This window comes from Sphingobacterium sp. JUb56 (assembly GCF_014191365.1).
Classification (GTDB): Bacteria; Bacteroidota; Bacteroidia; order Sphingobacteriales; family Sphingobacteriaceae; genus Sphingobacterium; species Sphingobacterium anhuiense.
Map to the genome: position 1 here is coordinate 288358 of NZ_JACHWL010000002.1, position 57671 is coordinate 346028.

Annotated in this window: 52 protein-coding genes (2 of these 52 only partly in view); 22 read left to right on the top strand and 30 right to left on the bottom strand. The window is 36.7% G+C overall.

Going from position 1 to position 57671, the window contains the following annotated elements; genetic code table 11:
• The 7 genes from FHR29_RS26480 to FHR29_RS20755 all read right to left on the bottom strand — a co-directional run.
• Nucleotides 1-173 carry the 5' portion of a polysaccharide biosynthesis C-terminal domain-containing protein gene (locus tag FHR29_RS26480; RefSeq protein WP_221197907.1) on the bottom strand. 217 nt of this gene lie to the left of the window's left edge, so 173 of the gene's 390 nt are visible here — the first part of the coding sequence; its start codon is at nucleotides 171-173; the stop codon falls past the left edge of the window.
• Between the two features lie 18 nt (nucleotides 174-191).
• Nucleotides 192-1307, bottom strand: a complete 1116-nt coding sequence (locus FHR29_RS20730) for a lipopolysaccharide biosynthesis protein (protein ID WP_221197908.1) — start codon at nucleotides 1305-1307, stop codon at nucleotides 192-194.
• 139 nt (nucleotides 1308-1446) lie between these two features.
• Complete coding sequence (locus FHR29_RS20735) at nucleotides 1447-1887, bottom strand: hypothetical protein (protein WP_183917018.1); 441 nt, start codon at nucleotides 1885-1887, stop codon at nucleotides 1447-1449.
• 86 nt (nucleotides 1888-1973) lie between these two features.
• A complete protein-coding gene (locus FHR29_RS20740) occupies nucleotides 1974-2882 on the bottom strand; it encodes an NAD(P)/FAD-dependent oxidoreductase (RefSeq protein ID WP_183917020.1) in 909 nt (302 codons plus the stop codon).
• Nucleotides 2883-3173: 291 nt separating this feature from the next.
• On the bottom strand, nucleotides 3174-3575 hold the full coding sequence (locus FHR29_RS20745; RefSeq protein WP_183917022.1) for a glyoxalase: 402 nt from the start codon (nucleotides 3573-3575) through the stop codon (nucleotides 3174-3176).
• An 11-nt stretch (nucleotides 3576-3586) separates the two neighbouring features.
• Nucleotides 3587-4036 (bottom strand): SRPBCC family protein, encoded by a 450-nt coding sequence (locus FHR29_RS20750; protein WP_021187851.1) that lies wholly within the window; start codon nucleotides 4034-4036, stop codon nucleotides 3587-3589.
• 18 nt (nucleotides 4037-4054) lie between these two features.
• Complete coding sequence (locus tag FHR29_RS20755) at nucleotides 4055-4480, bottom strand: SRPBCC family protein (RefSeq protein ID WP_183917024.1); 426 nt, start codon at nucleotides 4478-4480, stop codon at nucleotides 4055-4057.
• 137 nt (nucleotides 4481-4617) lie between these two features.
• On the opposite strand from FHR29_RS20755, the gene FHR29_RS20760 reads away from it, so the two are divergent.
• Entirely contained in the window at nucleotides 4618-5595 is a 978-nt protein-coding gene (locus FHR29_RS20760; protein WP_031286881.1) for a GlxA family transcriptional regulator, read from the top strand.
• Nucleotides 5596-5653: 58 nt separating this feature from the next.
• Here FHR29_RS20760 and FHR29_RS20765 read toward each other — a convergent pair whose 3' ends face one another.
• Complete coding sequence (locus FHR29_RS20765; RefSeq protein ID WP_183917026.1) at nucleotides 5654-6160, bottom strand: GNAT family N-acetyltransferase; 507 nt, start codon at nucleotides 6158-6160, stop codon at nucleotides 5654-5656.
• Nucleotides 6161-6514: 354 nt separating this feature from the next.
• On the opposite strand from FHR29_RS20765, the gene FHR29_RS20770 reads away from it, so the two are divergent.
• Together FHR29_RS20770 and FHR29_RS20775 are read left to right on the top strand one after the other, a co-directional pair.
• Nucleotides 6515-6922: an AraC family transcriptional regulator gene (locus FHR29_RS20770; protein WP_021187854.1), complete on the top strand. Its 408-nt coding sequence runs from the start codon at nucleotides 6515-6517 to the stop codon at nucleotides 6920-6922.
• A gap of 67 nt (nucleotides 6923-6989) precedes the next feature.
• Nucleotides 6990-7754 (top strand): SDR family NAD(P)-dependent oxidoreductase, encoded by a 765-nt coding sequence (locus tag FHR29_RS20775; protein WP_183917028.1) that lies wholly within the window; start codon nucleotides 6990-6992, stop codon nucleotides 7752-7754.
• A 117-nt stretch (nucleotides 7755-7871) separates the two neighbouring features.
• Here FHR29_RS20775 and FHR29_RS20780 read toward each other — a convergent pair whose 3' ends face one another.
• The 3 genes from FHR29_RS20780 to FHR29_RS20790 all read right to left on the bottom strand — a co-directional run bounded on the left by FHR29_RS20780 (nucleotide 7872) and on the right by FHR29_RS20790 (nucleotide 10167).
• Nucleotides 7872-8141: a hypothetical protein gene (locus tag FHR29_RS20780; protein ID WP_031286882.1), complete on the bottom strand. Its 270-nt coding sequence runs from the start codon at nucleotides 8139-8141 to the stop codon at nucleotides 7872-7874.
• 453 nt (nucleotides 8142-8594) lie between these two features.
• Nucleotides 8595-9428, bottom strand: a complete 834-nt coding sequence (locus tag FHR29_RS20785; RefSeq protein ID WP_132770882.1) for a ferritin-like domain-containing protein — start codon at nucleotides 9426-9428, stop codon at nucleotides 8595-8597.
• A gap of 19 nt (nucleotides 9429-9447) precedes the next feature.
• On the bottom strand, nucleotides 9448-10167 hold the full coding sequence (locus FHR29_RS20790; RefSeq protein WP_021187857.1) for a ferritin-like domain-containing protein: 720 nt from the start codon (nucleotides 10165-10167) through the stop codon (nucleotides 9448-9450).
• A gap of 437 nt (nucleotides 10168-10604) precedes the next feature.
• On the opposite strand from FHR29_RS20790, the gene FHR29_RS20795 reads away from it, so the two are divergent.
• Nucleotides 10605-10823, top strand: a complete 219-nt coding sequence (locus FHR29_RS20795; RefSeq protein ID WP_021187858.1) for a DUF4287 domain-containing protein — start codon at nucleotides 10605-10607, stop codon at nucleotides 10821-10823.
• 47 nt (nucleotides 10824-10870) lie between these two features.
• Entirely contained in the window at nucleotides 10871-11596 is a 726-nt protein-coding gene (locus FHR29_RS20800) for an AAA family ATPase (protein WP_183917030.1), read from the top strand.
• Between the two features lie 43 nt (nucleotides 11597-11639).
• On the opposite strand, the gene FHR29_RS20805 is transcribed toward FHR29_RS20800, so the two are convergent.
• From FHR29_RS20805 to FHR29_RS20815, 3 genes are all read right to left on the bottom strand, one after another.
• Entirely contained in the window at nucleotides 11640-12137 is a 498-nt protein-coding gene (locus FHR29_RS20805) for a YdcF family protein (protein ID WP_183917032.1), read from the bottom strand.
• Between the two features lie 116 nt (nucleotides 12138-12253).
• Nucleotides 12254-12859 carry a hypothetical protein gene (locus tag FHR29_RS20810; RefSeq protein ID WP_021187861.1) on the bottom strand — a complete coding sequence of 202 codons (606 nt, stop codon included), beginning with the start codon at nucleotides 12857-12859 and terminating at the stop codon, nucleotides 12254-12256.
• Nucleotides 12840-13661: a metallophosphoesterase gene (locus FHR29_RS20815; protein ID WP_183917034.1), complete on the bottom strand. Its 822-nt coding sequence runs from the start codon at nucleotides 13659-13661 to the stop codon at nucleotides 12840-12842. The genes FHR29_RS20810 and FHR29_RS20815 overlap by 20 nt, the downstream gene beginning before the upstream one ends.
• A gap of 812 nt (nucleotides 13662-14473) precedes the next feature.
• On the opposite strand from FHR29_RS20815, the gene FHR29_RS20820 reads away from it, so the two are divergent.
• Nucleotides 14474-15349 (top strand): SIR2 family protein, encoded by an 876-nt coding sequence (locus FHR29_RS20820; protein ID WP_021187864.1) that lies wholly within the window; start codon nucleotides 14474-14476, stop codon nucleotides 15347-15349.
• Nucleotides 15350-15421: 72 nt separating this feature from the next.
• Here the strand turns inward: FHR29_RS20820 and FHR29_RS20825 are convergent, their stop codons facing one another.
• Both FHR29_RS20825 and FHR29_RS20830 read right to left on the bottom strand, forming a co-directional pair.
• Nucleotides 15422-17479 (bottom strand): heavy metal translocating P-type ATPase, encoded by a 2058-nt coding sequence (locus FHR29_RS20825; RefSeq protein WP_183917036.1) that lies wholly within the window; start codon nucleotides 17477-17479, stop codon nucleotides 15422-15424.
• Between the two features lie 60 nt (nucleotides 17480-17539).
• On the bottom strand, nucleotides 17540-17962 hold the full coding sequence (locus FHR29_RS20830) for a Fur family transcriptional regulator (RefSeq protein WP_132770887.1): 423 nt from the start codon (nucleotides 17960-17962) through the stop codon (nucleotides 17540-17542).
• A gap of 540 nt (nucleotides 17963-18502) precedes the next feature.
• Here FHR29_RS20830 and FHR29_RS20835 point away from each other — a divergent pair.
• Nucleotides 18503-19849, top strand: a complete 1347-nt coding sequence (locus FHR29_RS20835) for a MutS-related protein (protein ID WP_183917039.1) — start codon at nucleotides 18503-18505, stop codon at nucleotides 19847-19849.
• Nucleotides 19850-19931: 82 nt separating this feature from the next.
• Here FHR29_RS20835 and FHR29_RS20840 read toward each other — a convergent pair whose 3' ends face one another.
• Nucleotides 19932-20324 (bottom strand): group III truncated hemoglobin, encoded by a 393-nt coding sequence (locus FHR29_RS20840; protein WP_183917041.1) that lies wholly within the window; start codon nucleotides 20322-20324, stop codon nucleotides 19932-19934.
• 129 nt (nucleotides 20325-20453) lie between these two features.
• Here FHR29_RS20840 and FHR29_RS20845 point away from each other — a divergent pair, with 129 nt between their 5' ends.
• Together FHR29_RS20845 and FHR29_RS20850 are read left to right on the top strand one after the other, a co-directional pair.
• Entirely contained in the window at nucleotides 20454-20810 is a 357-nt protein-coding gene (locus FHR29_RS20845; protein ID WP_037524391.1) for a hypothetical protein, read from the top strand.
• A gap of 52 nt (nucleotides 20811-20862) precedes the next feature.
• The gene (locus FHR29_RS20850; protein WP_021187868.1) at nucleotides 20863-21300 is read left to right on the top strand and encodes an Rrf2 family transcriptional regulator; all 438 of its coding nucleotides are present in this window, start codon (nucleotides 20863-20865) and stop codon (nucleotides 21298-21300) included.
• A gap of 139 nt (nucleotides 21301-21439) precedes the next feature.
• On the opposite strand, the gene FHR29_RS20855 is transcribed toward FHR29_RS20850, so the two are convergent.
• Together FHR29_RS20855 and FHR29_RS20860 are read right to left on the bottom strand one after the other, a co-directional pair.
• Entirely contained in the window at nucleotides 21440-21871 is a 432-nt protein-coding gene (locus tag FHR29_RS20855) for a nuclear transport factor 2 family protein (RefSeq protein ID WP_132842863.1), read from the bottom strand.
• 185 nt (nucleotides 21872-22056) lie between these two features.
• Nucleotides 22057-22479, bottom strand: a complete 423-nt coding sequence (locus FHR29_RS20860) for an NUDIX domain-containing protein (RefSeq protein ID WP_021187871.1) — start codon at nucleotides 22477-22479, stop codon at nucleotides 22057-22059.
• 195 nt (nucleotides 22480-22674) lie between these two features.
• Between FHR29_RS20860 and FHR29_RS20865 the strand changes: the two genes are divergently transcribed.
• Nucleotides 22675-23001: a helix-turn-helix domain-containing protein gene (locus FHR29_RS20865; RefSeq protein ID WP_021187872.1), complete on the top strand. Its 327-nt coding sequence runs from the start codon at nucleotides 22675-22677 to the stop codon at nucleotides 22999-23001.
• Here the strand turns inward: FHR29_RS20865 and FHR29_RS20870 are convergent.
• Nucleotides 22998-23453, bottom strand: coding sequence for a VOC family protein (locus tag FHR29_RS20870; protein WP_183917043.1), 456 nt, complete (start codon nucleotides 23451-23453; stop codon nucleotides 22998-23000). The two genes, FHR29_RS20865 and FHR29_RS20870, sit on opposite strands and share 4 nt — an antisense overlap.
• A 180-nt stretch (nucleotides 23454-23633) precedes the next feature.
• Between FHR29_RS20870 and FHR29_RS20875 the strand changes: the two genes are divergently transcribed.
• Nucleotides 23634-24974 (top strand): DUF389 domain-containing protein, encoded by a 1341-nt coding sequence (locus FHR29_RS20875; protein ID WP_183917045.1) that lies wholly within the window; start codon nucleotides 23634-23636, stop codon nucleotides 24972-24974.
• Nucleotides 24975-25073: 99 nt separating this feature from the next.
• Here the strand turns inward: FHR29_RS20875 and FHR29_RS20880 are convergent, their stop codons facing one another.
• Complete coding sequence (locus tag FHR29_RS20880) at nucleotides 25074-25418, bottom strand: helix-turn-helix domain-containing protein (protein WP_183917047.1); 345 nt, start codon at nucleotides 25416-25418, stop codon at nucleotides 25074-25076.
• A 92-nt stretch (nucleotides 25419-25510) separates the two neighbouring features.
• Between FHR29_RS20880 and FHR29_RS20885 the strand changes: the two genes are divergently transcribed.
• From FHR29_RS20885 to FHR29_RS20935, 11 genes are all read left to right on the top strand, one after another.
• Entirely contained in the window at nucleotides 25511-26149 is a 639-nt protein-coding gene (locus FHR29_RS20885; RefSeq protein WP_183917048.1) for a peroxiredoxin-like family protein, read from the top strand.
• Nucleotides 26146-26949: a DNA alkylation repair protein gene (locus tag FHR29_RS20890; protein ID WP_183917049.1), complete on the top strand. Its 804-nt coding sequence runs from the start codon at nucleotides 26146-26148 to the stop codon at nucleotides 26947-26949. The genes FHR29_RS20885 and FHR29_RS20890 overlap by 4 nt, the downstream gene beginning before the upstream one ends.
• A 99-nt stretch (nucleotides 26950-27048) precedes the next feature.
• Nucleotides 27049-27441, top strand: coding sequence for a DUF1801 domain-containing protein (locus FHR29_RS20895; RefSeq protein WP_021187878.1), 393 nt, complete (start codon nucleotides 27049-27051; stop codon nucleotides 27439-27441).
• A 528-nt stretch (nucleotides 27442-27969) separates the two neighbouring features.
• A complete protein-coding gene (locus FHR29_RS20900; protein WP_183917051.1) occupies nucleotides 27970-34953 on the top strand; it encodes a type I polyketide synthase in 6984 nt (2327 codons plus the stop codon).
• Between the two features lie 18 nt (nucleotides 34954-34971).
• Nucleotides 34972-39255 (top strand): type I polyketide synthase, encoded by a 4284-nt coding sequence (locus FHR29_RS20905; protein ID WP_183917053.1) that lies wholly within the window; start codon nucleotides 34972-34974, stop codon nucleotides 39253-39255.
• Entirely contained in the window at nucleotides 39243-39542 is a 300-nt protein-coding gene (locus FHR29_RS20910) for an acyl carrier protein (protein ID WP_183917055.1), read from the top strand. Before FHR29_RS20905 ends, FHR29_RS20910 begins: the two co-directional genes overlap by 13 nt.
• A complete protein-coding gene (locus FHR29_RS20915; RefSeq protein WP_183917058.1) occupies nucleotides 39533-40315 on the top strand; it encodes an alpha/beta fold hydrolase in 783 nt (260 codons plus the stop codon). Before FHR29_RS20910 ends, FHR29_RS20915 begins: the two co-directional genes overlap by 10 nt.
• The gene (locus FHR29_RS26690) at nucleotides 40308-42713 is read left to right on the top strand and encodes a glycosyltransferase (protein WP_183917060.1); all 2406 of its coding nucleotides are present in this window, start codon (nucleotides 40308-40310) and stop codon (nucleotides 42711-42713) included. The genes FHR29_RS20915 and FHR29_RS26690 overlap by 8 nt, the downstream gene beginning before the upstream one ends.
• Before the next feature lie 3 nt (nucleotides 42714-42716).
• Nucleotides 42717-43988, top strand: coding sequence for a condensation domain-containing protein (locus FHR29_RS20925; RefSeq protein WP_183917062.1), 1272 nt, complete (start codon nucleotides 42717-42719; stop codon nucleotides 43986-43988).
• Nucleotides 43985-45232: a condensation domain-containing protein gene (locus FHR29_RS20930; protein WP_183917064.1), complete on the top strand. Its 1248-nt coding sequence runs from the start codon at nucleotides 43985-43987 to the stop codon at nucleotides 45230-45232. The genes FHR29_RS20925 and FHR29_RS20930 overlap by 4 nt, the downstream gene beginning before the upstream one ends.
• Nucleotides 45229-45798 carry a hypothetical protein gene (locus FHR29_RS20935; RefSeq protein ID WP_183917066.1) on the top strand — a complete coding sequence of 190 codons (570 nt, stop codon included), beginning with the start codon at nucleotides 45229-45231 and terminating at the stop codon, nucleotides 45796-45798. Before FHR29_RS20930 ends, FHR29_RS20935 begins: the two co-directional genes overlap by 4 nt.
• A 110-nt stretch (nucleotides 45799-45908) precedes the next feature.
• Here the strand turns inward: FHR29_RS20935 and FHR29_RS20940 are convergent, their stop codons facing one another.
• The 9 genes from FHR29_RS20940 to FHR29_RS20980 form a co-directional block, all read right to left on the bottom strand.
• Complete coding sequence (locus FHR29_RS20940) at nucleotides 45909-46508, bottom strand: HdeD family acid-resistance protein (RefSeq protein WP_183917068.1); 600 nt, start codon at nucleotides 46506-46508, stop codon at nucleotides 45909-45911.
• Nucleotides 46509-46897: 389 nt separating this feature from the next.
• Nucleotides 46898-48184, bottom strand: coding sequence for a sensor histidine kinase KdpD (locus FHR29_RS20945; protein ID WP_183917070.1), 1287 nt, complete (start codon nucleotides 48182-48184; stop codon nucleotides 46898-46900).
• A gap of 549 nt (nucleotides 48185-48733) precedes the next feature.
• The gene (locus FHR29_RS20950) at nucleotides 48734-49525 is read right to left on the bottom strand and encodes a DUF1080 domain-containing protein (RefSeq protein ID WP_221197909.1); all 792 of its coding nucleotides are present in this window, start codon (nucleotides 49523-49525) and stop codon (nucleotides 48734-48736) included.
• 27 nt (nucleotides 49526-49552) lie between these two features.
• Nucleotides 49553-50710 (bottom strand): Gfo/Idh/MocA family protein, encoded by a 1158-nt coding sequence (locus FHR29_RS20955; RefSeq protein WP_206368406.1) that lies wholly within the window; start codon nucleotides 50708-50710, stop codon nucleotides 49553-49555.
• Nucleotides 50711-50730: 20 nt separating this feature from the next.
• The gene (locus FHR29_RS20960) at nucleotides 50731-51768 is read right to left on the bottom strand and encodes a TIM barrel protein (protein WP_183917072.1); all 1038 of its coding nucleotides are present in this window, start codon (nucleotides 51766-51768) and stop codon (nucleotides 50731-50733) included.
• A 25-nt stretch (nucleotides 51769-51793) separates the two neighbouring features.
• Complete coding sequence (locus FHR29_RS20965; RefSeq protein ID WP_183917074.1) at nucleotides 51794-53005, bottom strand: hypothetical protein; 1212 nt, start codon at nucleotides 53003-53005, stop codon at nucleotides 51794-51796.
• Between the two features lie 23 nt (nucleotides 53006-53028).
• A complete protein-coding gene (locus FHR29_RS20970) occupies nucleotides 53029-54093 on the bottom strand; it encodes an aldose 1-epimerase family protein (RefSeq protein WP_311732312.1) in 1065 nt (354 codons plus the stop codon).
• A gap of 2 nt (nucleotides 54094-54095) precedes the next feature.
• Nucleotides 54096-56777 carry a c-type cytochrome gene (locus FHR29_RS20975; RefSeq protein ID WP_183917076.1) on the bottom strand — a complete coding sequence of 894 codons (2682 nt, stop codon included), beginning with the start codon at nucleotides 56775-56777 and terminating at the stop codon, nucleotides 54096-54098.
• Between the two features lie 43 nt (nucleotides 56778-56820).
• Nucleotides 56821-57671 carry the 3' portion of a RagB/SusD family nutrient uptake outer membrane protein gene (locus FHR29_RS20980; RefSeq protein WP_183917078.1) on the bottom strand. The gene runs 631 nt beyond the window's last position, so only the last 851 of its 1482 coding nucleotides appear in the window; its start codon lies beyond the right edge, outside the window — the gene reads right to left on this strand; it ends in the stop codon at nucleotides 56821-56823.

A 57671-nucleotide genomic window follows, 5' to 3' on the forward strand; every position in this document is an offset into this window, starting at 1 on the left:
TAGGGTATATAATAATATTTTTGACCAAGGAAATAAGTCACGACCATCATACTAGCATAACAGATCAGTGTAGTCCATGCTGCTGCATATATACCCCAATAGGGAATAAAAAGATAATTGCCAACAAGTGTAACAATGGAACCAAACACCGTAACATATAATCCCATGCGCATCCGATCAGTAAGTTTATACTATACCGAAAGATTATAATATATTCCTAAGCATATGTTGGCACATAAAAGTATCGGTACGATGCCCAAACCAGAACGATAGGAAGCCCCAACCATATATTTCCAGACATCAAGATATAACGCCGAAAAAAGAAAGGCTATAGAAAGTGTGATTACAAACCATTTCATCACACTTGCATAGAGAGTTGGCGCATTTTTATCTTTAGATTGATTGAAAAAAAATGGTTCTGCAGCCATTTTAAATGCTTGTATAAATAACGTAATAAAAATCGCCAATTTATAATTAGCTGAATAAATCCCAACGACACTTTGTGCATCGACATGCTGTGGCAGCAATTTTGCCAACATTTGCCGATCCATCACTTCGTTTATCATACCCGCTAACCCAATAAAAATCATAGGGGCACTATATTTAAAAAGCTGTTTCCAAAGATTGAAATTTATCTTAAACCTGAAACTCTTCCATTCTGAAAATAATAATAAGAATACAAAGAGATTTTGAAACACATTTGCTAAGATTAAAAACCCTATCCGGTTATTAGTAGTGAACCAATGTACAATAGCATCGTCCGGATGATGCACCGCATATTTAGGCAACCATATCAAGAAAAATAAAGTAAACAGTATATTGATAATAATACCGGATAATTTTACAAAAGCGTATCTTTTGGGACGGTTTTCCTGTCGTAATTTAGCAAATGGAATAGCAGTTATTGCATCTAATCCAATCAGATAAAGACACCATAAAATGTATTCTGGATGTCCATCAAGATTCATAAAATTGTTGATTGGAACAGTAAAAAAAGAAATAACCGTAATGAGCAATGTGGTACTGAGCAATATTGACCCAAACGCTGTTTGAAAAAGTGAGTGTCGATCTACACCTTCTTTATTTGAAAAACGAAAATACCCCGTTTCAAAACCATATGTAAATATTATATTAGCTACAGCAATCCACGAATACAATAAACTATAACCACCATAGTCTCGTACACCTGAAGAATCTACCATCAGATAAGTAAGAATAGGTGTCAGTAAATAGTTTAGAAATTTAGCCCCAATATTACTTACACCATACCACAGAGTTTGTCCTGCCAATTGTTTTATAGCTGCCAATAAAGTATAGATTTTGACGCAATATTAGTGAAACTTTCTTAATTGCTATAATACAAAACGAAAGTATAGGGTAAGATAAATAGTTGGAACAAATACTAATAATGATCAACTATTGTCCATGCTATATAAAGTAAAAGTTTTATTTTGAAAGACCATTTATAATTCGCACCTGATAAGCTCCGTTATAATGATCACCAACCATAAGACTCTCACTAACCGTAATATAATATTGGCCTGTGTCTTTAAATCGATATTCCAGAACTTTTCCGAAGGGACCATCAGCACTCCCATTTGGAGAAAAAAGCTGACCAATACGGATATTTGCCGTATTGGTTGGACTTTCAAGTATAATATGAGCGGAATCCGGTTTATGGACAGATATAAAAATAGTGTCTGTAATACCTGATTTTTTCTCCATTTTATGAGTAAGACCTCCCTCTAAAAAAGTAATTCCGGACTGCCGATGCAATTCGGTATCCTGAGACTTGTCTTTCACAGCTGGCCTCTGATGAGAGGTATTTGGTTGGCATGCAACAAAAGTGAGAAATATAAAAGAAGTAATGACGAACAATCTAGACATAGTTTTATTATTATAAACAAATAAGAGAATAAAATATTTTACACCCAATTATTTGGTTAAAGTAAATCGTCCTTTAAGATTCATCATCAAAACTCTTCCTGTGTTAATTCCATATTGACCATCGCTCCAGCTGTATTTCCAGTACTTACAGCACTTGCTACGGAGCGCATCATTGTGGTGGAGTCACCACAGGCAAAAACACCTGGAATATTGGTTTTCTGAAAACTATCAACTTTGATATGCCCAGCCTCAGTAAGCTCACATCCCAAACTCACCGGCAGGTCTAAATGCTGCACGAAGGGAACTGGAGCATACACAGCATCAAAAGTTTCTGTTCGACCATCATCAAACACCAATTGCTTAACATATCCGTCTGTATGAACAATTTCTACAATTTCAGTTTCAATTATACCAATTTGATTTTTAGCTAATTTATCTTTTTGTTCTTCTTCAAAATTTGCGTCACCTCTTGTCAAAACCTGTAATTGATCAGTGAGATTATGAACTAATGAAGATAGATGGATTGCCTTATCCCCTTTTCCAATAATACCGGTTTTTTGATGTTTAAATTCATAACCGTGACAGTAAGGGCAATGAATAACTGAAATCCCCCAGCACGCAGAAAAACCCTTTATATCAGGAAAAATATCCTTAACTCCAGTTGCAAAAATAAGTTTCCTACCGATATAAATATTCCCTTCTTCAGTACAGATCTCAAAACCTTCTGACGCAAACCTACCATCTGTCACGACACCATTTTCAAAAATAATGCTTTCATATTGCTCAACCTGTTGCTTTGCTATGGTAGCAATCTCCAAGGGTGTCTTACCATCTTGTGTCAAGAAATTATGGGAATGTGGCGTCTGTCGATTGCACGGAATTCCACTATCAATTACCAACACATCTCGCAAAGAACGTCCTAGTGCCATGGCTGCAGAAAGACCTGCATAGCTACCTCCAATAATGATGACATCATAAATTCTATTTTCTTTCATAATAAACCTTTAATACACCATCAACAATTACTTTTGTGGGATGGTGTATTAAAGGTAACAACTATTGCAACTTAATTGCAATAACATTGGCGGATATTATTATTTCTTACTCTTTCATGACAGATGCATTTCTATCAAAATTTGGATGGATAAATTAACATGCCTACAAACCATATAATTTCAATTATTTTACAAAATAATTGAAAACACTACTTAATAAAAAAAGGCTATCTTAAATTTTAAGTTAACCTTTTTTCATTTTTGCAATACGAATAAATTAGAAGCTATCTTCTAAATAGCCAATATCCAACGCACATCAAATGCATCCGTTATTTCAATCAAGCTTTGTTTGATTTCATCTGGAGTATAAGTAATCTTTCTATTAACTTTCAATTTATGAATTAATAATTTGCGATCTCCCGCATCATTACAATGCAGAAATATAGATAAATAATTTCCGACCTGACGACCTTCATTATGTACCAAATCTGAACCATGAATTACAATCATATCAGAAATTAATGAGCCAATAATTATAGGTGACTCCGGATAGTTATTCATCTCATTTTTAAATGCTTCAAAATACAACTTACCACCAAAACAATTTTGGTAAAATTGAAGTGCTTTCTTACAATTTCCTGAAAATGTAATAAAAACACCATTCATCATTTTATCGGTTCTCTGAAATAACATATTGCTATAAATTATGCATCAGGTATTTCAGGTTCAACCAATCTCTTCATTTTATCTAATGATTCCTGCCAACCTAAATAGCACATTTCAACAGGTATTACATCTGGAATATTTTCTTGCACAATTTGAAGTTCAGTACCACAGGACACCTTATTCAGTGAAACTGTCGTTATCATTTCTCCCGGAAGATTAGGATCATCAAAACGATCACTATATTTAATTGATTCATTCGGTAAAATTTCTAAATATTCTCCACCAAAAGAGTGCCCATTGCCAGTGCTGAAATTTATAAAAGTCATTTTAAAGTTACCGCCTACTTTAAAATCCATTTGTTGCACTGTACATATAAAACCATAAGGAGGTAACCAGGTGGCATGTGCTATTGGATCAGCAAAAGCACGAAACACTTTTTCAGGACTGGCCTGAATAATGCGATGTAAGGAAACTGTATTCTTTTTCATGACATTAAATTTTAGGAATTAATATTTTTTTGATTCTACATATTTTACAAAACTATTCAAGATGGCCTGCCATCCTTGTTTTTGAAATTCAACCTCATTTTCGCTCTCCGCATCAAAAACTGTCGAAAGAGTTGTTTTACCATCCTTTTCCTTAAATACGGTACGTACCTTTCTTCCATCATTCATGCTGTAAGCCAACTCCTTAAACAATTCGACCTTATCATAAATACCTTCAAAATCAAAGCCAAAACTACCATCTTTAGCTTCCATTCTATTTTTAAATTTTCCATTTACCCGGACATCATTTTCACTTGCAGGACAGTGCCAATTTGGATCTGCACTATTCCATTGCATGATATCACTAGGTGTATTCCAAGCGTCCCATACGATCTCGATGGGAGCATTTACTATTGCTGTAACGTTAATTTTTGTTGATTGTATCATTCCTCTTTTCTTTATGTTTATAATGCTTATACAAAGATGGAGATCATTTCAAAATGTCACATGTTGTAAAAACGACAACTATAGGGGTGGATAACGACAAAAACTATTTGTACATTTATCTAACTAAATTAAGAGATATGCAAATTTCCATTTTCGTTCCACAACATGGTACAATAGAAGGCATTACACCCGCATTTCGTACTTTTCAAACCGCCAATGAATTTCTTACCTTCTTTGGCAAGAGACCCATTTTCAATGTCGAATATGTTGGCTTAAATGAATATATCACTGCAAATAACGGAGAGTATACCATAAAAACAAACCGCTTATTATCTGAAGTTACTAAAACAGACCTCCTCATTATCCCTCCAACATTTGGAGATATGGATAAAGGGATAAAAGCAAATGAAGAGGCCTTACCCTATTTCAGAAAACTTCATTTAAAAGGAACAAGCCTTGCAAGCTTATGTGTAGGAGCTTTTTTACTAGCAGAAACAGGATTATTAGATGGAAAAAAGTGTTCCACCCACTGGGCATACATAAACGAGTTTAAACAAAGATACCCCGCAGTCGAGATCGAAGATGGAGCTGTGATCACCGAACACGAGAATATCTATAGTAGTGGCGGTGCAAACAGTTTATGGAATTTAATACTGTATCTGGTCGAAAAATATTCAGATCGAGAAACAGCTGTCATGATATCAAAATATTTTGCATTGGATATCGGAAGAGATAACCAGTCTCAATTTGCAATTTTTAGAGGTCAAAGAAATCATAACCACACTGATATCCAAAAAGTACAGGATTATATAGAAAAAAATTACGAAGAAAAGATTACTGTAGAAGATTTAGCAAAACTCATCAATATTGGTCGTAGAACGTTTGAAAGAAGATTTAAAGATGCTACAAACAATACACCTATCGAATACATGCAACGCGTACGCATAGAAGCTGCAAAAAATCATTTTGAAGCCTCACGAAAGAATGTCTCCGAAGTCATGTTTAACGTAGGTTATACCGATACAAAAGCGTTTAGAGATATTTTCAAAAAAATAACAGGCTTAACCCCAATAGAGTACAGAAACAAATTTTCAAAACTTGGAGATGAAATATAAACTTAAAAATTATAAACCAATCCAAAGATCACAAATCACTATTATCGATTATTTACATTTATAGCCATAAGCAATACATCAATTCCTCAGCCAATAAACCATCCGGCCATCGTGATTCTTTTGAATACGTATACACAAAACCACATCGCTGATTCGCTGCTTTTGAAGCTTCATTACCCACCCGATGTGATACAATAACCTGAGCACACTCCTTTTGCCTAGCCCATTCAATTCGTGCTTGAAAGAATAATTGAGAAAGTCCCCTGCCACGATAAGCCTCTTTGATGAACGAAGAAATTAAAATGGCCTCAGATTGATTATCTCTGTTCAGCACTACACCACTTAAACCGATCAATAAATCTAAATGATATAAAGCAAAAATTGCCCGTGCATCGTTTTCCAATAAAGCAATCCAATCATCCTGACTATACAATACTTCTTTTGCATATGAACTACCAAATAATTCAGGATTTGTCTTTAAAGCCTCAAGTCTGATTAACTTATAATCTTGCCATTGAGATGGGGCTATCCGCTCTAGCTTATAATCACTTAAATTAATATTCATTTTTCATTAACTAGTTTAATTTTTCATTTTTCGAGAGAAACAAGTTACTGATGGAAATTTTAAGTTTGATATGTAAGCCTATAATCCACCTTAGTAAGCAGATCAATATAACAATTTTCTAATTATTTCTACTTTTCACAACTCATTTAAGACCATTAACAACAACGTGAAAAGTCAATAAATTTGACGCTATCTTAAAAAGATTTAAATAATTACAAACATACAGCAATAAAAAAAATAATTTTTTATTGCTACATTTAGATTAGCAAAATTTACAAACGAGCTCAATAGTACTTTTATTATTTTAAAACAGAAAATAAGGGATACTTTTATTAAAATTACATTTTCGAAGACATGAAAATTCCAAAAAAGTTTTTAAGCCGTCAACATGAAATAACTGCTGATTTTTTACGAGAAGTAGATAACCATCTGATAGATATATTATCGGGCAAAAAGGATCAAATGTTTGAGATTAGAGATTTTGCAGCTTTGCTTTACATTCACCCTATTCACCTCAGCAATACAATCAAATCCGCAACAGGGTATTCACCTTGCTATTTCATGGAAAATAGATTAACAGAAATATCAAAATCACTCTTACAAAATAGCGATATGTCAATTGCCGAAATTGCGCGCACATTAACCTATGACCCCTCCAACTTCACCAAATTCTTTAAGCGTTTTTCAGGAAAAACTCCAAAGCAATATCGGGTAGATTATTTCCAATCATTATCATCCGAAGTTAATAAGATAGCGATATAATACTTAAACTGTCACCATTTTAATCAACATTTGTCATTTAACTTTGTTTTCAATAAAAAAGAAACAAATGGAAACAAAAAATAAAATTGCACTTGTAACTGGTGGTAGCCGTGGACTAGGAAAAAATACCGCTCTCAAAATCGCATCAAAAGGAATTGATATCATCTTAACCTATCAGTCACAAAAAATTGAGGCAGAAAACACCGTTCTAGAACTTAAAAACTTAGGTGTAAATGCTGTGGCTTTACAACTTAACGTTGCGGACAGCAAAACCTTTGACAGCTTTTTCACTGATGTTCAATCGACACTTGTATCGGTATTTAATACCGATAAATTTGACTTTCTAATCAATAACGCAGGTATCGGTATCCATGCTTCTTTTGCAGAAACGACTGAAGAACAATTTGACAACTTGGTAAACATTCATTTTAAGGGAGCCTTCTTTCTAACGCAAAAAGCTTTGCCACTGCTACGTGACGGCGGTGCTATTATCAATGTATCGTCAGGCTTAGCTCGTTTCGCTACCCCCGGCTATGCGGCATATGCAGCAATGAAGGGAGCAATGGAAACTTTAACTAAATATCAGGCAAAAGAATTAGGAGTAAGGGGTATTAGATCCAATATAATTGCACCAGGAGCAATTGAAACTGATTTCGGAAATGGTTTAGTACGAGACAATGAACAAATTAACGAAGCAATTGCTTCACAAACAGCACTGGGAAGAGTAGGACTTCCAGACGACATCGGAGGTGTAGTTGCTTTCATGTGCACAGATGACGCAAGATGGATCAATGCACAGCGAATCGAAATTTCAGGTGGCATGTTCTTATAGAAGAATAAAAAAATTCAGCTACTAAAACCTGCGTATTCAAATAACTTTTTGAAACATGCAGTATTAGAAATCATTAATTTAATACCATTTTAAATTAATGATTTCTTTTTTCTTAGTCTAGTCAACTTCAAAATCAACAAAAACAGCTCCATCAAAATGTTGCTCTTTAATATTCCTAAGGGCATCTTCGATAACAATTAGTGCTGGTTCTCCAATTCCAGAAGTATAGTCCAAGCGAACGAGATAATCCCATACATCAGAAACTTGGATTGGATAGTAACTTGGATTTTCATGATCAATACCTTGCGCAGAGGCTAATATATTGTAACCTCTAATTTGCAATTGCAGTAATAGGTTCTGATTAACAGGTAAAAATTGCATAGTCATTTAATAAAACAAAATGTATTAAGCTTAATCAAATCAAAAACACATCTTTTAAAAGAATTCTTACAAATACTTATTGAGTGAACCTATGAAATAAACTATCTAAAGACATATCCTTCTTGCTTAACTAAGTTTTTATCAGATATTTTTTGTGAAATATCCTAACTGATTCGATCGCTACATAATAAGTGACATCCGGCACAAAATAGCATTTAATCTGATTTGTAATGTTTTTATAGTTAAACAAATAATTAGAATAAAATGTTTTAAGAATCAAATTGAAAAATACAATTATTATGAATTTATACAAGGCAAAAAAGCGGCACCAGAAAAAATTATAACCAATACATTAAACCTCATATCTATTAAGTTTCTCACTTCAGAGCACTGAAAATAGTATCAAAAAAAGCTCCCTGTTCATAACAAACAAGGAGCCTCACTTCAAAGCATTATACACTAATTTTTAATAAACAGACTTGCAATATTAAGAACAGCCTCAGCTCCTAAAGGCTCATCAAAAGATTGAGTAGCCGCAGCCAAAGATAAATTACCTGTAACACCTTTCAAAGTTGTAATATCAACATTTGCTTGAACTTTATTATCTTCCCCCATATAAACTGGATCTACAACAGCACCAATTCCACTATCATTTGCACCTGTTATCCAAGGTTTTTGATTTGCAGCAGCACCCCCTCTTGCTCTACGCATCTGACGTATATGCGAAGCATGACGAGCCTCTACCGAATGTATCTGTAAAGCGGCCGTTAGCACAACTTTATTTCCGAGCAAAATACCTGCCTGTCCCTTATATGCACGGACACCAGTATCTTCAAAAGCTTGAGCAAGAGCTAAGAATGTATCATAATCACTAAAAACATTTCCAAAGGTACCTCCAGCTGTAAAATCAAAAGTAGGTTTAGAAACTGCTTTATCCCCTAATACCTGCTTAAGAAATTTAACATGCGCATTTTCATGATCACGAATGGTTGTAATAGCTCCCAAAGGTCTACCTGAAGGAATTAGATTGGGGGCAGCAACCCCTTTAGTATAATATTCCGCTTCAAGATATTCCAACGTTAACGCATAATTCAACACACCATTAACATCTGTAGGAGCTGTCGCGCCATAAGCTTTCTTAAAAAGATCACTTATAAGGAAGGGTAATGCGGCCAAAGTAACCTTTTTTCCAAAAGAAGTCATATTTCGAATAACTTCTCTGCGTGGACTAATGCGATCAGTGAATTCTGGATCAACATTATTTATTTCGTCAAAAACATTTAATAGATTCATAACAATAAGATTTAGAAGGTTAATAAGTAGGTAAATCCTTTACATCAATTTTAGATTTGATAAATGGGGAAGCCGCCTGAAGCACCATTGTGGGACTTTTAGCAACATCTAAACCATTTGAATCAATAACTTCCATATTCGCAAAACTTCCGTTATCGATCAAATCTCTAATCAATGCAGCATGCCTAGCTTCAACAGATACAATTTTACCTGCTAAGGCAAGATAGTTGACATCTTTGATCAGCCATCCAGCACCATTATAGGCAGAGACACCCAGATCTTCAAATGTTTTGGCGGTGCTAAGCACACTTTCTCTACTTGAAAAGTTAATACCGGAAAGATTAAATTCTAAATTTGAAATAGCTTTCCCACCTAAAGCTTTTTTAAAGAATTCGCGATGCGCAACCTCATGATCTCTGATATCTGTTAAGTAAGTCTTTTCCAAATCTGATATACCAGAGTATGGACTATTTACAACCTGAATATAAAAAGCCGCTTCAAGTTGCTCAAGTGCGTAGGCATAATTTAAAATAGCGATGTCACCACTGCCAAAATAAAAACCATCTGCCCCCATATCTTCATCATGGCGGTCCTTTTTACAACCAGTTACCCCAAGTAGGGCAAGACTTGCTACGCCTGCACCGGTAAATTTTAAGAAATCCCTTCTCCGAAGGTCTTTTTTATCGAGATGTTCGTTTTCTTCTACTAAACACTCTTTTTGAGATGACATTTTTTCCATAACATATTCGTTTTTAGTGTATAATTTTTTAGTTTATGAATTTATATACGACAACTTTTTATGAGTGGATTGGAAGATTTTCTTTTTTTTCAATATTTTCTCAAAACAAGTATATACCACATATTACAAGCGTATTAATTCACCCTGCTTTATTTTATGTAAGCTTTAGAAAATATATTATACTATTTCGATTCATAAAAGAGGATACTACTCCTAGATTCTCATCCCCTATTAGTACACCTGTGCAAACGATACTTCCTGCATAAAAAAATAAAGTATCGTTAATTTCCGATAGAAAATCAATGCTTATTTTTTAAAAAAAGGCAAAATTGTGGTATAATTTTAGCTGTGATATCATGCAGATCCAACAGCAAAATATAAAAAAGCTAGTTGATAAATGTACCAGTAATTAGAAACCGAAAATTAAATTTAATAGCATGTCTTTTCACACATACCTAAAGAATATTGAAGAAAAAACCGGAGTAAGTCCCGAAGCATTTATAGACTTAGCAACCCAAAAAGGATTTATAGAAAACAATAAAATTAAAGCTGAAATAAAAGCTAATCAGATTATCAATTGGTTAAAAGAAGATTATCAGCTAGGACATGGTCATGCACAAGCAGTGTATGCTTATATCAAAGGGAAAAGAGATTAATTCGCATTAGCACTAATTTAATATTTGTTTTTATATGATTGATCAATATGTTATACCTAAAAAGTGTTGAAAATACTAAGCCACATGTGGATCGTATATCTTACCCATACAACATTCCATCCATCCACAGTTTAGATAAGCTTACTTTCCGTAGCCCAGTCACTTTTATCGTAGGAGACAACGGATCAGGAAAATCTACTTTTATCGAATCAATTGCGATTAAGTCAGGATTTAATGCCGAAGGTGGAAGCTTAAATTTTAACTTTTCAACGAAAGAATCACATTCGAACCTTTATGAGGATATTAAACTGATCAGAGGTCCATACCGCTTTAGAGACGGTTATTTCTTAAGAGCGGAGAGTTTTTTTAATGTTGCCAGTGAAATAGATAATCTTTACGAAGGCGATCAAGCGAAATTAGAAGAAGCATATGGTCAATCATTACATCAATGTTCACATGGAGAAAGCTTCTTAGCACTGATGCATAATAGATTATCAGGAAAAGGGTTTTATATTTTTGACGAACCAGAATCAGCACTTTCATTTGATAGTCAACTCAATATGATGATTCGGATAAAAGAATTGGTCGATCAAAACTCTCAATTTATTATTGCAACACATTCCCCTATTTTATTATCCTATCCCGATTCAGAAATATATAAAGTAACAGATAGCGGACTTGAATTAACGCATTATGAAGAAACAGAACAGTTTAAATTGACCAAGCTTTTTATTAATAATTATCGACAAATATTAAATGAACTGGGGCTATAAATTTCCCATAAAAATAGAGATGGCTTAATCCCTTAATTTTAAACTAATATATTTTAAAATCATTTTTCTCTAAGGCCTTAATAGCGTTCCTTTCATGTTCCTCAAGCATCACTAATTGCTGTGTATCCAAGCTTGAAACTGCAGGGATAAAAATAATCGGAAAACGCTTAGGTGCTATAATATCCCATAAAATTTTTATACGCTCCATGTGAAAATCTGAGGTGACTAACATCACCAGGTCTGGTCTTTCTTCCTCCAATATTGGTAGAGCTTTCCTAATATCATCAACTGAATGCGCAGAAAGGGCAAAAGGTAAAAAAAAATGATTTGGGATTCCTTTTGAAACGAGATATGCTTTGCTGTATGTTGCATGTGGAAGATCTGTAGGATTAAAACCTCCAAATCCGCCTGAACATAAAATCTGGCAGGAATCATTATACCTGCAGAGTTCAAATACACAATTAAGTCTGTCAGTTGCAATTTGACTCAGATTTCCCCTTTCATCATTTGGCGCACCCAAAACCAAAATTACTTTCTTCATGAATTAAACTTAAAAAAAGTATCTGAGATTTTATAATCTAATAGCGACACCAACATAAAAACGACTTAAAACACCTACTAAAATATTCATAAACAATCCTTTTTTAGTTTAAAATATTAAAACTTAAATCGTATACCTACCCCAAGCTGAAAAACATCAGCAAGAGAAAGTGCTTTTATATTCTGAAAATAATTAATAATATAATAGTCATTTGAATTGAATTCAGTATAAATTCCAATCTTTTCTATTCCGATTTCCTTCCATATTTTATTCATATTGAGTTCAATTTCATTAGATAATGAGATGTGAGGTCTCAAAGCAGGAGACCAATAATAATAACCGGATGGATATTCCGATGAATTAAATTTAAATGATAAATCATCATGAAAAGTATAACTGAGAAATACACCTGGATTAAGAGGATACAATTTCCCCCAATTATTTAACTTTATTTCAAAAGGCTTGTAAGCAAATTTTGCGGTTATCGAATGCAGCTCTCCTCCCTTAGAAACAGGTACATAACCATAATTAAAATCAATGTTACCTCTCTTATTTTTAAAAATATCATATCCTGCGCCAACACTTATATAACCAATGCTTCCAGCATATTGAATAATTGCCGCATCTGGGATTAAAAAGTTCTTTTTCTGTGCATTACTCGGATTGACTGTGCCAATTAAAAAAAGGACTAGTATGCTTAATTTAAAAAGATATTTGTTCAAAGCTCAGTTTATTATTTACAATTTCGACTAATAAAAATTCATTTTTTCCAATTGCACTCGTGACCACAAAAGGTGTTTCAAAGTTTCCAACAGTAAACTCCTCAAAAACATGATTATGAGCATGAAAGGATGTGAGAAAACCTCCGGCGTTGCTAAATGTTGAAGCATAATCGTATTCCAGATTTTGATCAAAATCTGGAGAGGTAGGTGGAACATGAGAAATAGCCACATAACTCTCTACATGAGGCTGTGGCTCTAGCTCCTTTTTAAGCCAGGGTATATTAGGTACCTGACCATTAAAATTATACTCCCTACTGTTCGTATCATGACAGATAAATTTAACTCCCCCATATACAAAAGAATAATTGAGCTTTCCATACATATGCTGAAATGCATCTCTGCCACGTGAAGTAAGATCATGGTTGCCAATAACCGCAAGAAATGGTCTATTCAGCTTAGTAAGGTTTTCGGCAACCCATTGCATTTCTTTAAGATTACCAAACTCAGTTATATCGCCAGCCACAATCACAAAATCAATCCCTGTCATCGTATTTACTTTCTTATAAAAATTTACTGTTTCATTATGTGACCGCTGCGTATCTCCTGTTATTATAAACCGGACAGTATCATCTTGCTGACCATCCCCCAACTTATTTAAATTGATTGCGTTGAGATGGCGATATGAATTTTTACTAAAAATCTGATTTGGACTATATTCAAAATCACTACAACCGGAAAAAACCGAAATGAATAATATAAAAGTGACCTGAATTGCCAACCTGATTGCTTTTTCTCTAATCATTGAAAAATAATTGAAAGATTAAATAAGAAATAAAAGCACATTAACACCATTTGTGAAAACGATGAATCACTATGCAGTTTCGAATATTATAAGATATTGAAGGCATTTGCATGCCGCCATAATATTTATTACGTTTCGAAGTAATACAAATATTAAAATATAAATTGACCTTTTGACTTAAAAAATCAGAAATAGTTTTATTGAGACTTTTAAATGACAAAAATGACCTTTAAAAGGAACAACGAGAGATCGTTCTTCATAATTTTATTAAGTAGCTTTTCGATATGAGTAAAACTGAATAAATGAAACATTAGAATACTAAACAACTAATAAATCAAACTTAATATTAATACATAAAACTATATCATTGATTTATAAATCATAAATTAAATAAATGACACCAACCACCTTACGAAATAGTTGTTAATCACAAATAGTATTTACAGATTAAAATTTCTTGTAATTCGATCATCAATAAGTTTTAAAAACGCAATAATGCTTATATAAAAATGAACGATTAAAAATTTAAAATTAAACTGACCATATTGGACATATATAGGAAATATAAAATTTTACATTAAATTATTGATGCATTAAATACAGTAAAAATACCACAATCAACCCATCGTACATTCCTCATATGGCTCAATTAAAAAATTTAGAACACGCTAAATGCATAGGCAAATACCATCTTGGATGAAAATCTTACAGTACAATAAAATATGCGTCGCTGAATATAGATTAGAAGAAAATAACGATATTAGATTTAATAAAATGCAGTAACCAAGCGATTATCAAGACCCTTAAAAACTATGACTCATATAGCACTGCTTATTGGCAATGACATCAACAATATCAACAAGGGAACAAGTTGGAATGATCTGTTAATGAGCATTAAAAAAAAATACCATGTTCAATCCTTAGAAAACGGTCAAAAGCCATTCCCTATGCTTTACGAAGAGATATTCCTGAATGCCATAAAACAAAAGCATGTGGATGAAAAAGAGCTTAAAACTTTCATTGCAGATGCCGTTTCTGCTATACAACAAAATGAAATCCATGAATTGATTAGAACATTACCTATTCAAAATATCATGACAACCAATTATGATTTCAGTCTAGAAGGCATACATCCGAAAATAAAAACAAGTTTAGTGAATGAAACGACCTATAGTGTATTTAGACAATATCAATCTTTAAACAAAAACTACTGGCATATTCACGGAGATTGCAATAATCCGTTTTCTATTAACCTTGGCTATGAACATTATTGCGGACAATTACAAAAAATGCGTGAGTATGTTGTCAATGGACCAAATTATGCCCCGAGCACCAAAGTATATAAAACATCCCTTATTAGAAGATTACAAACAGGCAGACAAATGGTTTTACAATCATGGGTTGATCTGTTCTTCACAAATGATCTACATATTTTCGGTCTCTCCTTGGATTTTGTCGAGATCGACCTATGGTGGCTTTTAACCTATCGAGCAAGAAACAAGTTTTACAAGAAGAATACCTTTATCAAAAATCAGATTTATTACTATATTCCTAAGAAATATGTAAAAGATTCGGCAGACAAAATACAGCTTTTAGCCGCCAATGACGTTAAAGTAAAGATCGTTGATGATGAAAACAAAATCAAGTATTACAAAGCCGTTGTAAAAAGTATTAAGGATAAATTGTAGGATAACAGTCTAAAAACTAAAGTACACAAAAAGTGCTCGCTTTACATCAAATTACGAGCACTTTCAATAAATTTAAAACTTCATTTTCTGAATTCTTACAGCATTCAGTATAGCTATCAAAGATACACCGACGTCAGCAAAAACTGCTTCCCACATTGTTGCTATCCCCCCTGCACCCAAAATCAATACAACTCCCTTGACCACAAAAGCTAAGGTAATATTTTGCCATACGACGCGCTTAGTTTGCTTTCCGATCCGAATTGCAACTGGTATCTTGGACGGTTTATCGTCCTGTATAACCACATCAGCAGTTTCGATGGTCGCATCGCTACCTAGACCTCCCATTGCAATACCTACATCACTTAGAGCTACAACAGGAGCATCATTTACACCATCACCAACAAAGGCAACGCGTTGATTTTGTGCTTTGATTTCTTTAAGTTTATTGACTTTATCTTCCGGCAATAAATCTCCATATGCCTGATCAATTCCCAATTGATCAGCCACATATCGAACCACTGTACTTTTATCACCACTTAGCATAGTTGCTTTTACATTCAGTTTGTGTAATTGCTGAATGGTTTCTAATGCATCAGTCTTAATGCTATCCGCAATAGTAATATATCCGACAAACTTACCGCCATATGCAACAGCGATCAAAGTATACACAATCGTAGCGGGATCAACATCATAACGGATATTAAACTTATCCATTAACTTAAAGTTGCCGACCAATAATTGCTTTCCGTCCACGGTAGCCTGCAATCCATGCCCGCCTATTTCTTCCACTTGATCTAAACGAATATTATGATCAACCTCACCGACATATTGATGAATAGCTGTAGCTACAGGATGAGTACTGTTACTCTCCAAAGCATTCACCATCTTTAATATTTCAGCTTGATCAAAATTAGTATCAAAATTAACCTCTTGCACCTGAAAGACACCTTCAGTCATCGTTCCAGTTTTATCCATGACCACATGCTGAATATTCGCTAGTGTATCCAAGAAATTACTTCCTTTAAACAAAATTCCATTGTGGCTTGCAGCGCCAATTCCTCCAAAATAACCCAAAGGAATAGAGATTACCAGAGCACAAGGACAAGATATAACTAAAAATACCAATGCCCGATACAGCCAATCGCTAAATACATAATCTTGCACAAACAGCGCAGGCAATAAACAAATACCGATCGCCAGAAAAACTACTATTGGCGTGTATACTTTAGCAAATTTACGGATGAATAATTCAGTTGGTGCTTTTTGAGCAGTTGCATTCTGTACCAGCTCTAGGATCTTACTTAATTTACTATCTGTATAAGCAGTTGTTACTTTAATCAAACTAACCGTATTCAAATTAATCATTCCAGCAAGAACGGTCTCTCCTTTAGATTTACTATCAGGTTTACTCTCCCCAGTTAGAGCGGCCGTATTGAAAGATGCGACATCAGATAACAATTCACCGTCCAAACCCAGTTTTTCACCTGGTTTTAGCTGAATGATTGAGCCGATTTCTACATTTTCAGCTTTTATGATCTGGGGTTGATTATTGATTAGAACAGTCACCTCATCTGGACGTTGATCCAAAAGTGCTTTGATATTCCCTTTAGCCCTTGATACGGCTAAAGTTTGAAAAACTTCCCCAACAGCATAAAATAGCATGACCGCCACACCCTCAGGATATTCTCCGATAGCGAACGCACCGATAGTAGCTATAGCCATTAAAAAGAATTCGGAAAAAACATCACCTTTCCGTATACTGACTATTGCATCCTTAATGACCGGAAAACCTACCGGAATGTATGCTATTACATACCATACAGACCTTACCCACCCTTGAAACCAACTCTGTATTACCCAGTTATCCAAAGCAATAGCAAGCATCAAAAGAACAAAAGATATAATCGCAGGAGTAAACAGCTTCAAAGGGCTACCTTCTACATGAGCGTGATCGTGTCCATCATCATCAGTATGTTGAACTTGACCATCTCCATTATGATTATGTCCTTCACATTTACCCTGATGACCGATGAGTTCCTGAGCACCAGCCTGATTATATATTTTTGTTGTCTGTGTGCAGCAAAGCTGCGTACCAGCTTCGTCGTACTTGTGTTTATGTTGTACAGTCATTGTATAAGATTCTTTAACTTAATTAATAATATCAAAGATAAGCGCTCATGCTATGCAATACTATTGCATAGTTTCATTCATACAATTTTCGCAAATACCTTTAGCAAAAAGTCGGACCTCATCAATTCGAACCGAATTATTATTGGGCGCAGAAAAATTAATATCTGTCCGGCAAGTGGTATGCTTACAGATCTTACAGTAAAAATGAAGATGCCAGTCTTTATGTGTTTCCTCATTACAATCATCATGACAGAGGATATATTTGCTCGTATTATTTTCCTGTATACTATGCACGATGCCTTTTTCTTCAAAAGTTTTGAGTGTACGGTATAAGGTTATCCGGTCTGCTGGATAGAAGTGGGCCTCCATTTCAGATAAGGATAAAGCAATATGTTGAGAGGCTAAAAAATCGTATACTAATATCCGCATACTTGTTGGCTTTGTATTTTTATCCCGAAGTTTATTCTCTATTTCATTATTCATGCACTTGTAATTTAAGCGAATATTCTATTTGTTCTCATTAAAATAACAATTAGAAATCCTTAACAGCACTTAATATCTTGTATTTTTAACATTGATTTCAGCATAAATAAGTCTTAAAAACTTCTATTATCATACCAAAATATACACATAAATATATGAAATTTAACTCCAAAATAAGTTTAATTTCTCTCGAAATAAGATTAATGAGGTATCAAGAACAATAAAGAGTCAACTTTTACAACTACAAAACTTACCATAATTTTACAGCTTGCCAACTATTTTTAAGCAACAAGGATAACGAACTGCATAAGGTAATTCATTATTTTGTGAAGACACACCCACTTCTATAAAAAATAGCTATTGTACTACTGAAACTTACTTTATTCTGCGTTTTAAATAAAATCCTATCTACACTAATAATAACTTATTAAATTGTAGCACACAAAATGAATCTATTATCCACATTTTTGTATCTTAGTTTAGACTCAGCAATAAAAAAGAAACAATTCGACAAACCATTAATTAACAATCGCTAAAGATATGTTCACAATTGATAAGCAAACCCTCAGTGACTTAAACGCTATTGATCATAGAGATTTTAGTTTATGTAATTTCTTTGACAATACCAGCACCTTAGGCGGACGGTCCCTATTATACAGCTACTTCATCAATCCATTAAAAGATATAAAAGAAATCCAAGACCGAAACGAAGCAATCGAATACTTATCAAACGTAATGGATAATCATCCATTCGATAAATATATGTTCCAAGATTTAGAAAAATATTTAAGTCTTGGAGTAGAAACTGATTCAGCAAATCTACTTCGTTACTTCTCAGAAAAATTATCTTTCAATTTCTGGTCCGCAGAAAATCAAATGGAACGCGTATTAATCAAGCGCTCTATTGCCGAAATCGCCATGTTAATCACATACTTGACAGAATTATTAAATAAAGCAGTAGAACAGGAAAAACCTATAGGACGACTCACGGAGATGCTTAAATCTTTAAACGAATTAACATCAGATTTTAATCTATCAGAATTAAAAGTAATAGCCAGTAAAAAAATATCACCTGCTTTAATTCTCAAATATGATTATAAATTCAGAAATTTAAACAATCACAATATTAAAAAGATTTTTACTCTTATCTACGAACTAGATATCTATCAAGGAATTGCGAAATCCATGACGAAAAATCATCTTATCTTTCCCACATTTCACAATAAAACCGATTTAGATCATATGTTAGTAATAAAAGGAGCCTATAATCTATTTTTAAACAAACCTATAAAAAATGATATCATAATATCACAAGAGAAAAACACCTGGTTTTTAACTGGAGCAAACATGACTGGTAAATCAACCTTGTTAAAAACCCTAGGAGCATGCATTTATTTAGCTCACTTGGGCTTACCTGTTCCTGCAGAAAAAATGGATACACTTTTTTTTGATGGCCTTTTAACGACAATCAATCTTGGTGATGACCTTAGCTCTGGTCATAGCCATTTCTACAACGAGGTACTTAGAGTAAAAAAAGCAGCTGAACTACTTGCTTCAAAGAAGAGAATGATTATTTTGCTGGATGAATTATTTAAAGGAACAAATTATGACGATGCTTATCATGCTACTTTAAAACTAGTCGAAAGATGTGAAGAATTAAACAATTCTATTTTTCTGATATCCTCTCATATAACTGAACTAAGTACGAAATTAAACAAAAATCATGTTGAGCTAAAACATTTAGAAACCTTAATTAATGAAGAATCACATATTACCTTCACTTATCGATTAATCTCAGGTGTCTCCACAGAAAAGCTGGGTCTGCGATTGCTCGAGAGAGAAAAAGTATTTGAATTATTTAAATCAATTCCATCTCAAAGATCTTAATTTTAACAATACCAAACTTAGGTTCAAATATTTTAACAAAATCCGATTGATCAGCACTAACACATGTATATAGTAATAAAGTTCAAATTAATGGTTTGGCCTTTAAATTATTAAAATAAGTGATTTTAGATAAAAACATAGTTGCCATTTTATCTCCTCTATGAATAGCTTCATCAGCTTTCTCTCCTTCAAAAAATTCCTGAACCGTACTATACCAGAGCTTTAGCCAAGCATCAAAATGCACATTAGTAAGAGCCATAGCAGCATGTGGCGGAAATGGACTTCCAAAGTAAGTATGCTTTTCCAACAAGATAGTTTGCCAAAAACTATACATTTTTTTCAAATGATCCTCCCAGTGGCCAGCCAGTAGATTATTGAAGATGGGACCAATGAGAGCATCCTCACTTACCCTGCCGTAAAACGTATCAACAAGTAATTGAATATCTGCTAATGAAGTTATATCTTTCTTTTCCATATTCCTAATACACAAATTGATAAAGGGTTATTTTTAAAATTGTATCGACAAACAAATATAGCCATAATTAAAAGAGTTAAACATCTTTTATAACTATATTTGTACTAATCAAAAAAAACTGACATGGAAATGAACAAACAAAACACTCCGGTATCACTCTATAAAGAAGTGTCATATAAAGGAGAAAAACCATCAGTAACAGTCTTACTCGAAACATCATCGACTAAAGAGATTCGGATATGTCTAGCAGAAGGAGTAATTATGACCGATCACAAAAGCCCATTTCCCATTGTCATACACATCCAGGAAGGTTCCATAATTTTAAATGTAGCAGGAGTTATACATAACATGGAAAAAGGAGATCTCATTGGCTTAGAAGGTGCCATCATGCATAATCTTACAGCAAATAAAAACAGTATCATAAGACTTTCTATACACAAGCAGGATCATGTCCAACGCGTGCAAAATGTTATAAATATCAATTAGAACAGTATCTTTGCACATAAGATTACAATTAAAGAAAATATAATTTAAAAAAATGGGTGTTTTTTCTAAAACCTGTGAATATGCCATGCGTGCAGTCTTTTATATCGCTCAAAGTTCTCATGAGGGTAGAAAAGTAGGCATTAAAGAGATTGCTGAAAAAGTAAAGCTACCAGAACCCTTTCTAGGTAAGATTCTTCAGAATCTCAGCAGAGTAGGTGTAATACAATCTTCGAAAGGACCTAATGGCGGATTTTACATTGATCCTGCAGGTTTAAAGAAACCAATTGCCGACATCGTCTTAGCTGTAGACGGCGAGCAGATCTTTATCGGATGTGGCATGGGATTAGATTATTGTTCCGAGAAAAACCCATGTCCTCTGCACAACGATTTCAAAAAAGTAAGAAATCACCTTAGTGCCATGCTTAAAAATACAACAATTGGTCAATTTAATCTAGAACTCATAAAAGGTAGCTTAACATTATCTAAATAATAATTAACCTGAATTCTTAATAACAAGAAAACAAATGCCTTCATAATATCAATAAAAGAATCAACAATTATCGGAAAACAAAAAAGTCCTATCTTTCGACAGGACTAACATAAACATATGATACTTAATTAAACATTTTCTATTGATAACAATTAATAGATTTTGAAACTTTCCAGGCTCCGCCGTCATTAACTAAAGTAACCAAATCTGTTTTAGTAAAATTTTCAAATTGCATAGTAACTTTCGCTACCATATAATGTGCAGACTGTTCTAAGATCAAAGTTGTCGTTTTACAATTTAACTTTTCTCCTTTTTGTTTTTTCAAAAAACTGATAACGTCCGAACGGCTATTTGTTCTTGCAATTTTACCCTGGACTTTCTGATTATAATCAGCAGTAAATAACTGCTCTAAACCTAGCGACTGCCCTTCAGTCATTACGTCTATATAATGATCGATTGCAAAATTTGCAGTTGACAAATTGATTGTCTTTTCAGGATTTCCCGAAGCCATTGTAAGTGTACTGATTGCAACCAATACTGCTACAGTGAATGTTTTTACTAGCGTTTTCATAATGTCTTTATTTTATAAATTTAGTTTTCTTGAGTTATCAGTTAGTCAGTTAAATACCCCATTCTTAAAAAGTATTTCTTTTAACTTTCTGACTCAAAATTAAGACAAGGAACACGCTCTTTTTATTACATTTAGATCAACAATATAAAAAACTCGGTGAATAGCAGGAAAATAAAGGTAAAGTATCAGACCTTTATTAGCCGGTCTGCTTCCAGTTTATCAAAAACCATTAAAACACCAATCACTTGAAACTGCTCTTTCATATATGATGCTCTCGAAAAATACTGGACCGCCCCTATTTCATTGCTAGGATTAATCTCTTCTCTAAGATCATATATAAAACAATCCTGCTCCATAATAACCACAGGATTTTCGCCATATGCAGGAGCAGTTATATGACAATAAAAATCCAATCTATCATCGTTCAGGTCAATCATCAATTCTTCTCTAATCTCCCGCTTTAAAGACGTTAATGAACTCTCTCCACGATCCACCTTACCGCCAGGCAAATACCATGCTTTTTTATTATTACTATAGGCCAACAAGAGTTTATTATCTTTTAAAGTGATTAAACCTGCTGTAAGAAGACTTGAATTAAGCGTATCCATATCAAAAATTTTAAACTTATATAACGCGTAATCTAATAATTTTTAAAGAAAAATCAATAGTCAGATTTACTTATTAAAATGTGCATAAAGGAAAAACATCATTTTCTATGGATATAAAAGCATCAAAAGAATTTCCGTTAAGGAAAAATGAACAATTTATCCATAACTTGTCCTTCTCATCGATCAATATCAACTATGCGTAAAGAAAATTCAACAAATTCTATAAATGAAAAATCGCTATTAGAGTTTTGCAAAGCCCATAAAGCACTCGCTCAAATCAGTGGTAGATGGAAATTATCTTTACTATTTGCTCTCCATGAAGAAGATTTATATTACGCAAGTTTTAAATCCATACTTCCAGATATTTCCGATCGGATACTCACCAAGCAACTGAAAGAATTGGTCGAAGATCAAATTATAGATAACAAAAAAGATAAAGTCAAATCGCTTTACATCCTAACCGAAAAAGGAAGGAAAATTTTAGCCTTATTAACCGCCTTAGGTGCTATCGGTGAAAACTAGAAACTTACCTGTTCTAAAAATTCTATAACCTCACCATTTGGACTATAAACCAAACTATTATGAACACCGACAGATTTAGATTTATTTTTCAACTGAATAGCAAGCACTCCATTGCTCAGGTCTATAGCTCCAGCTTTTAATGCTTCCACCCTTGCTTTAGCCGCGTCCTTGACAACAAAGCAGATATGAAGAATAGAATTTTCGACCATTTCCTCCCCTAACCTTCGCTTTCTACCCTGAGAAGGCATATCGGCATCACCATCGCACATTTCAACATATATATTAATCTGTTCATGATACATCATGACACATTTTTTGAGATTAAAATCAGGTAATGACCAAGAATGCACAATTACAAATCCCAATTGTTCGTAGAACTTTACTGTTTCATCAAATTGAGGAGCCTTTAACGAATAATGATGAAAACCGACAATATTTTCTGACAACTTCATAATACATATTTTAGACAAACCTATGAAAGCTTATCGCTGAATAAAAGAACTTACAAAATTGTTCGTTGGCCGCATCATAATATTTAAAGAAAAAAACTCATCCAGCATATCATAAGAATATCCTAACATTTATCAAACGATTTTTAACAAATACTGTTATTGAGTTATAATAGAGAAATTATGGCAAACTCCAAATTCATACGATTTTTCAATTTACATACTGGCGAAGACAAAAAGGAAAATGTCTTAGAAAATGTCGTAAATAATATTTCATTTCGAGGAGCTAATCTTTGGATACTAGCTTGCGCCATAGTCATTGCCTCGGTAGGTTTGAACGTAAACTCTACAGCAGTCATTATAGGAGCTATGCTTATTTCACCTTTAATGAGTCCAATAGTAGGAGCCGGATTCGCATTAGGAGTTTACGACTTTCCGCTGTTAAAAAAATCATTAAAAAATCTTCTTATTGCAACCTTTGTAAGTTTATTGGTTTCTTTCTTATATTTCACTCTAAGTCCTTTCAAAGATGCACAATCCGAACTCTTGGCACGCACCTCACCTAATATATACGATGTACTTATTGCCTTCTTCGGTGGACTTGTTGGTGTTATTGCCATCACCCGTGTCGACAAAGGAAATCCAATTCCTGGAGTTGCTATAGCAACAGCATTAATGCCTCCTTTATGTACTGCAGGCTATGGACTAGCAATTGGCAATCTTTCTTATTTCGCGGGAGCATTATATCTCTATATGATCAATTGCTTTTTCATCTGCCTTTCTACTTTTATCATTGTCAAATACCTCAACTATCCAAAGGTTAACTTTGTAGATGCAAACCGTGAAAAGAAAATAACGCGTGTCATTTCACTTATTATTCTCGTACTTATTATTCCCAGTGTATATTTCGCATATACATTGTTAGAACAAAAACAATACGCACAAAAAGTTAACAAATTTATTCAGACAACCTTTACAGACAAAGGATATACAGTCGTTTTTGAAAGAACGAACTATAATTCCAATCCTAAAAAATTAGAATTAGCATTCCTAATCAAAAAATTCAGTAAAGAAGAGGTAGACAGAATAAAAAGAGAAATGGAAGATTATGGAATTAAAAATACAGAACTAGTCATCCGTCAAGACAACAATGATCTTAAAGCAGATATTTTAAATGAAATCAACAAAAAAGAACAAAATCTTTCTGAAAAAGATATTAGAATAAAACAATTAAATGCCGAATTGAACAAATACCAGATCAATACACCAAATTTACAACAGAATATCAAAATCTTATTTCCGCAGATAACGAGCTACAGCATAGGTGTACAGAATAAAATAATCACTGCGGATAGCGCTATCAATACCATTTCTTTAATTTATATAGCAGATAAAAAACTAAGTGAAGAAGAATTTATCAAGCTCCAGAATTGGATGAAGATCCAATTTCCGGAAAGAGAAGTAGCTGTTATTCCAAACCAGGACAGTGATTTTGCACTACCACGAAAAGAATTGACAAAGTAAGCTTTCCATTTCCCTACAGGGAAATGGCTTCGATCATGGTTAAAATTGTTCCTCCATATCGTGACGCGATGCTTCATCTGTTCATTACTAGTGAACCCATCACTTAAAACCCGATTTTTCCTGCAACAGTAATTCTCCCCAAGCATTTAATTTCCATAGTACCTCCACCAGTTTTTCACCGAGAGGTGTAAGCGTATATTCAACACGAGGAGGTAACTCATTAAAGCTTTTTTTACTTAAAATACCATCTTCTTCAAGCTCCTTTAATTGTTGATTTAACACGCGGCGATCCACCTTAACTATTCCCCTCAACATTTCACTAGGACGCTTTTCACCTTCATTGATCCGCCAGATAATCGGAATTTTCCATTTACCACTTATCGTATTCACCGCAAATTCCAATGGACATATTTTTTCAGATATAGCTTGCACCTTTGATTTCATAAAATTGACTTTTTTATCCCATAGGGATAATAATATGCGGTATTGTCATTATGAATTTACTTTTAAATATTTGCAAAAACAAATCATATCGCATGACAAACTTAGCAAAGAAAATAGATGAAATTAATAAAAACTTAGCCGTGCAGTTGCCGGCTGACATTATCGAAGTTTTTAGTCAATCTATTCAAGAATTAAAGAGTAGTAAAATTGAAGAAAATAGCACACAGATCGGTGATAAATTCCCCAATTTCAGCCTAAAGAATACCCGTAATCAAATCATCTACTTAAGTGAATTACTAAAAAAAGGCAAAGTAATTGTAACTTTTTTTCGTGGTAGCTGGTGTCCCTATTGCAATGTAGAACTAAAGGCATTACAGGACCACATGGAATTTTTTAAAGAAAAAAACATTTCGTTAGTCGCTATAGCTCCACAATCGGAAAGTTATAACAAAGAATTAGAAGTGAAACACATGCTCCGTTATGATATTTTGACGGATCAGGATAATACACTAGCCAAACAACTCGGCATTTCATTTGAGCTACCAAATTACGCCCTCACCACCTATGAAAAGTTAGGGATTAAACTGTCAAAATATAATAAAAATGATCATAACGAATTACCAATACCAGCTGTATACCTCATTGATACAAATTATAACATAACCTACCAATTTGTTGATAGCAATTATATGAACAGAGTAAATATTCAAGACCTTATCGACCAATTATGATCGAAGTAAAAAGAAAAGGAGCAAGATCAACTAAAGATCTATCTCCAGCTATTTTAAAGCAATTAAATTGTGGAGAAGTCGAAACAGCAAATCTGGTTGAGTGGTTAGCAATTGATCAACGATCTTTACTGACGCATATATTAAAGCAACATAAACGCATAGCGTATCTAAAACCAGTTTTAGTAGCTATTGATCAGCTAAAAAAACAAACAGTCAATACGATCAATGAAACTATCGGAACAGCGCTCTTTGAGCAATCATTCAAAAATGGAGATCAGCAATTTCTAAAAATATTATCCCAACATCAGGCCGATATGGCTCGCTGTTGGGCAACATACACAATTGGCAGAAATCATGAATTGAGCATTGAGCAGACACTAGAGCAAATTAAGCCATTTGCTGCAGACACACATTTCGGAGTGAGAGAGATCAGCTGGATGGCGGTAAGACATAAAATTAAAGATAATTTATTTTCCAGCATCAGCATCCTTTCCAACTGGACTTCGCATGAAAACAAAAATGTAAGAAGATTTAGCAGCGAGGCTACAAGACCACGCGGTGTATGGTGTCAGCATATTGATCTACTCAAAAACAAACCTGAGCTAGCATTAGAAATTTTGGAACCACTTCGATCCGATCCAGATCGTTATGTACAGGACAGTGTTGGCAACTGGCTCAACGATGCCAGTAAGACAAAAGCAGATTTCGTGCGCTCAATTTGTGAGCGCTGGGAAAAAGAAAGTGGTACAAAAGAAACAAAATATATCATCAAAAAAGCATTAAGAACAATTGGATCATAAATAACCAAATACTATTTTCTTGTCATTTGCAAAGTGGAAACCAGTGAAAATTATTGTAAATTCAGTCCGAAAGACCAAGAATTATCAAACACATAAAATATGGATCCCGATATTAGAATGTACAATAATCAACTGAATCAAGAAGACCAAGCCATATGTGATATGCTAGCTGAGGAAATTTCCCAGCATTTACCAGATGCTGAAAATAAAATATGGCATGCACATCCCGTATGGTTTATAGAAAAAAATCCCATTGTAGGATACAGCAGACAAAAAGCTGGAATAAGACTGATGTTTTGGAGTGGTTCCGATTTTGAAGAAGAAAAATTAAAGATTATAGGATCTAAATTCAAAGACGCATCGATTTACTATAATTCCATTTCTCAAATCGATAAAAACGATTTAAAACGCTGGTTAGAGAAATCAATAAAAATACAGTGGGATTACAAGAATATTATAAAACGGAAAGGAATATTGATCCGATTGAAGTAAAGCCATAATTTCAAAAGCCCACAAATAAAAATATGAGCAAAAACATTTTCATCAACACCTTAATACGACCAAATCATTAAATAAAAAGACTCAAATAATAGCATACCTCCGTTACTAGCCATTAATCCTACCTGAAAGATGGTGCATTGCTCGCGTAAATATTCCTTAAAAAAACACTTTTTACTGAAAATTATTTCACTTTAAAAATTTAAAAGTAGGATAAAATTCTACTTTTAAATTTAATATCACGCCAATACTACTAAAATAGTATGAATAAAATTTTTTACATGGATTAAAAAGTATTATTTAGCTAATAAAGAATAATTGTAATCAAATTATATATTTTTAGTTAATCATAATCAAGTAATTAATACTTTTTTGTTAAAAAATCATTATCAAATTAGCCTTATTATTAAAAATGTAACAAAAAATAATTACTTTTAATCAGCTATAGCAACCTATTCCGCCGAAAAGGTTTTGGCGTTTTGTTATGGAATCACCTGCTACCATTTCAACATCATCAAAGTAATGAGAAATTTAACCATATTTGGATTAACCCCTTTTGAAAAGCCTGACATCAACCTTATGTACAAATTACATCAGGCAGGTGCAATTCCATTCTTAAGCTTAGGACATCATTTAACAACAGCTCAAGAGGCGTTGCAACGACTTGATCAGCTAGATATACCTGCTTGTGGTATTTACTTTCCCGACCAAAGTTTTACATCACTTCAGATTCCTGGAAAAGTACAATATATTATTCTTCCATCTGTGACCGTGACTAAACCAGCTTCAGATCTATCCGTTTTTTACCAGGTAAGAAGCTTAGAAGAGGCAAAATCTGCCAAACAATTAGGTGCGGCAGGTATCATCGTAAAAGGCAACGAAGCAGCAGGTTTAGTTGGCTATGAATCAACTTTCGTTTTATTTCAGCGTATAATCAAAGAAATTAAAACTCTACCAATATGGATCCAGGGCGGTATCGGAATTCATACTGCAGCAGCTGCAATGGCCTTAGGTTCTGCTGGTATTGTATTGGATAGCCAGTTGGCACTATTTCCTGAAAGCGGTATACCAAAAAGCTTAAAAGAACTTTGTTCAAAACTAAATGGCACAGAAACTAAGATTATTGCAAACCATAGGGTGTTGGTCAGACCCAACTCCCCTGCTTTACCAGAGGAAATTAATGCAGAAAATCTAAAGAAATATTTCAAAGACCTTGATCCTACCCAGAGCTATATACCAATGGGACAAGATATTTCACTGGCCATAGATCTATATGACGATTTCAAAACTTTAAAGAAAATGATCTTTGGATTCAGGGAGGCTATGTATGGGCATTTGAAACAAGCGAAGACATTAAATGTCATCAACAAAGATAATATGATGGCCAAAGAACTTGGTTTACGATATCCTATCGCACAAGGACCAATGACACGTGTCAGTGATGTTCCTGCATTTGCCAGTGCTGTTTCCGAAGCAGGAGCCTTATCTTTTGTAGCATTATCCCTACTAAAAGGGGAACAAGCAAAAGCCTTAATCATGGAAACTAAAGCGCTCGCTGGTGAAAATACTTGGGGAGTTGGTATTTTAGGTTTCGCTCCTCAAGATTTAAGAGATGAACAAGCTGCCTATATATTAGACGCAAAACCTCCGGTGGTATTAATTGCTGGAGGAAGACCTGCTCAGGCTAAAGTATTTGAAAAAGCGGGTATAAAAACCTTCCTTCACGTTCCTTCACCTGCACTTTTAGATATTTTCTTAAAGGAAGGGGCTAAAAACTTCATCTTTGAGGGTCGGGAGTGTGGTGGACACGTAGGCCCCCTTTCTAGTATGGTGCTTTGGGAAAAACAGATTGAACGTCTTTTAAAGGAAGATCATCCCGAAAACATCAGTGTGTTTTTTGCAGGTGGCATACATGACGCTCTTTCAACTGCTTTTGTATCGATCATGGCGGCTCCACTAGCTGCCAGAGGTGTAAAAATAGGTGTACTCATGGGTACAGCTTATCTCTATACTCAAGAAGCAGTAAGCACGGGAGCTATTCAACAGGAATTTCAGAACCAAGCACTTCATGCACAAGATACTGTTTTATTAGAAACGGCACCAGGACATGAAACACGCTGTCTTAATACAGCATTTGCCTCTCATTTCAACATCGAAAAAGCAAAATTACTTGCTGCAGGAGTGGATAAAAAACAGATGTGGGAGCATCTTGAAAAATTAAACGTAGGTCGTTTAAGAATTGCTGCTAAGGGCATAGAACGTCAGGGGGACAAGCTCGTCAATATAGCGAAAGATGATCAATTAGACTTGGGTATGTATATGATTGGGCAAGTTGCGACCATGCAGAACCAAGCGCTTACACTTTCCGAACTTCATGAAAATGTGAGTACAGATAATTTTGTTCATATTCAACAAGCCATCTTACCTGAAGAACCTGCATCACTGGAAAAACCTTTGGATGTTGCTATTATTGGTATGGAATGTATATTCCCTGGAGCAAAAAACCTCGAAGAATTTTGGCGTAATATCATTTTAGGAAAAGACAGTGTTACTGAAGTACCAGATGAGCGCTGGAATAAAGAACTCTATTATCATCCCGATGTAGAGGGGCCAGATGTTTCCCATTCGAAATGGGGTGGTTTCATTCCTAAAATTGATTTCGATCCTTTAGCATTTGGAATTCCACCACAATCTCTTGCTGCTATTGAACCTACTCAGCTATTAACATTGTTAGTTGCTAAACGTGCTATGGATAATGCTGGATATGCAGATAAGAGCATTGACCGCGAAAATATTTCGGTTATCATTGGTGCTGAAGGCGGAAATGATCTAGCCAATAGCTATAGCTTTAGAGGATACTATAAACAAGTTTTTGGAGAATTACATGAGGAAGTAAAAACAGCTTTTCCACATACAACGGAAGATTCTTTCCCTGGTATCTTAGCCAATGTGATAGCCGGTCGAATTACAAATCGCCTTGATCTTGGTGGTCGCAATTTCACGGTTGATGCTGCATGTGCATCCTCCCTGGCTGCAGTTGAATTAGCTTGTCAAGACCTCATCTTAGAGAAGTCAGACGTCGTATTAGCCGGTGGTGCCGACTTACATAATGGGATCAACGATTACCTGATGTTTTCAAGTACGCACGCACTTTCACGTAAGGGCCGATGTGCAACATTTGATAGTGATGCCGATGGTATTGCATTGGGTGAGGGTGTTGCGATCATGGTTTTGAAACGTTATGAAGATGCTGTACGGGATGGTGACCGCATCTATTCTGTGATTAAAGGGGTGGGTGGATCAAGTGACGGTAAAGCATTAGGTCTTACTGCTCCACGAAAAATTGGACAAGTACGTGCATTAGAGCGGGCTTACTCACAAGCAGGTATTAGTCCTGCTCGTGTTGGCTTAGTAGAAGCGCATGGTACAGGAACTGTAGTTGGTGATAAAACTGAATTAAGTGCATTAACCAATCTTTTCAGCAAATCGGGTGCATTACCAGGTCAGACCCATTTGGGATCTGTAAAAACACAGATTGGACATACCAAATGTGCGGCTGGTTTGGCAGGATTGATCAAAGCTTCTTTGGCCGTATATCACGGAGTAAAACCTCCTACCCTACACCTGAAGCAACCAAATGCTTATTATAATGCACAAACAAGCCCATTTGCTTTTTATGCAGAAAGTGGCTTATGGAATGAAAAGAATCGCTATGCGGGTATTAGCGCATTTGGTTTCGGTGGTACAAATTTTCACACTGTCATCGCGAACCATTCTGTAGCAGCTAAAACGGCGACTTTGCAGGCTTGGCCATCAGAGCTTTTTATCTTCCGAGGTAAAACCTATGAAGAAGCAAAAAATCAATTGAAGCAGATCAAATCTGTATTAGATACGAACGATGAAATTCCATTAAAAAATATTGCTTATAGTTTAGCTATCGGCTCAGCTGATCCAATTCAATTAAGCATTGTTGCGGACACAGCAGAGGATTTGATGATGAAAATCGAATTGGTCCTTTCGGGAATTGAAAGTAAAGACACGTACATCGTCAAACAAAAACCGGGTAAAGTTGCCTTCTTATTCCCTGGACAAGGTAGTCAACGCATCAACATGGCGCGTGATTTATTTGTGATATTTCCTGAAATGCGGAAATTATTGGCCGATCATCCGGAATTAGAACAAGCTGTATTCCCGCCAGCTACTTTTGATGACAAGGCATTAAAACAGCAGAAGGAAACCATTAAAGATACTCGTTTAGCACAACCCCTTTTAGGTATTATAGATCTTGCCATTGCAAAATTCCTAAAGTCATTAGGTATCGTACCTGATATGCTTGCAGGCCACAGCTACGGTGAACTACCAGCTTTATGCTTTGCTGGTGTATTTGATGAAGAAAAATTAGTTGAATTAAGTTCTAAACGAGCGCAGTCTATCTTAGATGCAGTAGAAGATGGTGATCCAGGTGCGATGTTAGCTGTAAACGCAGGGATAGACCGTTTAAAATCTATTGTTGATCAGGCAGAAAATTGCCATCTTGTTAACTTCAATGCGCCATCGCAATGTGTAGTAGCAGGAAGCTCCCTTGGTATCAACAAACTAATGGAACTATTAAAACAGGAGCGAATTTCTGCAAAAAAATTAGAAGTAGCCTGTGCTTTTCACAGTCCACTTGTTGCGAAATCAAAAGAACTCTATCATACCGTACTAAAAGATGTTGATTTTCAGGATATGGAAATCCCTGTTTGGTCCAATACTTCTGCTACGGTATATCCAACAAATAGTACAGCGATAAAAACCAGATTAACAGATCATTTAGTAGAACCTGTTCGATTTGTTGAAGAAATTCAAGCGATGTATGCTGATGGCGCACGTATATTCATTGAAGTTGGTCCCGGGAAAGTGTTGACAGGTCTAACCAAATCATGTTTGGATAAAGACGAAGTTGCCCTCCATGTCGAAGACAGCAGCAGTGATAAATTGACCCATCTATTAGGTATGCTAGCGCAATATTTAGGCACTGGTCGCGACTTCAACATAAGTCAACTTTTTGCAGGTCGTGATACTACTTTTATCCAAATCGATCAACCCGAAATTTATAAAAAGAATCCTGCTATTTGGCGTGTAAATGGACAATCTGCCCTACCCACTATGGGTACATTACCTACCAATGGTGCATTACCAATATTAACTCCTTTGCAAATGAATAACTTTGCCAATCAACCGGCATCTTCTTCTGATGGTCAACTTGCTAACGAACGTATGTTGCAAGAATATCTGAATAGTATGAAAATACTCATACAGGCACAACGCGATGTGATGCTTACCTTTTTAGGGCAAAATCCTGGTATAAATCCGATGCCAGTTCAGACTCCTGTTGTATCTAACATGATCACTGACAGTCCAGCAACACTTGCTCCGGCACCGATCATAGAGCAATTACCGGCGGCAAGTCAAGTAAAAGTGGCTCCATTGACAGATATTAAAGCCATATTATTACAGGTTGTCAGTGAAAAAACAGGTTATCCACAAGAGATGCTTGGTATGGAAATGGACCTTGAGGCAGATCTAAGTATCGACTCGATCAAAAGAGTTGAGATCATCGGAACACTTCGTACCGAACTTAATCTATTTGCTGCTGATCATAGCAACGAAGATACCATCATGGAACAGTTAGCTGCGATCAAAACCCTAAGCGGTTTAGTCTCTTGGCTAAAAGAGTACGCAGGTGCAACTGCCGTACCAGAAATCGAAACTGCACCTACGGAGACCAAAGATTTAAAAACTCAAAATCAGGGTCAGCTAAGCCTTCAACAACTCCAAACAGCAATATTGGATATTGTAAGTGAAAAGACGGGATATCCAAAAGAGATGCTCGGACTTGACTTGGATCTGGAAGCTGACTTAAGTATTGATTCTATTAAACGTATGGAGATCATCAGCGATCTGAAAACCAGAATTGACTTTGGCGACGATATGGATCAAGCGGACGACTTGATGGAAAAACTGGCAGCTATCAAAACGCTTAATGGATTAGCGACTTGGATTAAAGATATCAGTCAAGGTGAGCCTGTACCTCGCAGCCTGTCACGTCTAAGCCTTGGCTTAGCTCCTGCAGACCTGCCACTAACACAAAACATGGATCTTATAAAAGGAAAACGCTTTGCCATTACACAAGATAATAGTGCTCAGGTAACAGCAATAAAAAGTAATCTGGAGAAATATGGTGCTCATGTAGAATTGGTCGATATCAATGCCGAATTAGGTGCATTTGATGGACTCATCATGTTACACCTTTTCACTTCCAAGGTCAAGCATACCATCATTGATTATATATCGTTAATTCAAAAACTTGATTTTGATAAAGCGAAGTGGGTATATTTAATTTCAGATACTTCATCACATCTTGGTGAAGTAAAAGATGTCAATGTATTGAGACATTATCAGGGTTACGCCGGTTTATTCAAAAGCTTAGCGCGAGAATTTGATCACACGACTTGTCGATTGATTAATTTAAGTACGCCGCTAGAGACGCAAAAGATTGCAGATATAGCGATAAAAGAAATCCTAACAACAGAAAAGCAAGCAGAAGTCATCTATAAGAATGAACAGCGCCACCGGATGGATTTGACACCTTCACCATTTCCGAACAGTCTCGACAAAGCACAGATCCAGCTGGATTCAAAATCTGTCGTATTAGTACTTGGTGGTGGACAGGGCATCACTTCCGAACTTGTGAAACACATGGCCGAAGCACACCCTTGTACTTATATTCTGATCGGCCGTTCAGCCGATCCACGAATCGAATCAGCTGAACTGAAAGAAATGGATGATATGACGACCAAAGAAGAAATTAGAAGCTATCTGATTCAAACAGCAAGATTTACTTCGCCTGCACAAATCGAAAAGGAAACTGTTCGAATTTTCAAAAACAATCAGATCCTACGTACTGTCCGTCATATGGAGCGTCTTGGAAGTACAGTAGTTTATCAATCACTTGATCTTTGCGACGAACTTGGATTAAGCAGCTTGTTAAATAACATCTATACGGAATATGGCAAAATAGACGGTGTCATTCATGGTGCCGGTTTATTAGAAGATAAACTTTTCAGACAGAAGACAGCAAGCTCTTTCAGCCGTGTCTTCGACACAAAAGTAAAACCATTACGTATACTTGCAGAACAGTTACGTACTGATTGTCAGTTTGTCGTACTATTTTCCAGTATTGCTTCCGTTTACGGCAACAAAGGCCAGACCGATTATGCCGCGGCCAATAGCGTTATGGATGATTATGCACAAGCATTAAACCAGCGCATCGCTGGTAAAGTGATTTCAATCAACTGGGGTCCATGGAAAGGTGCTGGTATGGTTTCTCAATCTTTAGAAACAGAATATGAACGTCGCGGTATTTCATTAATTCCTTTGGAAGAAGGAAAAGAAGTTTTCCTTAATGAAATAAATTACGGAACGGAAAATCAGGTGTTGATTATGTCGGGAAACAATTGGTAACATCGGTAAAGAATAATTATGACAAATACAGATGTTGCGATCGTTGGACTATCTTGTGTCTTCCCCGGTGCAAAGGATGCACAAACTTTTTGGCAAAATATTATCAATAAAGTTGATGCTACGCAAGAAGCTCCAGAAGACCGGATCGACCCCGTTCATTTTAGTAAAAACAGCAATGCAATAGATCGCTTTTATTGTAAGCGAGGTGGTTTTATACCCGACTATAGTTTTGACCCAACTGCCTTCGGTATTTTACCGTTGGCGGTTGAAGGTACTGAGCCGGACCACCTATTGACGCTCGACCTTGTAAAAAAAGCGTTGGAAGATGCAGGTGTATTCCGCAAGCAGGTATCGTTAGAGAAAACCGGTATCATCATCGGTAAAGGAAACTACGCTGGCCCAGGTGCAACTCGTGCTATCGAAATCGTACGTACTGGTGAACAGATTTCTTCTTTACTACAAGAGCTATTACCCGATTTATCTTCAGCAGACTTAGAAAAAGTAAAACAAGCTTTTCAGGAGCGCAAAGGACGCTTTAGTGCCGATACAGCAATGGGATTAATCCCCAATCTGGTCGCTTCTCTGGTTGCCAACCGTTTCAATTTAGGTGGTGTTGCCTTTACAGTAGATGCTGCTTGTGCCAGCGCACTGATTGCTGTTGACCATGCGGTACAAGAACTCCACCGAGGACGATGCAATATGGTTGTCGCCGGGGGAGTACATACAGGACAGAATGCTGCCTTTTGGAGTATTTTCACTCAACTCGGCGCTTTATCTCGTCAAGAAAAGATCAAACCTTTCAGTAGTGATGCCGACGGATTATTGATCGGTGAAGGTTGTGGTTTTGTCGTTTTAAAACGATTAGAAGATGCGATTCAGGATCAAGATAAAATATATGCTGTCATCAAAGGTGTAGGCGTGAGTAGTGATGGTAGTGGCACAAGCGTCATGAGCCCATCTGTCAAAGGCCAGTTAAAAGCCCTTCAGCAAGCTTGGAGCAAAGCCAATCTCGATGAAAAACAAATCGGATATTTAGAAGCACATGGCACCGGAACTCCTCTTGGGGATAAGACCGAGCTACAGACTTTAGCACAATTTTTTGGAAAGGATGAAGATGCACAAATCGCTGGTATCGGTTCTGTCAAATCAAACATAGGTCACGCCATGCCTGCTGCAGGTATAGCAGGATTAATAAAAACCTGTTTAGCGCTTCATCATGATATTTTACCTCCAACACTGTACTGCGAGGATCCAAGCGCCGACATGCAACTCACCAGATTTGCTCCTGTACAGGATGCTAAAAACTGGTCCAAGACTGGTTTACCTAAAATAGCTGCTGTCAATGCTTTTGGATTTGGTGGCATCAACGCGCATGTCGTGCTTGAAGGCTATGATATGCCAAAAAAAGATCCAGTTTTGCTTCTTGCTCGAAATAGCCACGAAGAACTTCTTATGGCTTTACAAAACAACGAGCATACAGTCGGTGAAGGTGACCATCGGATTGCTATTTTCGACCCCACCCCAGAACGAATACAAAAAGCTGTGAAGATTGTATCTAAAGGCAACCCGTGGCGCAGCAAACAGGATATTTGGTATACCGCAACACCTTTACTTAAAAATGAGGGAAAAATTGCCTTTGTATTCCCAGGTTTAGATGGGCTGGCAAAAGGTGAAGTAGATAGTGTGAGTCGTTATTTTGGATTGACAGCACCCATTGACACAGAAGGCGAGGGATTATTAACAGATGCTTTAGCCATTTTTAATAAGTGCAGCATACTGGATAGCGCTTTGAAAAAACTAGGTGTCTACCCTGATATGAATGCTGGACATAGTTTGGGCGAATGGCTTGCGGGTTATTCATCCGAATTGGCAGAAGCTAGCTCTGTAACAGCTTTGATCAATGTACTCCAACCCTCAACTTTTGAATTAAAAGATTCAAAATTTATTGCGATCGGTACAGGTATTGAACTGATATCACCCATAATTGAGCAGATACCTCAGCTCTATATTTCGAACGATAACTGTCCACACCAAGTCATTCTTTGCGGTAGCAACACTGCACTTGACACATTGGTTCCTATATTAAAATCGAACCAAATATTTCATCAGATATTACCCTTCCAGTCAGGATTTCATACACCATTTGTCGCCGATAAGCTTGATGTGATTTTAGCTGGTATGGATCAGGTTCGTTTCCAAGAGACAAAAATCCCATTATGGTCTGCAACGACCTTAGCTCCCTACCCTAAAGACCAAGAAGCCATTAAACAATTAAGTGCCGAGCATCTTGTACAGCCGGTTCGTTTTCGGGAACTGACTGAAAAACTCTATGAAGAAGGCGCGCGCTTCTTTATTCAGGTCGGTGCTGGTGGGTTAATCGGTTTTATTGATGACACATTGAAAGGTAAACCTTTCAGTACAATTACGTCAAGCGGTCCTACTCGTTCAGCATTGGCCCAGTTACAGCGCGTCATCAGTGCTCTTTTTGTTGAAGGAAAGACCGTAGCACTAGATTTTCTAGATCTACATGCAACCACCACTACAAAGTCAACAGCAAACAGTATAAAACTTCAACTGGGTTTACCGATCATTCGGAACTTTAACGAAATAAAGTCCTTATCCAAATCATTTGGAACAGCAACACCACTACGTGCTACAACTAGCAAAGTTAGTCATCCGCTCGCACAAGCTTTTCAGGAGAATATGGCCGATATGATCAGTATGCAAGAAGAAGTATTGGCTCTTTTTCAACAGCGTTCTGAACACCATTTATTAAACCGTACGACAGCTCCACTACCTGCATATACTAGCCTACAACACTCACCTTCAAACATAAGTGTCGTTCATGAACCAACAAGCATCAGTTTCACTAAACTTTTAGAAGTCAGTTTAGACAGCGATCCGTATTTAATCGATCACAGTTTACTTAGACAACCCGCTGGTTGGACACCTGTTTCAGATATGGAACCGGTCATTCCTATGACGATGATCTTTGAGCTACTAGCGGAAACGGCACAGGCTGAAATACCGGGAACACAAGTTCATAAAATTAAGCATGTGAATGTATTCCAATGGATGAATGTGGCGAAAACATTTGAGAAAACCATAAAAGGTGAATGGCGAGCACAACAACATGCTTATCTAGATATTGAAAATTTTGCGAATGCCGAAGTGTATTTAAAAACTTCTGAAACAGCAGTACCTACATTCAATTTATCTATTGGCGATTTGTTACCGATCCATAGGACGCCTGAAGAAATCTATGAAAATCATATGTTTCATGGACACGCTTATCAAGGTATCACAGAAATTGTAGCTGTTGGAACCAAAGGTATCATCGGAATGATAAAAGGCAATGGTGGTAAAGGATCATTATTGGACAATGCAGGCCAGTTATTTGGTTTATGGTTACAGCTAACCTTAACACAGGATCGGATCGCTTTTCCTGTTAAAATCAGGGAAATTGAGTTCTTCGAAGAAATGCTTGACCAAGAAGGCATGTTTGAATGTACCTGCATGCTGACGGAGTTAAATGCAGAATTTGCAATAGGAGAAATCATACTCAAGAGAGATGGAAAGGTGTGGTGTGCTATCAGTGGATGGCAAAACCGAAGACTGGAAATTGATGACGCGCTTTGGAACGTTTCCATGTCCCCATCGCATAACCGTTTATCCGAGCAAATAACTCCTGAAGTATTCTATTTCCACCATGCTTACTCTCGAGTTGCTTCTTGGGATTTTGTACTTAAGCGTTACTTCAACCAAACAGAAAAGCAACACCATGCTCAGTTGATGCCCAATAAACGAAAAACTTGGATGGTTAGTCGGGTAGCAGTAAAAGATGCTGTACGCCACCTTTTACTGGAACAAAAAGGAGATGCCCGCTACCCTATTACTTTTGAAATAAGAAAAGATGACGCGGGTAAACCATACCTTATTGGTGATGGGACGGAAAACATCCATGTATCATTAGCCCACAAAGGAAAAGATGCTGTTGCGATTGCGCGATATGATAGACCCGTAGGTATTGACATGGAGATCATGGAAGAACGTAGCGCTGGATTCTATCCACTGGTATTTACCGATGCTGAGCTCCAATTATTAAAAGATAGAGATCAAGCAGAGTGGACGACCCGCTTTTGGGTTGCCAAAGAAGCCTATGGAAAATTCATCGGCAAAGGACTACAAGGAAATCCCAAAGCATATGCTGTCGAAAAAATACTTGACGATCACCTTTGGATCAACAATATTGAAATTAAAACTATAAAACACAATAATTATATTATCGGATGGACACTGTAAACCCAACATTAAAAATGACCCATGAAGAGTTATTCACACTTTTAAAAGGTTTTATTACAGAAGTAATAGGTGAAGAATTTGTAGAAGAAATGGACATCACTCCTGAAAGCTCTTTTACAAAAGATCTGGAAATGGACAGTATCGAGATTGTCTCGTTTTCAGAGAAAATCAAAACACATTTTGGCGATCAAATCGATTTTACGGGATGGTTATCTTCTATGGATCTAGATCAATTGATCAACCTTGACCTCCGCATGATTATCAATTATATCTACGAATGCCAATAATTGACATAAACAACAAAAAAGTTCATATACAAGAGCTAAACAAAGGTGCTAAACATACCGTGGTATTGATCCACGGCATGTTTAGCAACCTTTCTGTTTACTATTTCAATATTGCGCCAATCTTGGCGCAGCACTTTCACGTGGTGATGTATGACTTGAAAAGTCATGGCATGAGCGAGCGTGTTTTGACCGGGTATGATCTGGATCATATGGCTACAGACCTGTTAGACCTGATGGACCATCTGCAGTTAGAGCAAGTATTCCTAGTTGGCTATAGCTTTGGAGGTCTTATTGCGTTAAAAACAGCTGTAATAAGCCCCACTCGTATACAGAAACTTGTTATCATGGAAGCTCCAGATCCGCAAGATGAGAAAGCACGTGATATCATTGAGGAGTACAGTAAAGAATTTTTGGAACATTATGTCGCTAATTTTACCGATACGACCAAAGTCAAAATGGGTAAGAGACAGATGGAAAAAAACCACCGTCAATATGAATTTTTGTTTCAACAAACCAGTATCAAAGCAGATATGGTCAAGGAGAAGCATTTTCTAGAAGACATTCGTCATGCCCAATTGTCTATGCCATCGCTCTTGCTATATGGAGCAGATTCAAATTGCAGACCTACTGGCGAATGGCTGAAAGAACAGATCAATAACGCTTCACTTGAGTTAATACCGGGCGATCATAACATTCCTATACAAGAACCAACTCGTATAGCAGAAACTATCGTTCATTTTTTCACCAACATCTTTATCAAAAATTATGGCTAAATATGTATTCATTGTTCCACCTTTGACAGGCCATGTCAATCCAACCTTAAGCATCGGTGCCGAATTACTGAATAGAGGGCATAAAGTTGCATGGATCAGCCTCGATAAAAATCTGATTTCAAAACTTCCAGAAGGCGGACAACTACTACTCATTCAATATGACCAAACGGATGAGGAAAAACAAGCAAGTGAACAATACTTGGATATCATTTCCCAAAAGGTCGTTTATGGTATCGATAGTATCAAGTTTTTATACGAAGACGTTCTCATCCCCCTAAATAGACACTGCTATAACGGTATCATTACCTTGTTAAAAGCATTCCAACCAGACTTGATCATTTCCGATCAGCAATTATTTGCAGGTCCGATTGCGGCAAAAAAACTTGGAATCCCATATTGTACCACTGTTACTGCTCCGGCGGCAATTAAAATCATGAACGAACTGCCAAAAGTTCATGAATGGGAAGTCAATCAAATCGTGGCACTACAGCAAGAATTAGGAATTCTTGATGAGCAGTCATTGGCTTGCTCTGATTTATTGACACTTGTTTTGACCTCCAAAGATTTCTTTGGGGAAATGGAACTGACCGAAAATTATCAATTTACGGGACCTGTTTTAACAACACGTCGAACATCAAGTAAATTTGATTGGGATACCTTTCATCAGGATACCAATAGAAAAATCTTGGTCAGTATTGGTACAACTTTCGATCATGACCATAAAAAAGCATTTTTTCAAAAAGTAATTGATGCATTCCAAGGCGAAGAAATTACGGCAGTGGTTGTATCAGATCCAAAGCTTTTTGACCAATGGCCCGCTAACTTCATGGTCTGTGAGCAAGTACCACAATTGGAGCTATTACCGCATTTAAATGCTGTTGTTTGTCATGGTGGTCACAATACTGTTTCCGAAACATTAATTCATGGCTTACCACTAGTTGTTATCCCGATTGCATATGATCAATCGCATGTAGCAGGTCGTGTCGTACGTACAGGTGCTGGTGAACGCTTAAATTTTAACAGATTTAAATCGCATCACTTAAAAGATGCCGTTTACACCATTTTGGATAATTCAAGTTATCGTAAAGCTGCTCAATCCATTGGTCAATCATTTATTGATGCTGGTGGCACTTCCACAGCGGCAGACATATTAGAACAAACAATCACGACCATTACAGCTAAACCCATGGTAAAATCAAAATTTTTATTTGTTATCCCACCGTTTTTTGGGCACATTAGCCCGACATTGAGCGTAGGAGCAAGTCTTATTGCCCGTGGCCATGAAGTCAAATGGTTTGGAATTACCCCAGTGGACAGCAAACATATTCCAGAAGGAGGATCTTATTATTATCCAGAAGAAGATCTTATTCCTTATCAGGATGAAATAAAGCGTATTCTAAAAAGACAGGACGACGGACCAGCCTGTTCAGGTCCTGAAGTCATGAAACTAGCATTAGAAGAAACGTATGTTCCATTTGCCAAAATGATGATGCCAGGATTAACACGTCTTACACAAAACTGGCAACCTGATGTCATTGTCAATGACTGTATTACTTTTGGGGGAGCACTCTTTGCGCATAAACACAATATTCCTTGCGTGACGACCACTCCTGTCCCTCCGGATGTAATGGGTGATACTGAAAAAAGCGCCCCTAAAATATTCGAATGGCAGCAAAATCTGATTAAGGGTCTCCAAAAAGAAGTGGGGATTTACGATGAAGGAATTTTTATTCATTCGCACAAATTAAATATGGTGTTTACATCACAGGCTTTTGCCGGTTTTGATACCGTTCCATCACATATGAAATTTGTAGGTCCAGTAAAAGGACGTCCAAACGATGCACCTTTTGATTGGGAAAAGTTAAATGCGTCTACCACACCAAAAATATTTGTATCATTAGGTACGCTGTTGGTCGATATTCGAAAAGCTTTCTTTGAAAAAATCATTGCAGCCTTTGCTGATCAACCTGTCACGATTGTAGCAGCTACTCCACCCGAAATTTTTGAAGAATGGCCTTCCAATTTTATCGTAAGCAGCTTTGTGCCCCAATCCGAATTGATGCCCCATATGGATATGGTCATCTGTCATGGTGGTTTCAATACGGTTAATGATACCTTCCGTAATGGATTGCCGATGTTAATTACTCCGATTGCATATGATCATTTTCATATTGCAAAATTAATTGAACAAGCAGGTTGTGGTATCAGTATCCGATACAAACGATTACGTGTAGAAGCATTACGTGAAACCGTCTTTGAATTATTGGAAAATCCTAAATACAGAAATGCGGCCAAAGAAGTGTTAAACACCTTTACCGCTGCCGGTGGGAATGATAAAGCGGTAGAATTATTAGAAAATTTTGCAGTAAAAGAACAAGCAACATTAGCTACAGGATAAGGTATGAAAAGAAAATTGTTATTTGGAGAACGTATGCTTTTGGGTGATGGAACAGAACCCTTCAATGCGGTTATTCCATTTAGACTAAAAGGAACCTTTGAAGAGGCAGCCATTAAACATGCTTTATTTAGAATTCAAGAGAAACATCCTTGGCTCAAAGCACTCATTAGTCGTGATCAAAAAAACACACCTTGGTTTGAGGTGCCCGAAAAGAACATTTCAATACCGATACGTGTCATGACGAGGATAACGGATGAAGATTGGTTGCATGAATCAAAAAAAGAGTGGAACATATCATTTGACGGCCATAAACTGCCTCTGATAAGATTCATCTGGATAAAAGGAGAAGAAGTTTCGGATATGTTGTTTGTTTTTCACCACTGCATATGTGATGGTGGTTCTGCGATGTCATTGTTGCGCGAATTTCTAGCCGTACTGGACAACCCTACCGTGGATATCGGTATAGAAAAGCCCATACTCGGCATTCAGGACGTCGTACCTCAAAACTTACTTGCTAGTCGTAAACAGCAGTTCAAAGCCAAGTTTATCGGCCGTTTAGCTACTAATGCCATTAAATTTATTCCTACTGGCAAAAAAGCGATCGAACGTAAAGAAGACTACCTGATTCACTGGAAATTTGACAAAGAATTAAGTAAGCAGATCATCACCCATTGCAAATCAAAAGGTTTCACAGTCAACACATTCCTATGTGCGATCTTACTTCAAGCATTTTCAAAAGTAAGAGGAAAGGCAGCTTTCAACAAAGTCTCCTGTCCTGTGGATATTAGAAGATTTGCCCCACAGATAAAGGACGATCATCTTTTTGCATTTGGACTCATGATAGTATTATCCTCGAATAAAAAGATAAGTTTCGAAGACAATCTACATTTCATGCAAGAAAGCGTAGACCGCAAAACCACTAAGCTCAATCCCTACATCACCATGATGGTTATGGAATCAGCACATGATGCTTTAGATAATTTCACCAAGTTATTAAAAAATGGAAAATCATCGAATGATTGTATGTTTTCAAATTTAGGTCGCATTCAAATTCCACATGAGTATAAATCCTTTACATTGGACACTATTTTCAGTCCAACTGTCATCGGTCCTTTGGGGAACACGACTACTCTTGTAACGTCTACCTTTAGAAACGAAATGGATTTTTCTTTTGTTGCAAGCGAAGGTTATTTACCACATGCAGAAGCATTAGCTATGCGAGATGAAATAAACCAAACGATCAAACTACAACTAGATTCTTTGATAACAGCATGATAAAGAGAAAATTATTGATGGTAGAGAGGATCATGTATGTGGACTCTACTACACCTTTAAATGCTGTTTTTACAGCAAAAATCAAAGGAGAATTATCAGAAGCACAGATACATACCGCCTTAGTTAAAATACAAAAAAAGCATGCATTACTAAGAGCAACAATAGATAATAGCAACGAGAAGCAACCACTCTTTGTTGAACAGAAAAATATTGACTCCATCCCACTTCGTATCATTGAACGAAAAACGGATCAGGATTGGCTTACCGAATCGGAAAAAGAATGGTATCGTTTATTTGTAGAAAAAAACAAACCATTAGCACAACTAGTTTGGCTCAAAAGCGACTGCGTATCCGAGATTCTTTGGGTCATGCCGCACTGCATCTGTGATGGCACAACAATCGCCAACTTAATGCGCGAGTTTCTTTGTTTACTGGATGACCCATCGTTATCATTAGAAACGTACAAGCCCTACCAGTCTATCCATGAATTCCTGCCTGTGGAATACAGCAGTAAAAACAAAAAGTTCAAAGCAGAATTCTATTTAGGGTTAGCGCGATTATTTTTTCTAATAAAACGATGCAGCAAAAAAAAGGCTTCGGACGCCAATTATGCCCTACACTGGAAATTAGATCTGCAAACTACCAATCAAATCATTAAAAAATGTAAAACGAATGGTATCTCGGTACATACTTTTATTTGCGCCGTCTTTATGCAGGCATTTCAACAAATACAAGGGAGGAGTGCCAAGGGCAAAGTAATTAGCCCTGTTGATATCCGTCACTTTATACCAGAAATCAAAGAAGACCATGTATTTGCATTTGCACCTACAGTCGAACTCACGTTGAAATCAGGAAGTCTATTAGAAAATGCAAAAAGAATCAAACAAGACCTCCTGCATAAAATAAACAAAATGAACGTAAGAGAACTTCTTTGGGTAGGCGAACAAATGCACCCCATTGTCCAGAAAATGATAGCCATACTGCGATCAACTCCAGGTGGTCATGATATAACCCTGTCCAATATGGGTAAACTCAATATACCAGATAACTTCAAAAATTTTGAACTTGAAACACTATATAGTCCTACAGTTGCGTTTCCTTGGCTCAACCCGAACACACTGGTTGTAAGCACTTTTAAGAACCAAATGGATTTCATATTGATGTCTAATGCCGATTTTCTAACTAAAGATCAAGCTATTGCAATTAAAGATCAAGCGACGCAATTATTAAACGAGCCTCTATGAAATTTAAATTTCCCACCCCTCGTCCTAAAAAAATAGCGAAAACAACGCTTAGCCGCTTTTTAAGAAAACGCATGATCTATTATGTTGTTCCTAACATCGTGTTCAATACCCTCGTTGCTTACGCTAGTTTTCAGGAAGTTGGATTTACACATTTTTTTGAAGGACCACAAAGTCTTGCACGTCTAACGTTGCCTATGGCAATATTTCTACCGCTGATCCTAACAGTCGATATCATCAAAAGAGTAGCAGTGGCCGCAGATCAAGGTGCCATTGAATACCGTATTGCTGAAGAATTGAATAAAAATAAATTCATGGCCAGGTTGGGTATCATACACGCCGTAGTAACAGGTCTCTTGATTTTAAGTTTCTTAATCTTTGCACAGCTCAGTTTGTCGAAATATTATAAATTAGACCCAACAGCAATGGCTATTCTTGATGGTGTATTGGCGGGTATACTTTCCGTTCTGTTCACTTATCTCCCTATTCAGAAACTGAAAAAACATCTGTATAAACCTGAAACGGAAATTACAATGAGCTCTAATGAACAGAGATCTATTTTACAGTAAAAATAAAATACATATACAATGCCTATGATGCATCTGACTACGAGTTGGATCCATATACAATTGATTTAAAACAAAAAGCGCAATATAATTTACGCTTTTTGTTTTAAATATTAATTTATTTCGATATGACGATCACCTCCATTATCCAGATCTTCATTGATCATTTTTAGTCTTCGACCAATAAGACTTAGTACCACATGCATGACCCCTACCGTTATTAATCCTATCCCCATCCAGATACCAATGGTAATACCTGCTATTAAGGGGTTCCAAAGCAACAAGAATGAAAACAAAACTCCCAAGATACCGGTAAACAAGATCCAGCCCCAATTACCAATTCCAGCACGTTTGATCTCAAATGCATTAGCTATCGTAGCAATAGATCTAAATAATAACCAAACTCCAATAAATACCGATAACATCAATGCTGTCAATCCCGTATTGGCAATAAGCAATACACCAATAAACAAATTCAGCATACCACCAACCAAATGCCAACCCCAATTATCACTGTTCTTACGGTTCGATAATGCATAAAACAATTCAAATACGCCACTGATCAAAATCCCGACACTTAAAAATATACTCAAAGCCAGAAAAGAGCTAAAAGGTGCAGCCGCTGCATAGACACCCACTATAATATACAATATGCCAGCAATTAAAGGTAAATACCAGAATTTTAAAACCTTTTGAACAATACTTTTCTCCATAATTCGTGTGTTTTTAAATGTTAAATATAAATTGGTAGATCATTACTTGTAGATCTACACTGACTATTTACATTAGATTTAGTTATTTTGTTTTAATGATTAAAAAAACTTTTTTAAAAAAAAGTTCAAATACTAAAAATTTTATTTTCACATTTCAAACGTATAAATACTCAATTAACCTTAAAAACCTTTTTTCCATATTGAAGATTTTCATATAACTAGATTCCTTAAATAATAAATTTATACATTTTTTCTCACAAGAGAGAAAAAATGCATGTAAATAAACCCCAGTTATTCAAAATAATGGAAAATGAAATTACCGATTGAAGTGTTTTTATATGTCAATAAGTCTCTATTTAATATATTGATACCCCATTACAAAAGGACTACTAACTATTTTTAGGTAATGAAACGGCAAATACTGAACCTTTATTCAACTTACTTTCTACCCGAATAGTTCCTTCATTCAATCGGGTAAATTCAGCACAAAGAATTAACCCGAGACCAAACCCCCTTTCTCCTATCGTCCCCTTTGTAGATAACTGAGAGGAGGTAAACAACATATTTATTCGGCGGTCATCCATTCCCATTCCCTCATCTTTAATAAAAATATCAATCATATTGCCTTTAACATCTGCAAAAACCTTTACACGTCCGCAAACCTCACTAAATTTTATCGCATTGCTCAATAAGTTTCTTAAGATAACAGCCGTTTGATCATAATCAGCAAAAAGACTCATGGACTCAGGTATATTTATATCTACCGTAAGTTGTTTTTGTCGTACAAGGAAATCAAAAAAATGAAATAATTCCAGCACTAAAGGCCGAAGTAAAAAAGTAACTTTTATAGTTTGAATTCCCTGCATCCCCCGCACACTCCATCGTAATAAATTGTCCATAACCGAGCCCAATTGGGAGACTTGATCTTTCAAAAGACCGATAGTTTCGATTCTTTCATTATGCGTCAGCAAATCCTCATGAAACATCTGCAGTAAATTTTCAAGTGTTACCATAGGACTGCGAATATCATGTGCCAAAATTGAAAACATCTTTTCTTTATCCTTATTTAAAGAAAATAAGGCTTGACGCTGTTTTTCAATTTCCTGCTGATAGGTACCCTGGATACTTTTAAAGAAACTCACCACACCGACTATCAATAAAATCCCTACAATCATATTAGCATAAGCCTGTTCTGGAGGAACGGGAGATCCCAGTAAAGGTGGTTGAGGAAATAAAATCACGGCCACACAAGCTATAAAAATTAAAAAACATAAAGAAAACCTGATCCATTTGTTATCAATCATCAAGCTGGTCGTGATCAGCAATGCCACCAGAAAGTATTCGCCACCGTTATGAAAATACAATCCAGCCACAGTATAGATGATTAATCTTGAGATCACCATTACTAGTCGTGCACTCAGATACTTTCGATACTTATTCAATATAAGCACTGTTGTCGCATCGCAAACATTCAATAAGTTTAGAAAAGAAAGAAAATAACGTTCATTACCGAAATTAACAATAGCATAACTAAGCATACAGCACATTCCTATCCAATTTAAGATATTGATCAGCTTAGTATACTGAGATTCAACATAAGACATTTCAGGGTCAACCCCTACATTACTAAGCCGATATAGGATATTCTTTACATATACAGATAACGTATTGGCCATTAATTTTTGATGGTTAATTTGGATATTAAATCTAGTACAATTTTCTATTTAGGTGCTTTCCTGCTTCATTAAAATAGATATGAAATACTCCGCCATTATAAGAGAACTTCATTATCTGAATTCATTCAAATAGAACATCTACTAAACTAATGAAATACTTTCCGGTATGATCTCTTCATTTGAATGGAGAAAGTAAACGAGATTCAGAATTTACGAAACAAAACTAGCAAAATTTATAAGGTCTTTCCAACTTTTTATAACTGAACTAAAATTCAACAAAAACACTTCTTACTAAGAGATTGAGAGAACCAGTCCTATTTCAATGGCCTATGAGAGGAGCCTAAAAAATGAGAAACAGAAATAAACAAAAAGCACAGCATGGAGTTGCGCTTTTTGTTCTAAAACCTAATTTCAAATCCATTGGCAATTAAGGTAATTTAACCAAAAGATTGTTATGCATAAAATCTATTTAAATATGCGGCATATAACACAGATCATAATGACCATATAATCATTTTTAAAAAAAATATTTAAAATGATTATGTTAAGTTAGTCCAGTATTTTAATTTTCATATCTTTATATTCGATTTTCATCGGTGGTCCCACATGGACCTGCACACCGATCAATCCACGCTGCTTCCGATGTTGCTCATCATTATCCACAACTTCAGAAATCAATTTTCCATTGATATAATGGGATAACTTATTGCCCTTTGCAACAATTTCAATTTCATTCCAATCGCCCACTTTAACCGCATCCGCCAATTCTTTAGCAGTCGCCAAAGTATCTCGCACGATCAGGGTACTCCAGGCATTTCCTTTGGAAGCGCCGGGTTCATCTACCGTTGGATTCGGTATCTCTGTCTGCTGTCCACGATAAGCTAGCGTAGTACGATTACGTTCCTCATAATTCTGACCTGTATAATGATGTTGACCATCAATATCAGCCTGATACCCCTTCAGTGCATAGGGTAATTCCGTAAGACGTTCACTACGATAATTGATACCACTATTGCCATCAGCAGAAATTCGGAATTGGGATTTCAGTACAAAATCTCCCGGTTCACCACCTTTCCAGATTAAAAAAGTATTATTCTTTAAAGGTTCTGCATCAGCTTTAATTTCACCAATCAATATACCACTCTCCATACGCCAATAGCTACTGTCTCCCTCCCATCCTTTCAATGTATTAGAATCAAGCATTGCGACAAACCCTTCTTGTACTGAACTATCAAGAACGGTATGCTGCCCCTGATCATGTTTCGTATTTCCGGCATTGCAGGCCAGCATCAAAAGCGAAGCTGTAGCAGTCAGATATCCATATTTTATCATCTTGTTCATTGTTATGAGCTAAAAGTTAATTTAACATTAATTGTTCCAATCTACATCCGTATCCGCCCAACATTTGTTTTTAGCAGACAATAAAACGGCTTCACACACCTTTTGGGTCTCATAGGCATCTCGAAAATTAGGATGACATTCTTCACCAGTTTCTACACTTTTTAGAAAATCTGCTACTTGATGAACAAATGAGTGTTCATAACCGATGGATAATCCCGGTACCCACCATTTATCCATATAAGGTTGATCACCATCGGTCACATGAATCGAGCGCCAACCTTTAACGATTGACTCATCCGCATTATTAAAATATTCCAATTTATTAAGATCATGCAGATCCCAACGTAATGAGCCTTTTTCACCATTAATTTCAAATGTAAAGAGCGCCTTATGTCCTCGAGCATAGCGGGTAGATTCAAATAATCCCAAGGAACCATTATCAAAATGACAGTGAAATATACAAGCGTCATCAATTTTGACATCTTCCATTTTCCCAGTCTCCTCACGTAGACGTTGCTTCACAAAAATTTCTGTCATTGCAGAAACATCTTTAATACCACCATTAAGCCACATGGCCAAATCAATACAGTGCGCTAAAAGATCTCCTGTCACACCAGAACCTGCAGCTTCGGCATCCATACGCCAAAAAGCTCGGCCTCCCTGTGGTAAATTTTCATTTATAGTCCAGTCCTGCAAAAAGTTCGTCCGATAATGAAAAATCTTACCCAACTTTCCACTTTCCACTAGCTGTTTAGCTAGAGTAACAGCTGGCAGCCTGCGGTAATTGTACCATACCGTATTCTTAACTTGACTTGTTTCCACAGCCTTGACCATCTGCGCCCCTTCCTCAAGATTTCTAGACAAAGGTTTTTCACATAAAACCATTTTTCCTGCCGCTGCCGCAGCTACAGCTATTTCCATGTGCATATTATTCGGAGTACAAATATCAACAGCATCAATATCATCACGACTGATTAATTTTTTCCAATCCGTTTCATAAGATTCATAACCCCATTGCTCAGCAAAAGCGATAACCTTATCCTCACTTCTAGAACAAACCGCTTTCAAAATAGGTTTGTATGCTAAATCAGGAAAGAAATCACCAACCCGCTTGTACCCATTGGAATGAGTTCTTCCCATAAATCCACAACCGATCAATCCTATTCTAAGTTCTTTTTTCTTCATAACAATTAGTCTATAACCTTTTACACCGACCATCCATGTGCATTTCGCACTTTAATCATGGTTTCCAGAATTGAATTCCAGGTCTCTTGTTTATGCATCACTTCATTTGGAAACATACAGCCATCCCAACAAATGTGGTCGAAAACTTTGTTTGGGTTACCATTCTCATCGCGCAACCAATATCCAGCATCCTTCACAATATCCAGCTTACCATTCGGATCAGTCGGCAAACAATGTCTTCCCGTTTTATCATGCGAACCAGAGCCAAACACAGTTCCATCATTCTGAGCAACATGAAAATCTATCGTCCATGGACGAAGCTTATCTGTCAAGAATTGAAGACCACGTTCCAGCTCTACGCTATCTTCCCATTGAAAATCAGTTTTAAGAATCCGGTCCTCAGGTTCATTATACCCCAATAGATACAAGAAAGTGTGAGACATATCTGCCTGAAACCCCATATTATCCCTATCCACCATCTCCAAGGTTTCCAGCATCGTTCTCCAACTTTGCATGCCACCCCAGCAGATTTCTCCTTCCGCAGCAAGTCGCTCTCCATATCCAGCTGCCACGTCACATGCACGTCTAAATGTTTGTGCAATTCTTTTTGTATTTTCAGTCGGATTTTTAGCCCATTCAGCTACACTGGTAGCCGAATCAATACGGATAACATTATTAGTTCGAATACCTAGTTTTCTTAGTTTGTATCCAAACTCACTAGCCTTTTGCACAACAGCTACAAAGCGATCTCGATCTACTTGACTACCCATTGCAGAACCACCATCTGGCGACCAGATTGGTGCAATCAAAGTACCGATTTCTAAATCATAACCACCCACTTTGTCCACAACAAAATTGACATTGTCATCTGTAGGATCTAATTTTACATGTGCATTGAAAAGACCTAGATCAATGCCATCAAACTTGACACCATCGACGTTAGCATGAGCTGTTTTCTCTAAAAGCTCATCTAAAGAAATAATTGGTTCATGATCACCTTTACCTACAATACCCGGCCAGGTCGCATTATGCAATTTTGGAAAATTATTCTTGCTCATATCTACGTTTTTTTAACTTCAATAATTAAGGTTCAACAATCAAATCCGGATTATCTGGTCCAAAGTGTTTCAACATCACGATCGGATCTGTCTTCGAATCATTTGTAATAATGACACCTTTCATCGCCGCCATTTCTGAAACAAAGTATTCGTCGTAGGTCAACTGCCCATAACGGATCAGAGCCGGTGTTTCCAAAGTCCAATCATTCAACTTCCCGTGACCCTGCATCATAATTAATCCATAAGCCGCACTATCGGTGATCGTAACAGTTTGACCCGGAAAAACGGTCAATTCTTTTGCACTAAAAGCTGTAGATTTATAGCATATCCATTTTTCACTGTAGCCAGCATGCTCCATTTCAGCTTGAGATTTCACCGGTTTAGGAAACATAAATCGGTTCTGCATCATATTGGGATCCACATTCAGATCCCAATCAATAATATCCATTAATGCATTATAATCACCATGTTTATCATCAGGCACTCCCTTCCACAACAATTCTTCTGGAATGATCGCTTCATTGACCAAGGACTGATACATCGCAAAAACATCGGAAGCTTTTTGCGGTTCATAGGTACACATACTACCTGGAGCATGTAATAATCCAGGAGGAACATCCCAGCCTGTTCCCGGTTCTAAACGGTAGGCCTGTGAATAATTCGTTATCTTATTATCCCCTTTACTAAAATTTTCTAAGCATTCTTTGATCTGTGCTTTTGAAGTTCCTGGAGCTATACCCATAAAAGTATAAGGAAAGTCGCCACCATGATTATTCAGCTGTGGAGGAAAATAGTAAGCTTCCGGCTTTCCCGCTTGCTCAATCAAAGCCGCTTTTTCATCATTATGGTGAATATGATGTGGCAATGGTCCCATGTTATCAAAAAATTTGGAATACATTGGCCAGCTTTGATAATCAGACCAGATACGATTTCCAATCAATCTTTCTTTGAGATGGGAAACGCAATCCGATAACAAAAGTTGTTTAATCTCACCTTCATGTTCATATACCACGAAACTAAGACCTTCAAATTCGCCCGTCAAAGGACCATTTTTCGCAGGAGTAGTAGAAGACAACCACCGCTCATCGATACCACCACGTTCACCACCCAGCACATAATAATCGTCTGGATGAAGTTTTATCCTTCTTCCAGGTACACAAAATGATCTAGGCACCCAGTTTGGCGCCAATCTAAATATCCCTTTACCTTGTTCAAAAGCTTTTTCTATATTTTCCATTCCTTCGTATTTATGTTTATAATCTACATTTTATCCTTAAAAACCTGAATTCCTTCAAGTGTATCTAATATTCCCAAAGAAAGTTGATATACTTTTTTTTCCTTAGGTTTAAGAAAAATCAGTTCTTTTCGTTCACGCATCACCTTTTGCCCCAACGGTGGATTTGTACCGGGCTCTAATCCTGTCACATATTCTCCCGGACCCCAGTGTTGCCAATTGGTCAACCAAGGAAGTTGTTCCTTTTTAAAAGTTAGCGCAACCGCAAAATCCAATTTTTCATTAAATAGACCACAAGAGCTATTTCCGCTCTGATCGCTTTCCGGAGCTATAAATACAGCTTCTTCTCCTGCCCCCCGATGATCTTCACGAGGTTCTTGACAGGTTTTAAAATCAAGACCTGCTTTAAATATTTTATTAGACTCACCAGATTCCCGAGGTTGCCATTTTCCATTCCACAGTAATTCAGTACCAGCATCCACAAGAGGCCAACCAAAGTTAAAGTGATAAAGCAGCATATGTGGCACATCCATATTACCAACATTTTGGACCACATCTTCAATATATATTGTAGGATCCCCTAAGTAACATCGAATCGTACGTGTCAACTCAATATAATGTCCAAGAGGATGTCCCTGTAATATCTTTCCAGAGATCGACATTTCAAGATCTCCACTTAACAAATCGGGTTGTTTTATATAAATTATTTCCGCTGGGATATTACTAATTTGATCATGCAACCCTCTACTTCCAAAAGCATCCACTTCAGGACCACCAACATGTGTAAGTCCACAAGTAACCAACAATCCTCCTCCAAAAGTGCTTAACCAATCTGCACCTTTATCTGACAAAGGCTGTGGTCTTGCTACCCCAAGCCTACTAATCCAGCTCAAGTTAAATTGGTTGAAATAAGCATCCGCAATATCCATGGCTCGATCTATAACAACTTTAAAACGCAATCCTGTACCTGTATTTATCCAGGCAATACGGGTACCACGTCCCCGTCCATTATCCAAAACCGAAGTCTCGATACCACCGACCTGTGCCACATGCGACACTTTTTCCAACCAATCTTTCTTTGAAAAATCCACTTTTATTTATTTTTCTTTTTATAAACGTCATTATTCTCATTCCCACCCGACATGAGGTAGGCCATTAAATCACGTAGTTCCTCTGGATTCAAGACATTTAATGTTCCAGGAGGCATAATGGAAACTTCGGAAACTTTGATATCCTGAACATCTTTTTTTGCAATTTCCTTAGTTAACTGCGGTGCATAAGGATTTTGTGAAATAATATAAGTCTTCTCTCCTTCGCCCATCAGTCGTCCCATTTGCTTAGTGCCATCTTTCAGATGAAAAACTTTAGATTCATATTGATCAGAAATCACTTTGCTTGGTTCAATCATCGCTTCCAACATATCCTTAGGAGAGAAACGTGTTCCCAGTTGAGTAAGATCAGGTCCAACCGAACCACCCGAACCTTTCATAGTATGGCAAGAAGCACAGCGCAAGGCTACAAAAAGTTCCCCCCCTCGTTTGAAATCACGTATCGCAGTATGACCATTAATATATTTGAGAGCTGTATCGATCTTCCAATCTCTTCCGGGACCCTTGGCATTCTGAACTTTTTCTGCTAGTCTGTTACCCGATTGATTAACCAATGAATCACCAGAAATCTTACTGTAATAGGCCAATTTGTCCTTATTTACATGACTCAATGCAATTTTTCGGGCTTTATCAATAAATCCGATGTAGCTATTGCCTCCTTTGTAACCAAAACCTTTATAGAACCACTTGAAATATTCATCATGCAATTCTGGGGTCCACCCCTTATGTGCAGAACTCAACATCGTTGCTAAAAATATCTGTTGCGCAGGAGGAATATTGGCCAACATGTCGGCGATATCCAGACCATACTGTGGATTTCGCAAAATAAGATTGGAAGAACTCATAAAACTGGTATTGGTCGAATCATCCTTTGCTGAGTATAATAGTGGTACAGTCTTAGGTACGACACTCGAATCACCAATAGCTACCAATACTTTTCCCAGTTCACGATTGACAAGGTTTATCTTCGAAGGATATAAACCCTCTAATCGCTCCGAAAGTAGAATACGTTGCGATTCAACAGGTGTCCCCATTCGAGCTATACTGACCTCATAAACACGCAACAGATTTAAAAGCATCTGTTGCGGAAGCTTCCTGATGTCAATAGTTGCCAGCTTATTAAACATGTCTGCTTGTAATGATTTATCTCCATTTCTTGCCAGAGCCAACATCGCTTCGGTAAGACGGAGTACATTTTTTTCCTGAAAAACAAGATGCTTCCATGTATCCACGGGTTGATGCTCCACTGCAATACGTGCAGCATAACGGATAAAACGATCTGGATCACCAAGGTATTTCCACACTTTCTCAGCTGTGCCTGGTGCAGAAGGTTTATGAAATTGTTCAATCTCGCGACGCAAGGCAATCCCCTTAGGAATTTCATTTTTTGTTTTCTTAGCCTCAATATCAGCATGTCCCTTATAATACACGCGATAAAGATCAGACTCCAACTTTCTCCCCCCTGTCAAAAAGTATAAAGCACCATCAGGCCCAATCTCTCCAGATGTCAATGCAAGTGGAGATCCCGATATAAATTCTTCCGCTTTTGCCTCATAAGTCGCTCCTTTTGGTGTTAACTGAACAGAATAGATAATACCAAAACTCCAGTCAAATGCCAGAAGACTATTTCTATACTTATCAGGAAATTTCGCTTTGCTTGCATAGAGTAGATTCGTTGGCGAGCCCTGTCCGATATTCAGCGTACCAGGTAGGTTATCTGGGTAACTGGGATCCCATTTGGCATTACCAGTCCTCCATCCGTACTCAGCACCACTTGTTACATGACAGATCCGTGTTGGACGATACCAAGGCATCCCAAAATCCCATTCCATATCCGAATCGTAGGTAAACATTTCGCCATCATCATTAAAAGTAATATCAAATGGATTTCGATACCCACCACTAATCATCTCCCAGTGTTTACCCTCAGGATCGGTTTTAGCAATCCAGCCACCCGGTTCTTTACGATCGGTGGCATGACCCTGTGGATCTACGATATGAGGTAACAAATTATCGTGATGCCAGTTTGAAGGTAAACGATAGGCATCCATCTTGGGCAAATCAGTATGATTACCCGCAATTAAATATATAGCAGAATCTGGCCCAAGTACAACACTATGCGGCCCATGCTCACCTTCACCATTTAAGGCCAATAATTGTGTTATCTTATCCAATTTATCATCCTGATTTGTATCCTGTAATCGGTACAAGCCACTACCTTTCGAAAACTGCTCATCAGGATTATGGTTTACGACGACATAAAGACTATTGTGCGCCCACAACAAACCTTGAGCAAATCCAATTCCTACTTTCGTTGAACTGGTATCAGCGGGATTATCTAATGGAAAATCCAACTTTTCAATCTTAGGCTTCATCGTAGTATCCGATCCTATCGGTGGCAGTTCGATACGGAACAATGCTCCATACTGATCCGAGGTAATCATCCTCCCTTTATCATCAAAGGTCATCGCAACCCACGATCCCTGTTTATTATCCGACGGACTGTAGATATGATCTACTGCAAAACCCTCAGGTAAAACAATTTTTTTAGTCTTCGGATTCTCATCCTTAGCACCTTCATCTTTAATCTGTTCATGACATGCCCCTGCCAAAGTGAGCAGGAAAATGGCAAACAACACGAGTTGCATGTTATTAATTTTTCTCATTGTTATTCGTTAAGCTGATATATTGTTTGATTTAAATCATGGATTAATATCCCGTGTTTTGCGAAATCCCATTGGTTAGCACTTCACGCTGTGGAATAGGAAATAATAACTTAAAGGGTTGCACATTATAGGAAGCCGAACTTAAACGAGAAAGACGTTTTTTCTCTGCCGCTCCGTGAGCATTTAAGACTTCCTCTGCCTTTCCCGTACGCAACAACTGGTACCATCTATGACTCTCAAAAGCAACTTCAACACGCTGTTCAGTGGCGATAGCATTTCGCAAGCCTTCCTTAGTCAAACCTGATAAAGGTTCCAATCCTGCCCGCTTACGTACCAAGTTTAAGTTTAGATAAGGATTTCCGACTCCAGACTCATTTTGCGCCTCTGCCAACATCAATAAGACATACCCATATCGGTATACTGGCCAGTTCTCATTGGACCGTCCATCTTCAATATAAGGTGCATGATAAAATTTCTTGATGAAGGGCATTTTTCCACCAAAAGCGATTGCCTCTTGATAGGACGCATTTGAAGGATCATCGAACAAGGCTATTGATTTATCCTTCCGCAAGTCCCCCGCTTCATATAAATTATAGATACTTGGTGTCGGGATATTAGATCCACCAAGATTTCCAGAATACCCCACCAGTTTCAATTTTGCGTTTCTTGGGCCGAACATATAAATAAAATTACTGTTCTCACCTTCAACAGATTGGTCATACTGCACTTCAAATACCGACTCCTCATTATTTTTATTATTCGGATTGAAACAGTTCGCATAATCAGGCAATAAAGCATAGCCCAATTGCGTGACTTCCTGAAAAGCAGAAGCAGCTTCAGCAAATTGCTTTCTTGTTAAGTATACCTCACCCAATAGCGTTAAAGCAGCGCCCT

Bases quoted from the DNA above. Each gene is read 5' to 3' on its own strand.
- FHR29_RS20910 (WP_183917055.1), top strand. From the start codon at position 39,243: ATGGACACTGTAAACCCAACATTAAAAATGACCCATGAAGAGTTATTC.
- FHR29_RS20885 (WP_183917048.1), top strand. From the start codon at position 25,511: ATGACAAACTTAGCAAAGAAAATAGATGAAATTAATAAAAACTTAGCC.
- FHR29_RS20935 (WP_183917066.1), top strand. From the start codon at position 45,229: ATGAAATTTAAATTTCCCACCCCTCGTCCTAAAAAAATAGCGAAAACA.
- FHR29_RS20915 (WP_183917058.1), top strand. From the start codon at position 39,533: ATGCCAATAATTGACATAAACAACAAAAAAGTTCATATACAAGAGCTA.
- FHR29_RS20790 (WP_021187857.1), bottom strand. From the start codon at position 10,167: ATGGAAAAAATGTCATCTCAAAAAGAGTGTTTAGTAGAAGAAAACGAA.
- FHR29_RS20965 (WP_183917074.1), bottom strand. From the start codon at position 53,005: ATGGAAAATATAGAAAAAGCTTTTGAACAAGGTAAAGGGATATTTAGA.
- FHR29_RS20840 (WP_183917041.1), bottom strand. From the start codon at position 20,324: ATGGAAAAGAAAGATATAACTTCATTAGCAGATATTCAATTACTTGTT.
- FHR29_RS20940 (WP_183917068.1), bottom strand. From the start codon at position 46,508: ATGGAGAAAAGTATTGTTCAAAAGGTTTTAAAATTCTGGTATTTACCT.
- FHR29_RS20895 (WP_021187878.1), top strand. From the start codon at position 27,049: ATGGATCCCGATATTAGAATGTACAATAATCAACTGAATCAAGAAGAC.
- FHR29_RS20760 (WP_031286881.1), top strand. From the start codon at position 4,618: ATGCAAATTTCCATTTTCGTTCCACAACATGGTACAATAGAAGGCATT.
- FHR29_RS20850 (WP_021187868.1), top strand. From the start codon at position 20,863: ATGGGTGTTTTTTCTAAAACCTGTGAATATGCCATGCGTGCAGTCTTT.
- FHR29_RS20960 (WP_183917072.1), bottom strand. From the start codon at position 51,768: ATGAGCAAGAATAATTTTCCAAAATTGCATAATGCGACCTGGCCGGGT.
- FHR29_RS20805 (WP_183917032.1), bottom strand. From the start codon at position 12,137: ATGAAGAAAGTAATTTTGGTTTTGGGTGCGCCAAATGATGAAAGGGGA.
- FHR29_RS20900 (WP_183917051.1), top strand. From the start codon at position 27,970: ATGAGAAATTTAACCATATTTGGATTAACCCCTTTTGAAAAGCCTGAC.
- FHR29_RS20925 (WP_183917062.1), top strand. From the start codon at position 42,717: ATGAAAAGAAAATTGTTATTTGGAGAACGTATGCTTTTGGGTGATGGA.
- FHR29_RS20795 (WP_021187858.1), top strand. From the start codon at position 10,605: ATGTCTTTTCACACATACCTAAAGAATATTGAAGAAAAAACCGGAGTA.
- FHR29_RS20890 (WP_183917049.1), top strand. From the start codon at position 26,146: ATGATCGAAGTAAAAAGAAAAGGAGCAAGATCAACTAAAGATCTATCT.
- FHR29_RS20785 (WP_132770882.1), bottom strand. From the start codon at position 9,428: ATGAATCTATTAAATGTTTTTGACGAAATAAATAATGTTGATCCAGAA.
- FHR29_RS20870 (WP_183917043.1), bottom strand. From the start codon at position 23,453: ATGAAGTTGTCAGAAAATATTGTCGGTTTTCATCATTATTCGTTAAAG.
- FHR29_RS26690 (WP_183917060.1), top strand. From the start codon at position 40,308: ATGGCTAAATATGTATTCATTGTTCCACCTTTGACAGGCCATGTCAAT.
- FHR29_RS20825 (WP_183917036.1), bottom strand. From the start codon at position 17,479: ATGACTGTACAACATAAACACAAGTACGACGAAGCTGGTACGCAGCTT.
- FHR29_RS20770 (WP_021187854.1), top strand. From the start codon at position 6,515: ATGAAAATTCCAAAAAAGTTTTTAAGCCGTCAACATGAAATAACTGCT.
- FHR29_RS20800 (WP_183917030.1), top strand. From the start codon at position 10,871: ATGTTATACCTAAAAAGTGTTGAAAATACTAAGCCACATGTGGATCGT.
- FHR29_RS20735 (WP_183917018.1), bottom strand. From the start codon at position 1,887: ATGTCTAGATTGTTCGTCATTACTTCTTTTATATTTCTCACTTTTGTT.
- FHR29_RS20745 (WP_183917022.1), bottom strand. From the start codon at position 3,575: ATGTTATTTCAGAGAACCGATAAAATGATGAATGGTGTTTTTATTACA.
- FHR29_RS20820 (WP_021187864.1), top strand. From the start codon at position 14,474: ATGACTCATATAGCACTGCTTATTGGCAATGACATCAACAATATCAAC.
- FHR29_RS20905 (WP_183917053.1), top strand. From the start codon at position 34,972: ATGACAAATACAGATGTTGCGATCGTTGGACTATCTTGTGTCTTCCCC.
- FHR29_RS20930 (WP_183917064.1), top strand. From the start codon at position 43,985: ATGATAAAGAGAAAATTATTGATGGTAGAGAGGATCATGTATGTGGAC.
- FHR29_RS20740 (WP_183917020.1), bottom strand. From the start codon at position 2,882: ATGAAAGAAAATAGAATTTATGATGTCATCATTATTGGAGGTAGCTAT.
- FHR29_RS20845 (WP_037524391.1), top strand. From the start codon at position 20,454: ATGAACAAACAAAACACTCCGGTATCACTCTATAAAGAAGTGTCATAT.
- FHR29_RS20830 (WP_132770887.1), bottom strand. From the start codon at position 17,962: ATGAATAATGAAATAGAGAATAAACTTCGGGATAAAAATACAAAGCCA.
- FHR29_RS20750 (WP_021187851.1), bottom strand. From the start codon at position 4,036: ATGAAAAAGAATACAGTTTCCTTACATCGCATTATTCAGGCCAGTCCT.
- FHR29_RS20865 (WP_021187872.1), top strand. From the start codon at position 22,675: ATGCGTAAAGAAAATTCAACAAATTCTATAAATGAAAAATCGCTATTA.
- FHR29_RS20975 (WP_183917076.1), bottom strand. From the start codon at position 56,777: ATGAGAAAAATTAATAACATGCAACTCGTGTTGTTTGCCATTTTCCTG.
- FHR29_RS20880 (WP_183917047.1), bottom strand. From the start codon at position 25,418: ATGAAATCAAAGGTGCAAGCTATATCTGAAAAAATATGTCCATTGGAA.
- FHR29_RS20755 (WP_183917024.1), bottom strand. From the start codon at position 4,480: ATGATACAATCAACAAAAATTAACGTTACAGCAATAGTAAATGCTCCC.
- FHR29_RS20815 (WP_183917034.1), bottom strand. From the start codon at position 13,661: ATGATTAGAGAAAAAGCAATCAGGTTGGCAATTCAGGTCACTTTTATA.
- FHR29_RS20955 (WP_206368406.1), bottom strand. From the start codon at position 50,710: ATGAAGAAAAAAGAACTTAGAATAGGATTGATCGGTTGTGGATTTATG.
- FHR29_RS20875 (WP_183917045.1), top strand. From the start codon at position 23,634: ATGGCAAACTCCAAATTCATACGATTTTTCAATTTACATACTGGCGAA.
- FHR29_RS20765 (WP_183917026.1), bottom strand. From the start codon at position 6,160: ATGAATATTAATTTAAGTGATTATAAGCTAGAGCGGATAGCCCCATCT.
- FHR29_RS20835 (WP_183917039.1), top strand. From the start codon at position 18,503: ATGTTCACAATTGATAAGCAAACCCTCAGTGACTTAAACGCTATTGAT.
- FHR29_RS20780 (WP_031286882.1), bottom strand. From the start codon at position 8,141: ATGACTATGCAATTTTTACCTGTTAATCAGAACCTATTACTGCAATTG.
- FHR29_RS20945 (WP_183917070.1), bottom strand. From the start codon at position 48,184: ATGGCCAATACGTTATCTGTATATGTAAAGAATATCCTATATCGGCTT.
- FHR29_RS20950 (WP_221197909.1), bottom strand. From the start codon at position 49,525: ATGAACAAGATGATAAAATATGGATATCTGACTGCTACAGCTTCGCTT.
- FHR29_RS20775 (WP_183917028.1), top strand. From the start codon at position 6,990: ATGGAAACAAAAAATAAAATTGCACTTGTAACTGGTGGTAGCCGTGGA.
- FHR29_RS20855 (WP_132842863.1), bottom strand. From the start codon at position 21,871: ATGAAAACGCTAGTAAAAACATTCACTGTAGCAGTATTGGTTGCAATC.
- FHR29_RS20860 (WP_021187871.1), bottom strand. From the start codon at position 22,479: ATGGATACGCTTAATTCAAGTCTTCTTACAGCAGGTTTAATCACTTTA.